48 protein-coding genes (1 of these 48 cut by a window edge) are annotated in these 57,135 nt (G+C 72.7%); 19 read left to right on the top strand and 29 right to left on the bottom strand.

All coding sequences use genetic code 11. From position 1 onward, the window contains the following. Positions 1-42: 42 nt before the first annotated feature. The 3 genes from CHF16_RS03280 to CHF16_RS03290 form a co-directional block, all read right to left on the bottom strand. The gene (locus CHF16_RS03280) at positions 43-3,477 is read right to left on the bottom strand and encodes a bifunctional glycosyltransferase/CDP-glycerol:glycerophosphate glycerophosphotransferase (RefSeq protein ID WP_089324388.1); all 3,435 of its coding nucleotides are present in this window, start codon (positions 3,475-3,477) and stop codon (positions 43-45) included. A 122-nt stretch (positions 3,478-3,599) separates the two neighbouring features. Continuing rightward, a complete protein-coding gene (locus CHF16_RS03285) occupies positions 3,600-4,550 on the bottom strand; it encodes a LysR substrate-binding domain-containing protein (protein WP_089324389.1) in 951 nt (316 codons plus the stop codon). 87 nt (positions 4,551-4,637) lie between these two features. Then, positions 4,638-6,092: a carotenoid oxygenase family protein gene (locus tag CHF16_RS03290; RefSeq protein WP_089324390.1), complete on the bottom strand. Its 1,455-nt coding sequence runs from the start codon at positions 6,090-6,092 to the stop codon at positions 4,638-4,640. A 76-nt stretch (positions 6,093-6,168) separates the two neighbouring features. On the opposite strand from CHF16_RS03290, the gene CHF16_RS03295 reads away from it, so the two are divergent. Next, positions 6,169-6,816, top strand: a complete 648-nt coding sequence (locus CHF16_RS03295) for a TetR/AcrR family transcriptional regulator (protein ID WP_179271368.1) — start codon at positions 6,169-6,171, stop codon at positions 6,814-6,816. Positions 6,817-6,829: 13 nt separating this feature from the next. On the opposite strand, the gene CHF16_RS03300 is transcribed toward CHF16_RS03295, so the two are convergent. Next, positions 6,830-7,537 carry a TetR/AcrR family transcriptional regulator gene (locus CHF16_RS03300; protein ID WP_089324392.1) on the bottom strand — a complete coding sequence of 236 codons (708 nt, stop codon included), beginning with the start codon at positions 7,535-7,537 and terminating at the stop codon, positions 6,830-6,832. A 135-nt stretch (positions 7,538-7,672) separates the two neighbouring features. Here CHF16_RS03300 and CHF16_RS03305 point away from each other — a divergent pair, with 135 nt between their 5' ends. The 3 genes from CHF16_RS03305 to ahpD all read left to right on the top strand — a co-directional run bounded on the left by CHF16_RS03305 (position 7,673) and on the right by ahpD (position 10,062). After that, on the top strand, positions 7,673-8,548 hold the full coding sequence (locus CHF16_RS03305) for an NAD(P)H-binding protein (protein WP_089324393.1): 876 nt from the start codon (positions 7,673-7,675) through the stop codon (positions 8,546-8,548). A gap of 341 nt (positions 8,549-8,889) precedes the next feature. After that, complete coding sequence (locus tag CHF16_RS03310; RefSeq protein WP_089324394.1) at positions 8,890-9,444, top strand: peroxiredoxin; 555 nt, start codon at positions 8,890-8,892, stop codon at positions 9,442-9,444. Positions 9,445-9,513: 69 nt separating this feature from the next. After that, positions 9,514-10,062 carry an alkylhydroperoxidase, AhpD family gene (gene ahpD / locus CHF16_RS03315; protein ID WP_089324618.1) on the top strand — a complete coding sequence of 183 codons (549 nt, stop codon included), beginning with the start codon at positions 9,514-9,516 and terminating at the stop codon, positions 10,060-10,062. A 100-nt stretch (positions 10,063-10,162) separates the two neighbouring features. Here the strand turns inward: ahpD and guaA are convergent, their stop codons facing one another. Continuing rightward, positions 10,163-11,731, bottom strand: a complete 1,569-nt coding sequence (gene guaA, locus CHF16_RS03320; protein ID WP_245868188.1) for a glutamine-hydrolyzing GMP synthase — start codon at positions 11,729-11,731, stop codon at positions 10,163-10,165. A 240-nt stretch (positions 11,732-11,971) separates the two neighbouring features. Here guaA and CHF16_RS03325 point away from each other — a divergent pair, with 240 nt between their 5' ends. Then, positions 11,972-12,979 (top strand): zinc metalloprotease, encoded by a 1,008-nt coding sequence (locus tag CHF16_RS03325; RefSeq protein WP_245868189.1) that lies wholly within the window; start codon positions 11,972-11,974, stop codon positions 12,977-12,979. A 26-nt stretch (positions 12,980-13,005) separates the two neighbouring features. On the opposite strand, the gene CHF16_RS03330 is transcribed toward CHF16_RS03325, so the two are convergent. After that, on the bottom strand, positions 13,006-13,734 hold the full coding sequence (locus CHF16_RS03330) for a DNA alkylation repair protein (RefSeq protein WP_089324397.1): 729 nt from the start codon (positions 13,732-13,734) through the stop codon (positions 13,006-13,008). Between the two features lie 168 nt (positions 13,735-13,902). Between CHF16_RS03330 and CHF16_RS03335 the strand changes: the two genes are divergently transcribed. After that, complete coding sequence (locus CHF16_RS03335; protein ID WP_089324398.1) at positions 13,903-14,805, top strand: zinc metalloprotease; 903 nt, start codon at positions 13,903-13,905, stop codon at positions 14,803-14,805. Between the two features lie 76 nt (positions 14,806-14,881). On the opposite strand, the gene CHF16_RS03340 is transcribed toward CHF16_RS03335, so the two are convergent. Together CHF16_RS03340 and CHF16_RS03345 are read right to left on the bottom strand one after the other, a co-directional pair. Then, positions 14,882-16,633: a GMC oxidoreductase gene (locus CHF16_RS03340; protein ID WP_089324399.1), complete on the bottom strand. Its 1,752-nt coding sequence runs from the start codon at positions 16,631-16,633 to the stop codon at positions 14,882-14,884. Positions 16,634-16,642: 9 nt separating this feature from the next. Further along, entirely contained in the window at positions 16,643-18,223 is a 1,581-nt protein-coding gene (locus tag CHF16_RS03345; RefSeq protein ID WP_089324400.1) for a succinic semialdehyde dehydrogenase, read from the bottom strand. 269 nt (positions 18,224-18,492) lie between these two features. Between CHF16_RS03345 and CHF16_RS03350 the strand changes: the two genes are divergently transcribed. Next, entirely contained in the window at positions 18,493-19,242 is a 750-nt protein-coding gene (locus CHF16_RS03350; protein WP_089324401.1) for a TetR/AcrR family transcriptional regulator, read from the top strand. A 28-nt stretch (positions 19,243-19,270) separates the two neighbouring features. Here CHF16_RS03350 and glpD read toward each other — a convergent pair whose 3' ends face one another. The 3 genes from glpD to guaB form a co-directional block, all read right to left on the bottom strand. Continuing rightward, a complete protein-coding gene (glpD, locus tag CHF16_RS03355) occupies positions 19,271-21,010 on the bottom strand; it encodes a glycerol-3-phosphate dehydrogenase (protein WP_089324402.1) in 1,740 nt (579 codons plus the stop codon). A 99-nt stretch (positions 21,011-21,109) separates the two neighbouring features. Further along, positions 21,110-22,225 carry a GuaB3 family IMP dehydrogenase-related protein gene (locus tag CHF16_RS03360; protein ID WP_089324403.1) on the bottom strand — a complete coding sequence of 372 codons (1,116 nt, stop codon included), beginning with the start codon at positions 22,223-22,225 and terminating at the stop codon, positions 21,110-21,112. Between the two features lie 205 nt (positions 22,226-22,430). Continuing rightward, a complete protein-coding gene (gene guaB, locus CHF16_RS03365) occupies positions 22,431-23,927 on the bottom strand; it encodes an IMP dehydrogenase (protein WP_089324404.1) in 1,497 nt (498 codons plus the stop codon). A 244-nt stretch (positions 23,928-24,171) separates the two neighbouring features. Between guaB and CHF16_RS03370 the strand changes: the two genes are divergently transcribed. Beyond that, the gene (locus CHF16_RS03370; RefSeq protein ID WP_089324405.1) at positions 24,172-24,561 is read left to right on the top strand and encodes a DUF5319 domain-containing protein; all 390 of its coding nucleotides are present in this window, start codon (positions 24,172-24,174) and stop codon (positions 24,559-24,561) included. Positions 24,562-24,599: 38 nt separating this feature from the next. Here the strand turns inward: CHF16_RS03370 and CHF16_RS39230 are convergent, their stop codons facing one another. From CHF16_RS39230 to groES, 4 genes are all read right to left on the bottom strand, one after another. Continuing rightward, complete coding sequence (locus tag CHF16_RS39230) at positions 24,600-25,490, bottom strand: hypothetical protein (RefSeq protein ID WP_143227860.1); 891 nt, start codon at positions 25,488-25,490, stop codon at positions 24,600-24,602. Beyond that, a complete protein-coding gene (locus CHF16_RS03385; protein ID WP_425427467.1) occupies positions 25,487-26,179 on the bottom strand; it encodes a sigma-70 family RNA polymerase sigma factor in 693 nt (230 codons plus the stop codon). Before CHF16_RS03385 ends, CHF16_RS39230 begins: the two co-directional genes overlap by 4 nt. A gap of 269 nt (positions 26,180-26,448) precedes the next feature. Beyond that, entirely contained in the window at positions 26,449-28,077 is a 1,629-nt protein-coding gene (gene groL / locus CHF16_RS03390) for a chaperonin GroEL (protein ID WP_089324408.1), read from the bottom strand. 85 nt (positions 28,078-28,162) lie between these two features. Further along, entirely contained in the window at positions 28,163-28,471 is a 309-nt protein-coding gene (gene groES / locus CHF16_RS03395; protein WP_089324409.1) for a co-chaperone GroES, read from the bottom strand. 236 nt (positions 28,472-28,707) lie between these two features. Here groES and CHF16_RS03400 point away from each other — a divergent pair, with 236 nt between their 5' ends. The 3 genes from CHF16_RS03400 (at position 28,708) to CHF16_RS03410 (ending at position 33,339) form a co-directional block, all read left to right on the top strand. Beyond that, the gene (locus tag CHF16_RS03400) at positions 28,708-29,931 is read left to right on the top strand and encodes a class I SAM-dependent methyltransferase (protein WP_089324410.1); all 1,224 of its coding nucleotides are present in this window, start codon (positions 28,708-28,710) and stop codon (positions 29,929-29,931) included. A 617-nt stretch (positions 29,932-30,548) separates the two neighbouring features. Beyond that, positions 30,549-32,198, top strand: coding sequence for an apolipoprotein A-IV repeat region-like domain-containing protein (locus tag CHF16_RS03405; RefSeq protein ID WP_089324411.1), 1,650 nt, complete (start codon positions 30,549-30,551; stop codon positions 32,196-32,198). Between the two features lie 196 nt (positions 32,199-32,394). Beyond that, positions 32,395-33,339, top strand: coding sequence for a phosphotransferase family protein (locus tag CHF16_RS03410; protein ID WP_089324412.1), 945 nt, complete (start codon positions 32,395-32,397; stop codon positions 33,337-33,339). 5 nt (positions 33,340-33,344) lie between these two features. Here the strand turns inward: CHF16_RS03410 and tsaD are convergent, their stop codons facing one another. The 8 genes from tsaD to CHF16_RS03450 form a co-directional block, all read right to left on the bottom strand. Then, the gene (gene tsaD, locus CHF16_RS03415) at positions 33,345-34,379 is read right to left on the bottom strand and encodes a tRNA (adenosine(37)-N6)-threonylcarbamoyltransferase complex transferase subunit TsaD (RefSeq protein WP_218826512.1); all 1,035 of its coding nucleotides are present in this window, start codon (positions 34,377-34,379) and stop codon (positions 33,345-33,347) included. After that, positions 34,379-34,870: a ribosomal protein S18-alanine N-acetyltransferase gene (gene rimI, locus CHF16_RS03420; protein WP_089324413.1), complete on the bottom strand. Its 492-nt coding sequence runs from the start codon at positions 34,868-34,870 to the stop codon at positions 34,379-34,381. The genes tsaD and rimI overlap by 1 nt, the downstream gene beginning before the upstream one ends. After that, the gene (tsaB, locus tag CHF16_RS03425; RefSeq protein ID WP_089324414.1) at positions 34,867-35,535 is read right to left on the bottom strand and encodes a tRNA (adenosine(37)-N6)-threonylcarbamoyltransferase complex dimerization subunit type 1 TsaB; all 669 of its coding nucleotides are present in this window, start codon (positions 35,533-35,535) and stop codon (positions 34,867-34,869) included. Before tsaB ends, rimI begins: the two co-directional genes overlap by 4 nt. Positions 35,536-35,582: 47 nt before the next feature. Next, the gene (locus CHF16_RS03430) at positions 35,583-36,737 is read right to left on the bottom strand and encodes a hypothetical protein (RefSeq protein ID WP_089324415.1); all 1,155 of its coding nucleotides are present in this window, start codon (positions 36,735-36,737) and stop codon (positions 35,583-35,585) included. A 125-nt stretch (positions 36,738-36,862) separates the two neighbouring features. Next, positions 36,863-37,294, bottom strand: coding sequence for a tRNA (adenosine(37)-N6)-threonylcarbamoyltransferase complex ATPase subunit type 1 TsaE (gene tsaE, locus CHF16_RS03435; RefSeq protein ID WP_089324621.1), 432 nt, complete (start codon positions 37,292-37,294; stop codon positions 36,863-36,865). 35 nt (positions 37,295-37,329) lie between these two features. Next, entirely contained in the window at positions 37,330-38,415 is a 1,086-nt protein-coding gene (locus CHF16_RS03440) for an alpha/beta fold hydrolase (protein WP_089324416.1), read from the bottom strand. A gap of 11 nt (positions 38,416-38,426) precedes the next feature. Then, the gene (gene alr, locus CHF16_RS03445; protein ID WP_089324417.1) at positions 38,427-39,551 is read right to left on the bottom strand and encodes an alanine racemase; all 1,125 of its coding nucleotides are present in this window, start codon (positions 39,549-39,551) and stop codon (positions 38,427-38,429) included. A 101-nt stretch (positions 39,552-39,652) separates the two neighbouring features. After that, positions 39,653-41,137, bottom strand: coding sequence for an NAD(P)H-hydrate dehydratase (locus tag CHF16_RS03450; RefSeq protein ID WP_089324418.1), 1,485 nt, complete (start codon positions 41,135-41,137; stop codon positions 39,653-39,655). A 213-nt stretch (positions 41,138-41,350) separates the two neighbouring features. Between CHF16_RS03450 and CHF16_RS03455 the strand changes: the two genes are divergently transcribed. From CHF16_RS03455 to CHF16_RS03465, 3 genes are all read left to right on the top strand, one after another. Further along, the gene (locus CHF16_RS03455; RefSeq protein ID WP_089324419.1) at positions 41,351-42,211 is read left to right on the top strand and encodes a helix-turn-helix domain-containing protein; all 861 of its coding nucleotides are present in this window, start codon (positions 41,351-41,353) and stop codon (positions 42,209-42,211) included. Beyond that, positions 42,102-42,473: a DUF397 domain-containing protein gene (locus CHF16_RS40775; RefSeq protein ID WP_089324420.1), complete on the top strand. Its 372-nt coding sequence runs from the start codon at positions 42,102-42,104 to the stop codon at positions 42,471-42,473. Before CHF16_RS03455 ends, CHF16_RS40775 begins: the two co-directional genes overlap by 110 nt. 259 nt (positions 42,474-42,732) lie before the next feature. Next, a complete protein-coding gene (locus CHF16_RS03465; protein ID WP_089324421.1) occupies positions 42,733-42,939 on the top strand; it encodes a DUF397 domain-containing protein in 207 nt (68 codons plus the stop codon). Between the two features lie 93 nt (positions 42,940-43,032). Here the strand turns inward: CHF16_RS03465 and CHF16_RS03470 are convergent, their stop codons facing one another. The 3 genes from CHF16_RS03470 to glmS all read right to left on the bottom strand — a co-directional run bounded on the left by CHF16_RS03470 (position 43,033) and on the right by glmS (position 46,861). Next, the gene (locus CHF16_RS03470; RefSeq protein WP_089324422.1) at positions 43,033-44,004 is read right to left on the bottom strand and encodes an ABC transporter permease; all 972 of its coding nucleotides are present in this window, start codon (positions 44,002-44,004) and stop codon (positions 43,033-43,035) included. Further along, a complete protein-coding gene (locus CHF16_RS03475; RefSeq protein ID WP_089324423.1) occupies positions 44,001-44,954 on the bottom strand; it encodes an ABC transporter ATP-binding protein in 954 nt (317 codons plus the stop codon). The genes CHF16_RS03470 and CHF16_RS03475 overlap by 4 nt, the downstream gene beginning before the upstream one ends. A gap of 62 nt (positions 44,955-45,016) precedes the next feature. Beyond that, complete coding sequence (gene glmS, locus CHF16_RS03480; RefSeq protein WP_089324424.1) at positions 45,017-46,861, bottom strand: glutamine--fructose-6-phosphate transaminase (isomerizing); 1,845 nt, start codon at positions 46,859-46,861, stop codon at positions 45,017-45,019. A gap of 122 nt (positions 46,862-46,983) precedes the next feature. Between glmS and coaA the strand changes: the two genes are divergently transcribed. Continuing rightward, positions 46,984-47,925, top strand: coding sequence for a type I pantothenate kinase (gene coaA, locus CHF16_RS03485; protein ID WP_089324425.1), 942 nt, complete (start codon positions 46,984-46,986; stop codon positions 47,923-47,925). 11 nt (positions 47,926-47,936) lie between these two features. Here coaA and CHF16_RS03490 read toward each other — a convergent pair whose 3' ends face one another. Further along, positions 47,937-49,301, bottom strand: a complete 1,365-nt coding sequence (locus tag CHF16_RS03490) for an alkaline phosphatase PhoX (protein ID WP_089324426.1) — start codon at positions 49,299-49,301, stop codon at positions 47,937-47,939. 238 nt (positions 49,302-49,539) lie between these two features. On the opposite strand from CHF16_RS03490, the gene CHF16_RS03495 reads away from it, so the two are divergent. From CHF16_RS03495 to CHF16_RS03510, 4 genes are all read left to right on the top strand, one after another. After that, entirely contained in the window at positions 49,540-51,759 is a 2,220-nt protein-coding gene (locus CHF16_RS03495; RefSeq protein ID WP_089324427.1) for a DUF4132 domain-containing protein, read from the top strand. Between the two features lie 185 nt (positions 51,760-51,944). Continuing rightward, positions 51,945-54,101 (top strand): MMPL family transporter, encoded by a 2,157-nt coding sequence (locus tag CHF16_RS03500; protein WP_089324428.1) that lies wholly within the window; start codon positions 51,945-51,947, stop codon positions 54,099-54,101. 5 nt (positions 54,102-54,106) lie between these two features. Continuing rightward, positions 54,107-55,282, top strand: coding sequence for a sensor histidine kinase (locus CHF16_RS03505; protein WP_089324429.1), 1,176 nt, complete (start codon positions 54,107-54,109; stop codon positions 55,280-55,282). A gap of 1 nt (position 55,283) precedes the next feature. After that, positions 55,284-55,916 carry a response regulator gene (locus CHF16_RS03510; protein ID WP_089324430.1) on the top strand — a complete coding sequence of 211 codons (633 nt, stop codon included), beginning with the start codon at positions 55,284-55,286 and terminating at the stop codon, positions 55,914-55,916. Positions 55,917-55,939: 23 nt separating this feature from the next. Here the strand turns inward: CHF16_RS03510 and CHF16_RS03515 are convergent, their stop codons facing one another. Then, positions 55,940-56,656, bottom strand: a complete 717-nt coding sequence (locus tag CHF16_RS03515) for an ABC transporter permease (RefSeq protein ID WP_089324431.1) — start codon at positions 56,654-56,656, stop codon at positions 55,940-55,942. Continuing rightward, positions 56,653-57,135, bottom strand: partial view of an ABC transporter ATP-binding protein gene (locus CHF16_RS03520; RefSeq protein ID WP_089324432.1) — the 3' portion only. It continues 429 nt past the right edge of the window; 483 of the gene's 912 nt are visible here — the last part of the coding sequence; the start codon falls outside the window, past its right edge — the gene reads right to left on this strand; it ends in the stop codon at positions 56,653-56,655. Before CHF16_RS03520 ends, CHF16_RS03515 begins: the two co-directional genes overlap by 4 nt.

A 57,135-nucleotide genomic window follows, 5' to 3' on the forward strand; every position in this document is an offset into this window, starting at 1 on the left:
GGCGGTGAACGAGGTGGTGGGCGGGGCGGTGGTCCGGGTGGATCAGCGCAGGACGCGGTCGAGGACGCGGGCGGCGGCCTGGCCGTCGTCGTGCGGGCAGTACCGGGCGGCGAACGCGGCGCGCGCCTCCCGGAACCCGGCGTCGAGCGCGGCCGGGTCGCGCAGCGCCTCGACGACCTCCCGCGACGTCCGCAGCAGCGGCCCGGGGGCCTCCGCGTCGAAGTCGAAGTAGAAGCCGCGCACGTGGTCGCGGTAGCGCTCCAGGTCGTAGGCGAAGAAGACCATCGGCCGGCCGGTGACGGCGAAGTCGAACATGGACGACGAGTAGTCCGTGACGAGCACATCGCAGATCAAGAAAAGTTCGGAGATGTCGGGATAGACGGACACGTCCATCACGCAGTCGCCCGGCCGCAGCTTCGGCCGGTCGGTGACGAGGTAGTGCGTGCGCAGCAGCAGGACGTGGTCGCGGCCCAGCGCGGCGCGGAACTCGTCGAGGTCGAGTTCGAGGCTGAACGCGCGCTTGCCGATGGCGTGGTGGAAGTCGTCCCGCCACGTCGGCGCGTACAGGACGACCCGCTTGTGGGCGGGGATGCCGAGCCGCCGCCTGACCGCCGCCGCGATCTCGCCGCGGTGCGGGCTGTTCAGGATGTCGTTGCGGGGATAGCCGCTCTGGAAGACGTCGCCGTTGTAGCGGAACGCCCGCCGGAACAGCGGCACGGAGAACGCGTTCTGCGCGAGGAGCAGATCCCACTGGGGGACGTCGTACTCCATCCAGTCGACGCCCTCGGTGCGCTTGAAGGGCATCTCCTTGACGTCGTAGCCCAGTTTCTTCAGCGGCGTCCCGTGCCAGCACTGCACGTACATCTGGTCGTCGCGCTTGACGAACCAGTCCTTCTGCGACCAGTTGCCGAAGACGTAGCGCGCGCGGGCGAGCGCCTCGTAGTGCTCCCGCGTGCCGACGAGGACGGTGCGGGCCCCGGCGGGACGGCCGAACTGGCCGTTCTCGGTGACCCACACGCATTCCAGGTCTGCTCCGCGCCGCCGCAGCTCGTCGTAGATGCCCCGCGGGTTGCACGAGTACTGGCGTCCCCGGTACGCGTCGAACACCGCGAGGTCGCGCACGGGCAGGTTGAGGTGGCGCCTGTAGTGCCCGGACCGTATCCGGCTCTGCGCATAGGCTCCGCGCTCGTCGTCGTCCAGCGCGGTCTCCACCCGCAGCAGCATCTGGTCGGTGTTCTGGACGCGGACGGTGATGCGGTGCAGGCCCGCCTCGAAGGGCTCCGGCAGGGTGCGCAGGCTGTGGCGCCTGATGACGACCGGCTGCTCCTGCCCGCCGACGGTCGTGAGGACGTCCCAGCGGCCGGTCACCAGCGGGCGGGACAGCCCGAACACCGGCATGCGCGCGGGTGAGAACCGCGCGGTGAAGCGGTCGCCGTCCCAGACGAGCCCGATGACGTGCTCCTCCGCGGAGCGCCGCCGCCGCAGCGTCAGGGAGTCGGGCCGCCCGACGCGGTCGGTGCACGTCCCCGCGAGGTGCAGGGCGCCCTCGGGCGACCAGGACACCTCCTCGACGATGAGGGCGCGGCCGCGCACGACGATCCGCAGCGTGCCGCGCCGCGTCCTGGCGATCTCCAGCTCGCCGCCGGGGACGGGCAGGCCGGTCCCGGCGACGTCGGCGTCCAGGTACGGCCGGACGCCGCCCGGCAGGCCGATCTCCCAGTTCCCCTCCCGGCGGGCGAGCCCGGCGACGGGCAGCCGGGCCCGGAACCCCTCGCCGCCCACGCGCTCGACCGGGCCGGTCACGGTGGCCCGGCCCGCCTTCGGCGTCGCGATGACCCGCGGCTCGTCGCCGAGCGGGGCGCGGCTCCAGCCGTCCAGGCACAGCTCGCCGCCCTCCAGATGGCAGCCGACGACCGCGGCGCGCGTCCGCCGCACCTGCACGGTGAACTTGTGCCGCCCGGCGACCCCCTGGACGCGGACGCCCGGCGCGCACTCGCGGTCGTCCGGCCACTGCCGGGCGGGCAGGCGCGGGTTGCCGAGCGTGGCACGGCGCCGCAGCCCCCGGTTGACGATCTCCACGCACGGCACCCAGTCGACGTCCCGCCAGCGCCCGAACATGCGCAGCGCCGCCGGGTCGATCTCGGCGGCGAAGCCGGACCAGTCGTAGGACACCGCCGACTGCCGCGAGCGGGCGGTCACGTCCGGCCTGCGGACCCGGGTGACCGGTACGCGCATCAGGCCGCGCTTGTTCGCCGCCAGCAGCCACAGCCGGATCCGGGAGCCGTCCTCGGTGGAGGAGTCCAGGTGCCGGATGTAGGCGTGGCCCTCGATGCGGAGCCGGCCGTCCACCCAGTCCGCGCGGTCGACCGCGGCGACCGGGGTCAGCTCGTCGGTGACGTCGTAGACGTGCGCGGGGACGCCGCGCTCCTCGTCCTCGAAGAACGGGAACTCGGCGTACCAGCGGTGCCGCAGGCCGCGCCGGACGCGCGGCGCGTCCGGCACCCGGCGGAGCCGGACGAACCGCAGCACCTCCAGCAGTTCCGGCAGCATCCGGCGGCAGAGCAGGTGCAGTTGCAGGCGCATGATCGCGGGCTGCCGCTTCAGCACGCGGGGCCCGATCCGCCGGGCCAGCGCGGCGCCCGTGGCAACGAGTTCCTCGCGGTCCTCGTCCCGCGCCCTGGGGAGGGCCTCCAGGAGGATACGAAGGTCGATCTCGATGAGGGAGTGCTCGTCGTAGGCGTTCAGGAGCTGGGGCGCGTACTCGGCCATCGCCTCCCGCAGCGCGGACGCGGACACGAAACGCTGCCGGATGTTCTCCAGGTCATGGCGGTCGCCGGTGATGGACCCCGGCCGCTTGCGCCAGTAGTAGACCGTCTCGCTGAGGACGTCCACGGAACGGGCCAGCGCGTGCGCGCGCGCCATGACGGGAGGGTCCTCGTAGAAGCCGGTGGGGAACTCCAGGCCGGCCTTCTCCCAGAAGTCGCGCCGGTACACCTTGTTCCACGGCGTGCGGTCGCGCATGAGGACCGGCTTGGACGACACATGCGTCCGCGAGCAGGACTCCGTGAACACACCGTCGTGCAGAGGCGACTGCCACGTGCGCTCCTCGTCCATGCGCTGGACGTTGCCGCCCGCCATGTCGGAACCCGTCCGCTCCAGGGACGCGACCAGCCGCGAATAGGCGTCCCGGACGACCACGTCGTCGGCGTCGGCGAAGGACAGGTACTCGCCCCGCGCCTGCCGCACCCCGGCGTTGCGGGCGGGCCCGGGGCCCTCCTGCTCCCGCATGAACAGGCGGAACCGGGGGTCGCGGGCGCACATCTCCTTGGCGATGACGGCGCTGCCGTCGGTGGACCCGTCGTCCACCAGGATCACCTCGATGTCGCGCAGCGTCTGGCCGGCCAGCGACTCCAGGCACTCCTGGAAGTACTCCTCGATGTTGTGGAACGGCACGACGACGCTGAGCTTCGGGGACATGGGGCCTCCTCCTCGCCCCACAGAGCATGGTGACGTCACGCCATCGCATGAACGCGCATCGCCATTGCCGTCCCGTCCCCTGACGCAGACTTGACCTCGCCTGGGCGCGGTTTACCGCAGCCTTACGCTTCGGCGCTTGCCCCGCAGGGACGCACTCCGTCCGCCACACCGGAGTCGGCGACGGCGGCGCGGATGCTCTCCGCGAGCGCCTCGAACTCTTCCGCGCGCGGCGACGTCGACCGGTAGCCGAGCCCGATCCGGCGGAACGGCGCCGGCGCCGCGAACCGGTGCAGGCCGAGGTTCGGCGCCCGGCGGGTCTCCACCGGCAGCGCCGTCTCCGGGACGAGCGTCACGCCGAACCCGCCCGACACGAGCTGGACCAGCGTCGCCAGGCTCGTCGCGTACGTCGCGGCGGCGGCGCGCGCGCCGACGTCCCGGCAGATGTCGAGGGCCTGGTCGCGCATGCAGTGGCCCTTGTTGAGCAGCAGGACGTCGAGGTCGTTCAGCGCCTCGCGCGGGACCTCCTCGTCGCCCAGCTCGAACCCGGGCGGCGCGACGAGCACGAAGTCCTCGTCGTACAGGACGATCTCCGCGACGCCCTCCGTCGCGACGGGCAGCGCCAGCAGCACCACGTCGAGGCGTCCGGCGAGCAGCTCGGCGACGATGTGCTCGGTCTGCTCCTCGTGGACCGACAGCTCCAGGTCGGGGAACTCTTTGGCGAGCCTTGGCAGGACCAGGGGCAGCAGGTACGGCGCGACGGTCGGGATGACCCCGACTCTGAGCGGCCCCACCAGCGTCCCCTGGACGGCCTTGACCTCGTCCATCAGGCGGTCCAGTTCCGCTAGGACGACCTCCGCCCGCCGTGCCACCCGCTCCCCGGCGGGGGTCAGCAGGACCTTCCGGGTCGTCCGTTCGACCAGCCTGGTTCCGAGGGTGCTCTCCAGCGCGGCCACGGCCCCGGAGAGCGCGGGCTGGCTCATGCGCAGCGCGGCGGCGGCGTCCCGGAAGTGCAGATGCTCGGCGAGCGCAAGGAACGCCCGCAACTGCGCCACCGTCGGTCTGCTCGTCGCCATCTCGATCGAACGGTATCGAACCGTTGTCACGGAACGTGATGCACCCCTGGTCAAGCCGCCGTGGTGTTGACCACAGCGGCCGGGTCGTCACCTCACCGGGAGCCGGTCGGGGTGCGGAATGGGGGCGCCGGGGTCGGCGACACGGCTCGTGAAGGTGCCGTGGAAACCGAACGGAAGATGGTGCTTCAACTGGAGCGTGGCGACGCTCTCCAGGCCGCGGGCGTCCAGGATGGTGAGCTGGGAGCGGTGTTCTGCGGCGAGGTACACCACGGCCAGCACCCACCCGTCGTCCTCGGCCGCGTCGGGCGAACGGGGCACGAAGATGGGCTCCCCCACGTACGCGTGGGACCCGACCTCGTGAGTCTCTGTACGGCCGGTGTCGTTGTCCACCTTCAGGATGCAGTCGTACTGACCGGCGGACCCGGTGCGTCCGGCCATGTAGGTGTACTTGTGGCGGCGGGTGGAGAGGCGCCAGTCGAACTGCGGGAACTCGCCGATCACGTCGGCGAGGCGGCTCTCGATGACCCGTCCCGACGGGGTGATCCGGTACCGCATCAGCCGGCTGGACGGCAGCCCGGGGAAGCTCGTGCGGAACCCGGCCAGGTCGCGCCTGATCGCCTCGTAGTCGTCGAACCGCACCAGGTCGATGACGGTGTCGGTGCCGTCGTCGAAGGCGTTGGCGACGTGGAGGTGCACGAGCGTCTCGTGCTCCACGACCCGCGCCGGGCCGCCGTCGCGCGGCACGAGCACGAACCGCGTCCCCTTCTCCGGGCGGTGCCGGATCGCGTCGAAGATCGGACCGCCGCGCAGCATCGTCCGCAGGTCGAACATGTACGGGTCCAGGACGAAGACCAGGTGGCGCTGGGTCAGCGCCATGTCGTGGTTCCACGGCATGTCGAGCATGCGCAGGGACGCGAGCCGCCGCAGCCGGCCCCGCCGATCCGCCTTGTAGCAGTTCAGCGAGGGGAACGGCGCGAAGTCCTGGCCGAAGTTGAACATCTCCCCGGTCGCCGGGTCCCACTTCGGGTGGGCCGAGAACGCCTTGAGCATGCCCCGGAGCCGGCCGCCGAAGTTCTCGAGGCCGAGCGTCTCCAGGGTGTCGGGGTCGAGCCGGTGGGGCGGCCCGCCCTCCCAGAGGGCCAGCAGCCGCTCGGCGTGCACGGCGACCCCGGTGTTGGCGGCGTTCGCCGGGCCCTTCGCCTTCGCGAAGTTCGTCCAGAACCCGCCCGGGAGCGCGGTCCCGACGCCGGGCTTCCTGGCCCGCCCGGCGACCATGCCGTCCCGGAACTGCGGCGTCCGGACGTAGCGGTTGCGGAACCGCACCGACCGCCCGTCGAAGACGAACTGCGACACCATCCCGTCACCGTCGAACAGGTGGTGCATCAGGGTGCGGCCGACCTCCCACTTGCCGGGGCCGATCCGGTACAGCGTCCCGGTGAGCCCGGACGGCAGCGCCCCGTCGATCTCGTCGACGGCGTAGTCGTGCTCGTGCATCAGCGGGGTGAAGATCTTCCCCATGTCCGGTGCGGTGGTCAGGGACATGGCAGGGGCCTCCCCATCTGGCTACAGCCGTTTCCAGAAACCTAGGATCTGGCAACGGCTGTGTCAAGATTGCGGGGTGAGTTCCCGCACCTACGGCGGCGTCACAGCCGAGCGCCGCCGCGCCGACCGCCGCGCGGCGCTCCTGGAGGCCGCGCTCGACCTGCTCGGCACCGAGGGCCTGGCCGCGACCTCGGTGCGCGCCGTCTGCGCGCGCGCCGGGCTCAACCCGCGCTACTTCTACGAGAACTTCACCGACCTGGACGCGCTGCTGAGCGAGGTCTACGACGGCATCATCACCGAGATCACCGACGCCGCCGCGCGAGGCGTCGCCGCCGCCGGACCCGGCGCCGGGCTCCGCGCGACCGTCCGCTCCGCCGCCGTGGAGACCCTCGCGGTGGGCGCCGCCGACCCCCGCAAGATCCGGGTGGCGCTGATCGAGGCGCCCGCCAGCCCCGTCCTGCGCGCCCACCAGCGCGCCGCCCTGCGCCGCAACGCGCGCCAGGTCATCGACTACGCGCGGGCGTTCTACGACATCCCCTCCTCGGCGGACGCGCAAGTGCGCTTCACCGCCACGATGCTCGTGGCGGGCTGGAGCGAGAACCTCATCGCCTGGCTGGACGGCGAACTCGACGCCACCCCGGCCGGCCTCGCCGACATGTTCGCCGACGCCGCCGAAGCCCTGGCCCACCACGCGGCGACCCGCGCCGCCGGACGCGCCCGCTGAGTGGAGCGCGCCGTCAGCCGGGCGCGTCGGCGATGCGGTCGAGCCACTCCCGCATGAGGCCGCGCTCACCCTCGCTCAGCGCGCCGGCCCGCGGAAGCGCGGCGCGCAGGGCGACCGCGGCGGCCACCGGGCCGGCCTCCGCCGGCGCCGGAGCGTCCGTCGTGATCGCCGCGATGACGGCCTCCCGGGCCAGCACCGACAGCTCCATGTCGCGCTCGCCCTCGGGCATCGCGATCAGCGCGATGGTCGTGCCGGAGCCGGCCGCGTGGACGAGCCGGACGGCCCGGTCCTCGGCGACGCGCAGCCGGCCGGCCGCAGCGATCCGCCGGACGCGGGCGGCGAGGATCTCGATCCCGGCGAGCGCGGCCGGCGGGGCCGCGCCGGGGCGGGGCTCGCACATCAGCAGGTAGAGGGCCGGGTTGGCCAGGCCGAACGCGAGGTGCTCGTCCCAGCCGGCGCGCAGGTCGTCCACCGGGTCGGCGGCGGGCTCGGGGGCGCTCTTGCCGCTCAGGTAGGCCGCGAAGCCCGCCGCGGCGACGGCGTCGAGCAGGCCCTGCTTGTCGCCGAAGAGCCGGTAGATGGTGGGCGCCTGGACGCCGGCGGCCGCCGCGATCGCGCGCGTCGAGACGGCCTCGCGCCCGCCCTCGGCGAGGAGATCGGCGGTGGCCGCGAGGATGCGCTCCCGCGGCCCGTCCCCGGCCGCCATGTCGTCGACCTGCATGCTAATGACGATAACAGAACACTGTTAGCGCTGATCTCCTATCGATGCTAACGTGACGGCGTTAGCACTGATTCAGACGTCGGTGGCGCGGCGCATCCGCATGCCGCCGGCACGCCGCGGACCAGGGAGAACGCTGTGATCATCGTTACCGGAGCGACCGGGAAGCTCGGCCGCGCGACCGTCGAGCGGCTGCTCGACCGCGTCCCCGCGGACCGGGTCGGCGCGAGCGTCCGGAACCCGGAGAAGGCCGCCGATCTCGCCGAGCGGGGCGTCCGCGTCCGGCGGGGCGACTTCGCCGACCCCGCGAGTCTCGCCCGCGCGTTCGAGGGCGCGTCGCAGGTCATGATCATCTCAGCCGACGGCATCGGCGAGGAGACGCTGCGCCTGCACCGCACCGCGATCGGCGCGGCCAAGGCCGCCGGTGCCCGCCGGATCCTCTACACCGGCCACATGGGGGCGAGCGCGGCGTCCGCCTTCCCGCCCATGCGCGACCACGCGGCCACGGAGGAGGCGCTGCGGGCGTCGGGCGTCCCCTTCACCGTGCTGCGCAACGGCTTCTACGCGTCCACGACGGCGGCCGTCCTCGGCGCCGCGCTGCGGACCGGCGAACTGGCCGTGCCGGAGGACGGCCCGGTGTCCTGGACGGCCCACGCCGATCTCGCCGAGGCGGCCGCGGCCGTCCTGGCCGGGGAGACCTTCGACGGCCCGACACCGGCGCTGACGGCGGGCGAGGCCCTCGGCATGTCCGAGGTCGCGGCCCTGGCCGCGGAGATCACCGGGCGTCCGATCCGGCACGTGGTCGTCCCGGACGCCGAGTACCGGGCGGGCCTGACCGCGCACGGCGTCCCCGAGTTCGCCGCGGACATGCTGACCGCCATGTTCACCGCGAGCCGCCGGGGCGAGTTCGCCGGGGTCGACCCCGCCCTCGGCCGCCTGCTGGGCCGCCCGCCGACGCCGCTCCGGGACGTCCTCCGGGCGGCCCTGCCGCAGGCGGAACATCACGGACGGTAGCGCCCCCGCCGGGGTGACCCATTGGTCACCTGTTGTGCACGGAAAGCCGAACGCCCTAAACTTGCGCACTACGCAGGGTTAGGCCCGATTTGTCGTGAGTCTATGTGATTTACGTCTACCGATCACTCGGGCGGGCCGCCAGGGGCGCATCATCTTCGCTGGTCACCGCGCTGCTCGCGGGATTGATAGGCGGCGCCTATCGCATTCGTGGGATTCATCGATTTCTCTTTTCGATCGAGCGGCGGCACGCTGAGTGACATCGGCCGCCGAGGCGGAGACCCCGCGGCCCTCCTGCGCCTCCTCATGCGGAGGCGACCCACTCTCATGACGAAGGAGCATGCGTGCTTACTGTCGGTGACCAGTTCCCCGAGTACGAGCTCACCGCCTGCGTCTCGCTGGACGCCGAGAACGCGTTCGAGACGATCAACCACAAGTCCTACGAGGGCAAGTGGCGCGTCGTGTTCTTCTGGCCGAAGGACTTCACCTTCGTGTGCCCGACCGAGATCGCCGAGTTCGGCCGCCTCAACGAGGACTTCGCCGACCGCGACGCCCAGGTGCTCGGCGCGTCCGTCGACAACGAGTTCGTCCACTTCGCGTGGCGCAAGGACCACCCGGACCTGCGCGAGATCCCGTTCCCGATGATGTCGGACCTCAAGCGCGAGCTGAGCGAGGCCCTCGGCATCCTCACCGCGGACGGCGTGGCGCAGCGCGCGACCTTCATCGTCGACCCGAACAACGAGATCCAGTTCGCGATGGTGACCGCCGGGTCCGTCGGCCGCAACGTCAAGGAGGTCCTGCGGGTCCTCGACGCGCTGCAGAGCGACGAGCTGTGCCCCTGCAACTGGAACAAGGGCGAGGAGACCCTCGACGCCGCCAAGCTGCTGGCCGGCGCCTGATCCCGCCCCGCCCGTTCCCGGCCGGCCGCGTCGCGCGGCCGGCCGTTCGCTTGGAAAGGACACTTGATCATGAGCGTTGACGCGCTGAAGGGCGCCCTCCCCGGCTACGCCAAGGACACCAAGCTCAACCTCGGCTCGCTGACCTCCACCTCGCAGCTCACCGAGCAGCAGCTGTGGGGGACGGTCCTGGCCTGCGCCCTCGCCACCCGGAGCGCCGTCGTCATCCGCGAGCTGGCCGAGGAGGCGGGCGACTACCTGTCCGCCGAGGCGTTCGAGGCGGCCAAGGGCGCCGCGTCGATCATGGCGATGAACAACGTGTACTACCGCGCCACCCACCTCATCGGGGACGAGACCTACGCGACGCTGCCCGCCAAGCTGCGGATGTCCATCATCGGCAAGCCGGGCGTCGACAAGGTCGACTTCGAGCTGTGGTGCCTCGCCGTGTCGGCGATCAACGGCTGCGGGCGCTGCCTGGAGTCGCACGAGAAGGTCGTCCGCGAGGCCGGCCTGTCCCGCGAGCTCGTCCAGGAGGCGCTGCGGATCGCCGCCGTCGTCAACGCGGCGGCCGCGACCCTGGACGCCGAGGCCGCGCTGGCCCCGGCGACCGCCGCCGTCTGACACGGCGGACCCGCTCTTCGAACGGCGGAAGGCCCGGACGGTTTCCCCGTCCGGGCCTTCCGCCGTTCACGCGGCCCTACCGCTCATGGGGCCCGGCCGCTCACTCCCACTCGATGGTGCCCGGGGGCTTGGAGGTGATGTCGACCGTGACGCGGTTGATCTCGCGGACCTCGTTGGTGATGCGGGTGGAGATCCGCTGCAGGAGGTCGTAGGGCAGCTTCGCCCAGTCGGCCGTCATGGCGTCCTCGCTGGTGACGGGACGCAGCACGATCGGGTGGCCGTAGGTGCGGCTGTCGCCCTGCACGCCGACGGAGCGGACGTCGGCCAGCAGCACCACCGGGAACTGCCAGATGTCGCGGTCGAGGCCGGCGCGGGTCAGCTCCTCGCGGGCGATGGCGTCGGCGTCGCGGAGGATGTCGAGGCGCTCGCGCGTGACGGCGCCGATGATCCGGATGCCGAGGCCGGGGCCGGGGAACGGCTGCCGCCAGACGATCTCGGTCGGCAGGCCGAGCTGCTCGCCCAGCGCGCGGACCTCGTCCTTGAACAGCGTGCGCAGCGGCTCGATCAGCTCGAACTGCAGGTCGTCGGGGAGCCCGCCGACGTTGTGGTGCGACTTGATGTTCGCGGCGCCGGTGCCGCCGCCCGACTCGACCACGTCCGGGTAGAGGGTCCCCTGGACGAGGAACTCGACCGGCTCGTCGGCGTCCTCGCCGACGATCTCCCGGGCGGCCGCCTCGAACACCCGGATGAACTCGCGGCCGATGATCTTGCGCTTCTGCTCGGGGTCGGCGACGCCGTCCAGCGCGGCGAGGAACCGGTCCTGGGCGTCGACGACGTGCAGGTTCACGCCGGTGGCGGCGACGAAGTCCTTCTCGACTTGCTCGGGCTCGCCCTTGCGCAGCAGCCCGTGGTCGACGAACACGCAGGTCAGCTGGTCGCCGATGGCCCGCTGGACGAGCGCGGCGGCGACCGCGGAGTCCACCCCGCCCGACAGCGCGCAGATCGCCCGGCGCCCGCCGACCTGCCGCCGGACGGCCTCGATCGACTCCTCGGCGATGTTGACCATCGTCCAGTTCGGACGGCATCCGGCGCCTTCGTACAGGAAGCGACGCAGGATCTCCATTCCGTGCTCGGTGTGCAGAACCTCCGGATGGAACTGGACGCCGAAGAAGCCGCGCTCGCGGTCCTCCATGCCGGCGACCGGCGTGACGTCGGTGCTCGCCGTCACCGTGAAGCCGGACGGGGCGCTGCTGACGAAGTCGCGGTGCGACATCCACACCGCCTGCTCGTGCGGCAGCCCCGCGAACAGCATGCCCGGGGACGTGACGGCCACGGTCGCGCCGCCGTACTCGGCGACGTCGGAGTTCTCCACCGTCCCGCCGAGGGCCTGCGCCATCACCTGGTGGCCGTAGCAGATGCCGAGCGTGGGGACGCCGATCTCGAACAGCCCCTCGGGCGCCACCGGCGCGCCCTCCGCGTACACCGACGCCGGTCCGCCGGACAGGATGATCGCCTTCGGCCGCCTGGCCAGCATCTCCTCCGCCGGCATGGTCGACGGGACGATCTCGCTGAACACATGGCACTCGCGGACGCGCCGCGCGATCAGCTGCGCGTACTGCGCGCCGAAGTCGACGACGAGAACGGTGTCAAAGGACTGGTCTGCGGCCACCAACTGAGCCTTTCGCACGGCCGGAAGGGGCTCCCAGTCTACGGGCCCGCTGCCTGCGCCTATGCCCCCGCACCCCCATCACGGCCCTCACATGGCGCGACTGTCCGGTAACGGTCGGCATCCGTTTACCTTGATCACACTCAACGGACCGCCGCGTTCTGATACGAGTTAATGACGCCCTGTAGTCGAACGCGCATGCCTGCATGGCTCCCGTCCGCAAGCGACCTCCCTAGGAGTGCCGTGAAGCTGCTCGCCGCCACCGCCCTGCTCGCCGCGCTCGTCCCGGCAGCGCCGTCCATGCCGTCCGGGCCGCGCCCCGCCGCGCCCGCGCATCCCGCCGCCTCCGCGCGCACGGCCGGCGGCGACTGCGCGCACCCGCAGGCGCACCCGCAGGCGCGCCTGCGGACGGGCGCCCACGGCCGGGAGCGCAACGACCTGACGCCGGCGCAGGCCGCCACCGTGGAGGAGCGGCTCAACCGCCTCCTGGACCGGCTCGGCGCGGGGCCGGCCGACCGGTCCGGCGGCCAGTCGCACGCCCGCGACCTCCGCTCGGCGCCGCGGCTCACGATCCCGGTGTTCTTCCACGTGATCCACGACGGGCAGCAGGGCAACGTCTCCAAGGCCGCGATCGACCGGCAGATCGCCACCTTGAACGCCTCCTACGGGGGGCGCAACGGCGGCGCGGACACGCGCGTCTCCTTCGCGCTCCACGGGGTCAGCCGATCCGACAGCGCGGCCTGGTTCCGCGACCCGGAGCGCTACGAGGGCATGTACAAGCCGATGCTGCACCAGGGCGGCAAGGGCACGCTGAACCTCTACAGCACCAACATCGGCGGGAACCTGCTCGGCTGGTCGACGTTCCCGTGGAAGTACCAGGCCGACCCCAAGATGGACGGGGTGACCATCCACTACGGCAGCATGCCGGGCGGGTCCATCCAGCACTTCAACAAGGGCTTCAGCGCCACCCACGAGGTGGGGCACTGGCTGGGGCTGTACCACACGTTCCAGGACGGCTGCGGCGGCCAGGGCGACCGGGTCGCCGACACCCCGGCCGAGCGCGACCCGTCGAACGGCTGCCCGACCGGCAAGGACACCTGCCCCGCCCCGGGCGCCGACCCGATCCACAACTACATGGACTACAGCTACGACACCTGCATGACGTCGTTCACCGCGGGCCAGGGCGCCCGTATGCACCAGGTGTGGACGGCCTACCGCGCCGAGACCCCCAAGAAGTCCAAGAACGCCTGACCCCGTCCGGAGCGCCGCGGCGCGGCTCAGGAGGGCCGCTCGCGGAGCCGGGCGGCCTCCTCCGCGGGCAGCCGCCGGACGGCCTCGCGCAGCGTCACGCCCGAGATGGCGCCGAGGCGGGGCTCGACCCACTCCACCACCCAGGACGGGTCCTTCTTGGAGAGTTCCCGGAGGACCCATCCCAGGGCCTTCCGGATGAAGAACTCGCGCTCGTCCAGCAGCGCGTCCCCGTACCGGCTGATCCGCTCAAGGTCCGGGTCTCCCGTCCGGACGCCCGGCAGTAACGCCAGGACGGCCGTACGCCGTATCCACATGTAGGGGTCGGCGACCCAGGCGTCCAGTACCGGTGCCAGGTCCGGGTGCCGCATGACCAGGCCGCCGACGACCTTCTCCGCGAGGTGGTCGACGTACACCCAGCTGGCCGAGTCGCGGATGAACTCCTCGGCCGTCTCCATGTCGCGGGGCTCCAGCAGAGCCGCACGCTTGACGAGCACTTCGATCGCCGCCATGCGGGCCTCGTGGACGGGCTGCCCGTCGTCGGTGACGTCCCACAGGAGCCGGGCCAGCGACAGCACCTCGTCCCGCGTGGGCTTGCCCTTGACCGTCGAAAGGGCCACTTTGCGAAGCGCGGGCACGGTCACGCCGATGTGAACGAACTCGCTCTTCAGATACCTCTTTTCGCTCTGCGCGCGCGCCGGATCCCCCAAGGCGCGCAACTCTGCCAAAACCCGCGCGGCCTCCGCCTTAACGTCCATGCGGGCAACGCTACGCCGCCGCGCTATGGCGCCGTATTCAGCGTTGTCCTTTCTGATTCGTCCAGGTTTGCCAAAGACGTGATGTTTGTTCGCATTCACCCTTGTTCCAGCGATGACTCCGCTCCCCCCGCGCGCGCTCCCCCGCTCGCGCCGCCCCCAAGGAGTTCCATGAAACGCGCCGGAATCGCCACCGTCCTCGGCCTGGCCGCCGCCTTCACGGCGTACGCGCCCGCCGCCCCCGCCACCCTCGCCGCCCCCACGACCACCACGTCCACCACCAACGCCTGCGTGGAGCAACCCGCGCAGGCCCGCGTCCGCGCGGGCGCCCACGCCACCGAGCGGAACCAGCCGAGCGCGGCCAAGGTCGCCGCGATGGAGCGGGACTTCCAGAACCGGGTCGGCAAGCTCAAGGGGATGCGCACGGCCGCGGCCATCACGGTCAGGGTGCACTTCCAGGTCGTCTACGGCAGCGCGGGCAACGTCTCCGACACGACCCTGCGGCAGCAGCTCGACGTCCTCAACGACGCCTACTCGGACAGCGGCGTCTCGTTCACCCTGGCGGAGATCAGGCGCACGAACAACGCGTCCTGGTTCTCCAACCCGGAGGGCTACGAGCGGCAGATGAAGAACGCCCTGCACACGGGCAACGCGCAGGACCTCAACATCTACACCGCCGACCTCGGCTCCAGCCTCCTCGGCTGGGCGACGTTCCCGAGCAGCTACCGGTCCCAGCCCTCGATGGACGGCGTCGTCATCCACTACCAGAGCCTGCCGGGCGGCGCCATCGGCAACTACAACGAGGGTGACACCGCCACCCACGAGGTGGGCCACTGGATGGGGCTCTACCACACGTTCCAGGGCGGATGCAGCGGCCAGGGAGACCAGGTCTCCGACACCCCCGCCGAGCGGAGCCCCGCCTCGGGCTGCCCGACCGGCCGCGACACCTGCTCCTCCACGGGCGTGGACCCCATCCACAACTTCATGGACTACAGCTACGACTCGTGCATGTACGAGTTCACGCCGGGCCAGAACGCGCGCATGCAGTCCCAGTGGGCTGCCTACCGCGCATGACCTGAACACCCTGCCAGCCCCAACGCGAGCCCACCGCGAGCACTCTCGCGGTGGGCTCCGCCATGCGGCGGGACGATCAGGTGATGTCGACGATGGGCAGCTGCAAGGCCGCCGGAGCCGTGGCGGGAACGACCGGGTTCTTCGGCAGGACGGGGCTTATGCGGCGGTAGCCCTCGCCCAGTGCGGGGCGCGGGTCGTCCTCGGCGCGGTTGGGCCAGAACGACATGGCGCGCTCAGCCTGGGCCGTGATGGTCAGCGACGGGTTCACGCCCAGGTTGGCCGATACGGCGGAGCCGTCCACGATGTGCAGCCCCGGGTGCCCGTAGACGCGGTGGTAGGGGTCGATGACGCCGGACTCCGGCGAGTCGCCGATCGCGCAGCCGCCGAGGAAGTGCGCGGTCATCGGGACGTCGAACAGGTCGCCCCACGTGCCGCCCGCGATGCCGCCGATCTCGTCGGCGATCAGCCGCGTCGCCTCGTGCCCCTCCGGGATCCAGGTCGGGTTCGGCTCGCCGTGCCCGGCGGTCGCGCGGACGTCCCAGCCGAAGGGCCCCCTCTTCGGCCGCAGCGTGATCGAGTTGTCCCGGGTCTGCATGACCAGCGCGATCACCGTCCGCTCCGACCAGCGCCGCACGTCGAAGAGCTGGACGAGGTCGCGCGGCCGCCGCACCGCCTCGCGGGCGAACTTGCGGATCCGGGGCGTGTGCCGCTCACCGGGCCGGTCCCCGTCGACGAGCAGGGTCTGCAACCCGGCGAGGAGGTTGGAGCCCCGCCCGTACCGGACGGGCTCGACGTGCGTGTCCGGCGCCGGGTGGAACGAGGACGTGATGGCCACGCCCTCGGAGAAGTCCGGGCCCGGCTTGCCGTTGCGGCGCCCGCCGCCGAGGATCGCCTCGGAGTTCGTGCGGGTCAGCGCGCCGAGCCGGTCCGACAGGCGCGGCAGCGCGCCGGTCGCCTTGAGCTTGTGCAGCAGCTTCTGCGTCCCGTAGGTGCCCGCGGCGAACACCACCTGCTCGGTCGTGAACGTCTTGCGGTCGCGTCCGAACGAGCCCGTCCGGACGATCTCGACCCGGTACCCCCCGCCGGGCAGCGGCCGGACCGAGGTGACGCGGCTGAGCGGCATCACCCGCGCGCCGGCCTTCTCCGCGAGGTAGAGGTAGTTCTCCGTGAGCATGTTCTTCGCGCCGTGGCGGCAGCCCACCATGCACTCGCCGCACTCCATGCAGCCGCGGCGGCGCGGGCCCGCCCCGCCGAAGTACGGGTCGGCGCTCTCGATCCCGGCCCCGCGCCCGAAGTAGACGCCGACCGGGGTCTTCACGAACGTGTCGCCCTTGCCCATCCGGTCGGCGACCCGCTTCATGACCTTGTCGGCCGCGGTCGTCGTGGGGTTCTGGACGACGCCCAGCATGCGCTTGGCCTGCTCGTAGTAGGGCGCCAGCTCGTCCCGCCAGTCGGTGATGTGCGCCCACTGCCGGTCCTTGAAGAACGGCTCCGGCGGGACGTACAGCGTGTTGGCGTAGTTCAGCGACCCGCCGCCCACGCCCGCGCCCGCGAGCACCATCACGCGGCTCGACTTCGCGCCGCGGATGAGGTGCATCCGCTGGATGCCGGTGAGGCCGAGCGCGGGCGCCCACAGGTAGCGCGCGATCCGCCAGTTGGTCTTGGGCAGTTCGGGGTACCGGGCCCCCGGAGCACCGGACGGGTTCGTGTCGAAGCGGCGGCCCGCCTCGATCACGCCGACCTTGTACCCCTTCTCGGTCAGCCGCAGCGCGGAGACGCTGCCGCCGAACCCCGACCCGACCACCAGCACGTCGAAGTCATGCTTCACGGGCGTTCCCTACTTGATCCGCAGCTTCTTCATGAGCCTGATGCCGTTCGCCATGTATCCGGCGAACGTGTCGTAGCCGATGCCGGACGGGGGTTCGAGGTCCATGATGTGCTGGCTCGCGACGGTCTGCACCTCGGTGAACTTCAGCAGGCCCTCGGACCCGTGGCGGCGCCCGACGCCCGACTGCTTCATCCCGCCCATCGGCGAGTCGTAGGACGCGTAGGCGGCGCCGTAGCCGTCGTTGATGTTGACCGTCCCCGCCTGGATGCGGGCGGCCAGCCGGCGGGCCCGCGCCGGGGACTTGGTCCACACCGACGCGTTCAGGCCGTAGTCGGTGTCGTTGGCGCGGGCGACGACCTCGTCCTCGTCCCGGTACTTGTAGACGGAGACGACGGGCCCGAACGTCTCGTTGGCGCACAGGTCCATGTCGCCGTTCACGTCCGCGAGGACGGTCGGCTCGTAGAACAGCGGGCCGATGTCGGGACGCGCCTTGCCGCCCGCGAGGACGGTCGCGCCCTCCTTGACGGCCTGGTCGACGTGCCGGGTCACCGCGTCGAGCTGGCGGGCGTGGGTCAGCGAGCCCATCTCGGCCTCGAAGTCGAGGCCGGTGCCGAGCTTCATGCCCTGCACCAGCTCGACGAACCGGGGCACGAACCGGTCGTAGACGTCCTCGTGGACGTACATCCGCTCGATCGAGATGCACAGCTGCCCGGCGTTGGTGAAGCACGCCCGGACGGCGCCGCGCGCGGCCCGCTCCACGTCGGCGTCCGCCATGACGATCATCGGGTTCTTGCCGCCGAGCTCCAGCGAGTAGCCGATCAGCCGGGGCGCGACCTTGGCCGCGATCGCCTTGCCGCCGCGCGTCGAGCCGGTGAAGGAGACGTAGTCGGCCTCCTCCAGCAGCGGGTCGCCGATCTCCGCGGGGTCGCCGACGACGATCTGCCAGACGTCGCGGGGCAGCCCGAGCGAGACCAGCAGGTCCAGCACCCACAGGCTGGACAGGCACGTCTGGGTGTCCGGCTTGTGGATCACCGCGTTGCCCGCCATCAGCGCGGGCGCGATGTCGCTGGCGCCCAGCGCGAACGGGTAGTTCCAGGGGGCGATCAGCGCCACGACGCCCTTCGGGTGCCGCAGCTCCCGCACCCGCGTGAGCCCCGGCATCATGCCCTGGCGGCGCTTGGGCTTCAGCAGCCCCGGAGCCCGCCGGGCGTAGTACAGCGAGCACAGCGCCACGTCGAGGAACTCCTCCAGCGCGTGGCGGCGGGCCTTGCCCGTCTCCAGCTGGATGACGTCGAGGATCTCCTCGCGCCGGGCGACCAGCGCGTCCGCCAGCCGCAGGAACGGCTTGACCCGCTCGCTCGCCGGCAGCGCCGCCCAGGCCCGCTGCGCCTCCCTGGCGCGCGCGTAGGCCGCGCGGACGTCGTCGGCACCGGAGATCGGGACGGTCGCGAGGGGCTCACCGGTGAACGGGCTGGGAATCGTCGTGCTCTCGGCGCCGCCCGAGGCGACGTGGGAGGCCAGCCGGTCGATCAGGGTCTGGGGGAGCGTGTGCTCTGCCGCGCCTTTGGCAGGGACCGTCGGGGATGCCATGCAGGCAGCGTATGACCACCCGCCCATTTTGGCTACCCGCAAGTAACGCGCTACTTGCAGTGATATGCCCCACCTCATCGGGTTACGTCCGCCTCTGCCTGACAAGCGGCACCGAACGGAGCGTTCCAAGCTCCCGGACTTGCGCATCCGGGAGATTGACCATGCCCGGCCGGTGTATCCCCGAGGGAGAGAATCTCGCGCGCGCACCGCGGACGGAGGACCGTGGCCGCGCGCACGGGGAGCGGGTCTCGACACGGAGGGAACAGCGAATGACGGACGCCCACGGCGACCATCGGCCAGCGGCGGGGGCGGCCGGGCGGCCGCCGTCCGGCGGCGGTCCCCGCTCGCGCCGGGACCGGCGCGAGCAGACCCGCGCCGCCCTGCTCGCCGCCGCCGAGCGCCTCTGGGCCGAGCGCGGCATCCACGGCGCCTCGCTGGACGACATCGCGGCGGCCGCGGGCCTCACCAAGGGCGCCGTCTACTCCAACTTCGCGGGCAAGACCGACCTGCTGCTGGCCCTGATGGAGCGCATCACCAGCGACTGCGCCGGGCCGGAGGTCTGCGACGAGCTCCGCGCCGCCGAGCGGGACGCCGCGCGCGACGCCGCCCGGGAGGCCGCCCTCACCGGCCGCCCGTCCCGCCACGGCGCCTCCGCCGCCACCGACCGCCCCCGCAGGATCGCCCTGCTGCTGGTCGAGTTCTGGCTGTACGGCATGCGCGACTACGCCGCCGGCTGGCGCATCGCCGACTGGTACGCCGAGCGCCGCGACCGGCTGGCCCGCGAGCTCGAACCCGCCGACGGCGACGGCGGCACCGACGGGGGCACCGACGGGGGCACCGACGGGGGCACCGACCACCCGGCGGCCCGCATCGCGCCCGCCGACCGGGCCGCCCTGACCATGGCCCTCGACTTCGGGCTGGCGTTCCAGCACCTCCTGGACCCGGCCCGCGTCCCCGCCGACCTCTACGCGACCGGCAAGTCGCTGGTCCAGGCGCCCCGCCCCCGCCGCCCCGCCTGAGCGCGGGGCCGGCCGGGGGCGGCCGGGGTCACGGGGTCGCCACGGGGACGATGTCCGGAGCGCCGCGGCGGTGGGCGTTGGCCTCCTGGTCGTCCTCCTGCGTCTGCGACGCGCGCTCGGCCTCCACCCGCTTGCGGTAGTACTCGATCTCGCGGTCGCGCTGCTTCTTCGACCAGCCGAGCACCGGGGCCAGCAGGTCGGCGGCCTCCTGGGCGACGCCGACGCCGCGATCCCAGGTCTCTATCGAGATGCGGGTGCGGCGGGCGAGGACGTCGTTGAGGTGCCGGGCGCCCTCGTGCGTGGCGGCGTAGACGACCTCGGCGCGCAGGTAGTCGTCGGCGCCGGTGAGCGGCTTGGCCAGGTCCGGCTTGTCGGCGATCAGGCCGAGCAGGTCGTCCAGCAGGGTGCCGTAGCGGCGCAGGAGGTGCTCGATGCGGGCGACGTGCAGCCCGGAGCGGGACGCCAGCCGGTGGCGCGCGTTCCACATCGCCTGGAAGCCGTCGCCGCCGACGAGCGGGATGCGGTCCGTGCACGACTCGGCGACCTTGCCGTCCAGGCCGTGGGCGACCGCGTCGATGGCGTCCTTGGCCATGACCCGGTACGTGGTGTACTTGCCGCCCGCCACCAGGACGAGGCCGGGCACGGGGTGCGCGACCACGTGCTCGCGGGACAGCTTGGACGTCTCGTCGGTCTCGCCCGTGAGAAGGGGGCGCAGGCCCGCGTAGACGCCCTCCACGTCGTCGTGCGTGAGCGGCGTGGAGAGCACCGCGTTGACGTGGTCGAGGACGTAGTCGATGTCGGCCTTCGACGCGGCCGGATGCGCCCGGTCGAGGTCCCACGCGGTGTCGGTGGTGCCGATGATCCAGTGCCGCCCCCACGGGATCACGAACAGCACGGACTTCTCCGTGCGCAGGATGATCCCCGTCGAGGAGTGGATGCGGTCCTTGGGGACGACCAGGTGGATGCCCTTGGACGCCTTCACGTGGATCTGGCCGCGCCCGCCGACGAGCTCCTGGATGTCGTCCGTCCAGACGCCGGTGGCGTTCACGACCTGCTTCGCGCGGACCTCGCTGGTCGTGTTGCCCTCCAGGTCGCGGATGCGCAGCCCGGTGACGCGCTCGCCCTCGCGCAGGAAGCCGAGGCACTGGGTGCGGGACGCGACCTGCGCGCCGTACTGCGCCGCCGTCCGCAGCAGCATCATCACGAAGCGGGCGTCGTCGACCTGCGCGTCCCAGTACTGGATCGCGCCGACGAAGGCGTCCTTGCGCAGGGACGGCGCCAGCCGCAGCGCCCCGCGCCGGGTCAGGTGCCGGTGGTGCGGGACGCCGCGCGTGCTGCCCATCTGGAACGCGAGCGCGTCGTACAGCGCCACGCCCGCACCGAGGTACGCCCGCTCCCACACGCGGTGCGTCGTCGGCAGCAGGAACGGGACGGGCTTGACCAGGTGCGGCGCGATCGTCTGGAGCAGCAGGCTCCGCTCGGTCAGCGCCTCCCGGACGAGGTCGAAGTTGTACTGCTCCAGGTAGCGCAGGCCCCCGTGGATCAGCTTGGAGGAGCGCGACGAGGTGCCGGACGCGAAGTCGCGGGCCTCGACCACCGCGACCGACAGGCCGCGGGTGGCCGCGTCGAGTGCCGCGCCCGCGCCGACGATGCCGCCGCCCACGACGACCACATCGAACTCTTCGCGGGCCATCCGGTCGAGCGCCGCGGCGCGTTCGGCCGGACCCAGCCGGGAGCTTCCGAGGCCCGTCACCGGTGATGCCGTCATCGCTTATCCCCCCACAGCGTTCGGTTTCCGAGCAGTACCTACCCACTAGTAAGGACGGGTCCACCACGGAAATTTCCCCAATGGGGGGTGGGGTCGGTCTCAGTCGGTGGACATGCGGGGGGCCACGACGACCTGTACCCGCTGGAACTCCTTCAACTCCGTGTACCCGGCGGTGGCCATCGCGCGGCGCAGCGCCCCGATGAGGTTCATCGAGCCGTCCGCGACATGGGACGGGCCGTGCAGGATCTGCTCCATCGTCCCGATCGTGCCGAGGTCGAGGCGGGTGCCGCGCGGGACGTCGCCGTGGTGCGCCTCGCTGCCCCAGTGGTAGCCGCGGCCCGGGGCCTCGGTCGAGCGGGCGAACGGGGAGCCGACCATCACCGCGTCGGAGCCGCACGCGAACGCCTTGGCGATGTCGCCGCTGTTGACCATGCCGCCGTCGGCGATGACGTGCACGTACCGGCCGCCGGACTCGTCCATGTAGTCGCGGCGGGCGGCGGCCACGTCCGCGACCGCGGTCGCCATCGGGACGGCGACGCCGAGGACGGTCCGCGTGGTGTGCCCGGAGCCGCCGCCGAACCCGACCAGCACCCCGGCCGCGCCGGTGCGCATCAGGTGCAGCGCGGCCGTGTAGGTGGAGCAGCCGCCGACGATCACCGGGACGTCGAGGTCGTAGATGAACTGCTTGAGGTTCAGCGGCTCGGCGCGGCCGGACACGTGCTCGGCGGACACGGTCGTCCCGCGGATCACGAACAGGTCGACGCCCGCGTCGATCACGGCCTTGTGGAACTGCGCGGTGCGCTGCGGGGACAGCCGCGCCGCGACGGTGACGCCCGCCTCCCGGACCTCCTCGATCCGGCGGCCGATCAGCTCCTCCTTGATCGGCTCGGTGTAGATCTCCTGGAGCCGCTGGGTGGCGCGCACGTCGTCCAGCGAGGCGATCTCGGCGAGCAGCGGCTCGGGATTCTCGTAGCGCGTCCACAGCCCTTCGAGGTCGAGCACGGCGAGGCCGCCGAGCCGGCCGACGGCGATCGCGGTGGCCGGGCTGACGACGCTGTCCATCGGCGCGACGACCAGCGGCATCTCGAACCGGTAGGCGTCGATCTGCCAGGCGACGCTGACCTCCTCGGGGTCGCGCGTCCGGCGGGACGGCACGATGCCGATGTCGTCGAAGGCGTACGCCCGGCGGCCGCTCTTGCCCCGGCCGATCTCCACCTCAGCAGCCACTCTGTTCCTTTCATCGCCCTCGGCGTCAGGTGCTGGAGCACCTTCCTTCGGCGGGCGACGCGGCGATCGCTGCATCGCTCCGACTCGCCCAGGGGGCTCGCTGCGCGATCAGGCTCTCGCAAGCTCGAACCTGGCTTCGCACGCGATCGCGACGTTTCGGTTGTTTCAGGTTTGGGTTCCTACCCTGGGAATTCTAACGGCCTTGGTAATTCGGGGCCTCGACGGTCATCTGGATGTCGTGGGGGTGGCTCTCCCGGAGCCCGGCGACGCTGATCCGCATGAGCTGGCCGCGCTCCTGCAGCTCGGGGATCGTCCGGGTGCCCGCGTACCACATGGACTGGTGCAGGCCGCCGACGAGCTGGTGCGCGACGTTGGCGAGCGGGCCGCGGTAGGGCACCTGGCCCTCGACGCCCTCGGGGATCAGCTTCTCCTCGGCGCTGACGTCGGCCTGGGCGTAGCGGTCCTTGGAGTAGGACGCGCCGCGCTCGCGGTTGCGCATCGCGCCGAGCGACCCCATGCCGCGGTAGGACTTGTACTGCTTGCCGTGCACGAAGATCAGCTCGCCCGGGGACTCCTCGACCCCGGCGAGCAGGCTGCCGAGCATGACGGTATCGGCGCCCGCGACCAGCGCCTTGGCGATGTCGCCGGAGTACTGCAGGCCGCCGTCCCCGATCACCGGGACCCCGGCCGGCCGCGCCGCGCGGGCCGCTTCGGAGATCGCGGTGATCTGCGGGACGCCGACGCCGGCGACGATCCGGGTGGTGCAGATGGAGCCCGGCCCGACCCCGACCTTGATCGCGTCGGCGCCCGCGTCCACCAGCAGCTGCGCGCCGGCCTCGGTGGCGACGTTGCCGCCGACGACCTGCACGCCCGAGTTGCCCTTGATCGAGGCGACCGTGTCGGCGACGCCCTTGGAGTGGCCGTGCGCGGTGTCCACGATGATCACGTCGGTGCCGGCCTCGATCAGCGCCTTCGCGCGGCGGATCGCGTCCTCGCCGACGCCGACGGCCGCGGCGACCAGCAGCCGCCCGTCGGCGTCCTTGGTCGCGGCCGGGTACTGCTCGCTCTTGGTGAAGTCCTTGGTGGTGATGAGGCCCTTGAGCCGGCCGTCGGCGTCCACGAGCGGGAGCTTCTCGACCTTGTTGCCCGCCAGCAGCCGGAACGCCTCGTCCCGCGACACCCCCACCGGCGCCGTCACCAGCGGCATCGGGGTCATCACCTCGCGGACCGGGCGGGACAGGTCCGACTCGAAGCGCATGTCGCGGTTGGTCACGATGCCGACCAGCACGCCGCGCACGTCCGTCACCGGCACGCCGGAGATCCGGTAGCGGGAGCACAGCTCCTCGACGTCGGCGAGCGTGGCGTCCGGCAGGCAGGTGACCGGGTTGGTGATCATCCCGGACTCGGACCGCTTGACCCGGTCGGCCTCCTCGGCCTGGTCCTCGATCGACATGTTGCGGTGCAGCACGCCGATGCCGCCCTGCCGCGCCATGGCGACCGCCGTGCGCGCCTCGGTGACCGTGTCCATCGCCGCCGAGACGAGCGGGATCCGCAGCGAGATCTCGCGGGTGAGCCGGGTCGTGGTGTCGGCCTCGCCGGGCTGGAGGTCGGAGTAGCCCGGGAGCAGGAGCACATCGTCGAAGGTCAGGCCCTGCGGAAGGAACTTGTCGGGCTCGGCGGCGGGGTTCATGACAACCTTCCCGTATCGGTTGCGGCATCGGGCCAGGTCACAAGGACCCTGTCCCCATGGTAGGGCGTCCGCCCGCACCGGCGCGGGCTGTTGCGGGCCGCGGCCGCGTGGCCTTGGTGACATCAGGGAACACGCCGGACACCCCTGAGCATTCCCCCACCGGACGGACACGCCACGTGATTGTTCGCGCACAGAGGAGACCGGGGGGTGCACCTTTCGGGGGCCGCGGCAGTAGCGTGGGAGTGTGCACGACGACGCACCGCTCGACCCGTTCGCCGGGGACCCGGAGGATCCGGCGGCGGCGCTCGGCGACCCAGGCGACGAGGCCGCTCCGCTCAGCGTGACGGAGCGGGAGGACGTGCTGGCCGACCTCGCCGACCTGGAGGTCTTCCGCGCGCTGCTGGAGCCGCTCGGCGTGCGCGGCCTCACGGTCGACTGCGGCGACTGCGGCAAGCTGCACTACATCGACTGGGAGCTGCTGCACGGCAACCTGCGCCACCTGCTGGACGCCGGGCTGCCGCGCGTCCACGAGCCCGCGCTGTCCCCCGACCCCGTCGACTACGTGAGCTGGGAGTACGCCCGCGGCTACGTCGACGGCGTGATCGACAGCGAAGAGGGCCGGGACGAGAACTAGCGCGCCCGGGCGCCGGGCTCGGGCTCAGTCGGCCGGGCTCAGTCGTCCCAGCGCGGTGACCGGTAGCGGTCGTCGGTGCGGCGCTGCGCCTCCCGGCGCAGGGCGTCCAGGTCCAGGACGGGCTCCTCGTCGCCGGGCCCGGCCTCCGGGCGCTCCGACGGCATCGAGCGCGTGATCCGGACGGGCTCCTCCGGGCGGCGGTCGCGGTGCCGGAGCGGGAACAGGTCGTCCAGGCGGCGCTTGAGGCGCCTGAGGTCCTCGCGCTCGCGGCCGCGGGACGGCCGGTGCGTCCGCGTCGGTTCGGGCGTGGGCACCGGCGCGGCGGACGGCTCCCGCGGGGCGGCCTTCGTCGCGGTGTCGGTGTCGCCCGCGGCGGGCACGGAGCCCGGGGCGGCGTGCCCGGACGCGCTCGGCGCCGGAGCGGCGGACGCGGCCCGGTCGGCGGTGCCGCCGCCGGCCGCGGCGACGCCGGTGCTGGCGAGGACCGCGCCCGCCACGCCGAGGGCCACGATCGTGCGGGGCCCGCGGCGGCGGGGGCCGGGGCCGGACGGCGCCGGCGGGGCCGGGTCGGTGGTCTGGTCGTCCACGTCGATGATCAGCGCGTGCAGCAGCCGCACCGCCGGGTCGGAATCGTCGCCCGCGCCTCCCGGGGAGGCCGGGGCGGCGGGGGGCGCGGGCAGGCGGCGCGCCGCCAGCGACTCGATCAGGGCGTCGGTGCGGCGGACGTCCGCCAGGTCCGCGGCCGGCGGGCCGGCCGCCTGGGCACCCGCGGCGCGAGCCGGTGCCGGTCCGGACGCCGGTCCCGGTGACGGTGCCCGTCCAGCGGTCGGTCCGGACGCCGGTCCGGGGGCCGGGGCATCACCGGAGTGCGAGGGCTCGGCCGGATTCGGGGCGCCCCCGATGCCGGTGAGGGGGCCTCGCTCCGTCAAGCGATCGACTCCTCTCTCGCCATCGCCCGGAGCCGGGCCAGGGCACGGTGCTGCGCGACCCGCACCGCGCCGGCCGACATGCCGAGCACGTTGCCGGTCTCCTCGGCCGACAGGCCCGCGACGACCCGCAGCAGCACCAGTTCGCGCTGGTGCTCGGGCAGCCGCGTGAGCAGGTCGCGGGCGCGCTGCGCCTCGATGTACCGGACGACCGTCTCCTCGGGGCCGGGCCGGTCGTCCGGGCCGTCCGGGAGGTCCTCGGTGGGCACGGCGGCGCGCACCGCGCTGCGCAGCGCGTCGGCGATCTTGTGCGCGGCGATGCCGAACACGAACGAGGCGAAGGGGCGGCCCATGTCCCGGTAGCGGGGCAGGGCCGACAGCACCGCGATGCAGACCTCCTGGGCCACGTCGTCGGCGATGTGGTACTGCCCGGACACCCGGCCGAGCCGGGCCCGGCAGTACCGCACGATCATGGGACGCACCTCGGCGATGAGCCCCTCGATGGCGCCCGGATCGCCCTGCACGGCGCGGTTCGTCAGTTCCTTGAGGTCGCCGTCGGCGGCGTCGGCCGCGCGCAGCGCCCGCGTCCCGCGGCCGCCGTCGCGAGGTTGCGGCGGGGCCGCACCTCCCGAGGGGTCGGCAGCGCGCGCGGTCACGGTCCCGGCGAAGCATCCCTCGGTCACGTCAAGCATGATGCCCAGCGCCGCCGGGCGTGTCTGCCCCGTCGTAGACAACGGAATGGTCACAGTGCGGGAACGAACCTGGGAAAACTACGTCATGCGATCAATTCACTGCCACGCGTCACGAAACTTTGAACCGCCCATCGGTCAAAGAACGTCCCATATAGGCATATAACGACGACCCCCGTCCATCGCGTGGACGGGGGTCGTCGTGCCGGCCGGACCGGCACGGGCCGTTCCCGGCGGCCGGGGCGGGCTGCCCCGGCCGGGTGCGGAAAGGGTCAGTGGCCGTGCCCGTGCCCGTGGCCGTGGCCGCCGCCGGCGGCCTCCTCGGGCTCCTCCGGCTTGTCGACGACGAGCGCCTCGGTGGTGAGCAGCATGCCCGCGATCGAGGCGGCGTTGGTGACCGCGGAGCGGGTGACCTTCACCGGGTCGATGACGCCCTGGGCGATCAGGTCGCCGTACTCGTCCGTCGCGGCGTTGTAGCCGTGGCCGGTCTGCAGCGCCTGCACCTTGGAGACGACGACGTAGCCCTCCTGGCCGGCGTTCTCGGAGATCCAGCGCAGCGGCTCGGTGAGCGCGCGGCGGACCGCCTCGGCGCCGGTGGCCTCGTCGCCGGACAGGCCGAGGGCCTCGAAGCCCTCCTTGGCCACGTGCACCAGCGCGCTGCCGCCGCCGGAGACGATGCCCTCCTCGATCGCCGCGCGGGTCGCCGAGATGGCGTCCTCCAGGCGGTGCTTCTTCTCCTTCAGCTCCACCTCGGTGGCGGCGCCGACGCGCAGCACGCAGACGCCGCCGGCCAGCTTGGCCAGCCGCTCCTGCAGCTTCTCGCGGTCCCAGTCGGAGTCGGAGTTCTCGATCTCGACCTTGATCTGGTTGACCCGCGCGTTGATCTCGTCCGCGGAGCCCTCGCCGTCGACGATGGTGGTGGCGTCCTTGGTGACGGTGATCCGGCGGGCGCGGCCGAGGTCCTCCAGCCCGATCGAGTCGAGCTTGAGGCCGATGGCCTCGCTGACGACCTGGCCGCCGGTGAGCGTGGCCATGTCGCCGAGCATCGCCTTGCGGCGGTCGCCGAAGCCCGGCGCCTTGACCGCGACGGAGGTGAAGGTGCCGCGGATCTTGTTGGCGACGAGCAGCGCCAGGGCCTCGCCCTCGACGTCCTCGGCCACCACGAGCAGCGGCTTCTTGGTCTGCGCGACCTTCTCGGCCAGCGGCAGGAACTCCTGCACGTTGGAGATCTTGCCGTCCACGATGAGCACGTAGGCGTCCTCCAGGACGGCCTCCATGCGCTCGTGGTCGGTGACCATGTGCGGCGACAGGTAGCCCTTGTCGAACTGGAGGCCCTCGGTGAACTCCAGCTCGAGGCCCATGGTGTGGGCCTCCTCGACGGTGATGACGCCGTCCTTGCCGACCTTCTCGAACGCCTCCGCGATCAGCTCGCCGATCTGCGCGTCCTGCGCGGAGATGGTCGCGACGTGCGCGATCTCGTGCTTCTCGACGATCTCGCGGGCCGACTTCAGCAGCTGGTCGGACACGTGCTGGGCGGCGGCGTCGATGCCGCGCTTGAGCGCGAGCGGGGACGCGCCGGCGGCCACGTTGCGGGTGCCCTCCCGGACCAGCGCCTGCGCGAGGACGGTCGCCGTGGTGGTGCCGTCGCCGGCGATGTCGTTGGTCTTGGTCGCCACTTCCTTGGCGAGCTGGGCCCCGAGGTTCTCGTAGGGGTCCTCAAGCTCGACCTCGCGGGCGATGGTGACGCCGTCGTTGGTGATGGTCGGCGCACCGAACTTCTTGTCGATGACGACGTTGCGGCCGCGCGGGCCGATCGTCACCTTGACGGCGTCCGCGAGAGCGTTGACGCCGCGCTCAAGAGCCCGGCGAGCGTCCTCCTCGAACTCCAGGATCTTCGCCATGCGGATACTCCTCTATTACGCGATCCGCCCCGGCAGCCCCGCCGAAGGCGGCGCCGACCGGGGCGGGTGCATCACGTCTCGGTGATTACTTCTCGATGACCGCGAGCACGTCGCGGGCCGAGAGGACGAGGTACTCCTCGCCGTTGTACTTGACCTCGGTGCCGCCGTACTTGCTGTAGAGCACGACCTCGCCGACCTTGACGTCGACCGGGACGCGCTCGCCCTTGTCGTCGACGCGCCCCGGGCCAACGGCAAGGACGGTGCCCTCCTGGGGCTTCTCCTTGGCGGTGTCCGGGATCACCAGGCCCGACGCGGTGGTGGTCTCGGCCTCAAGCGGCTGGACGACGATGCGGTCCTCAAGCGGCTTGAGAACAACCTTGGTGGCGGTCGTCACGATCTGACCTCCCCTTCGATTGGTCCTCGGCCGGCCACGGATGACCGGCCAGCACATGTGACAGAAGAGGCGACCCTGGACCGGCCTGCCGTCGCGGGTGCCAGACCGACCTTGTCGCTGTGGTTTGGCACTCTCAGTACGAGAGTGCCAGTCATGGAGACTATTCCGTGGCCGTGAGCCCGTCAACACGGACACGGAGGCACCGGGAGCCGTTGACCGGGCGCTAACTTCGCTGCATGGACATCGCGTCGTTCCGGGCCCTGCGCACGCCCTCCGGCCAGGCGCTCCTCGGCGAGGCGTCGGCGGCGGACGTCGGCGAGGACGGGCTGCTCGCCACGGCGACGCGGCTGCGCGAGCGGCACGATCCCGCGCTGGTCGCGGCGGCGCTCACGCAGGTGCGGCTCCGGGAGCGGGCGCGGCCCAAGTTCGGTCCGGACGCCGACCGCATGTACTTCACCCAGGCGGGCCTTGAGCAGAGCACCCGCGCGAGCGTGGCGGCGCATCGTGCGCGGCGGTTCGCCGACCGGCTGAACGGCGCGCGCGTACTGGACATGGGCTGCGGGATAGGTGCCGACCTCATCGCGCGGGGGCGTGCGGGGCTCACCGGGGAGGGCGTGGAGCTCGACCCGCTGACGGCTGAGGTGGCCCAGGCGAACGTGACCGAATTCGGTCTCGACGCGTCCGTGCGCACCGGCGACGCGACCGAGGCGGCACTGGACGGCTTCGACGCGGTGTTCGCCGACCCCGGACGCCGCACCGCACGCGGCAGGGTCTTCGACCCTCGTTCCTATGAGCCGCCGCTCGACATCGTCCTGGACAGGGCGCAGAAGGTCCCTGCGGCGTGCGTCAAGGTGGCACCCGGCATCCCGCATGAGGCCGTCCCGGGCGGCGCAGAAGCCGAGTGGGTGTCGGTCCACGGCGACGTCAAGGAGGCGGCCCTCTGGCTGGGGGCCCTCGCAGGGGACGTGGGGCGCCGGGCCACGCTGCTGTCGTCCGACACCGACCCGCATGTCTCGACACTGACCCCGCACGTGTCGGACGACCCGGACGTCCGCCCGTGGGGGCGTTACCTATACGAGCCTGACGGAGCGGTGATACGCGCCCACCTGGTGGGCGAGGTGGCGGAGCTGGTCGGCGGCGGGCTCGCCGACCCGCGGATCGCGTACATCACGTCCGACCGGCTCAGCCCGACGCCGTTCGCGTCCGCCTACGAGATCGAGGACGTCATGCCGTTCTCGGTGAAGCGCCTGCGCGCGGAGCTGCGCCGCCGCGACGTCGGCGTGCTGACCGTCAAGAAGCGCGGCTCGGCCGTCGACGTCGACCGGCTGCGCCGCGACCTCGGCTTCGCCGGGCGCCGACCGGGCCGCGGCGGCGCGGCGGCGACGCTCGTGGTCACCAGGGTGGGCCGCGATCCGGTCGCGCTGCTCACCCGCCCCGCCCCGGCCGGCGCGGCCGGCTGACCCGCCCGGGGCGGGGGGCCGGCCGGCAACCGTGCCCAAAGATCTTCCGCGCGGCCGGGCAACACCAAGCGGGTTCGGGCGACGCGCCACGGCGGTGCAAATCATCGGCGTTTTCCGGCATCGCGTCCACCAGGGATTGCGGGCGCCCGGCAACGCGGCGGCTCCGGCCGCGAATCGGCGCGGCGAGATCAACGCACCCGGAAACACCAAGGCAGGTTCATCGGCCGGGACTCCGGTGCCGCGGAATACCCTCCGAAATAGGGCCTGATTCCGTCCGGCACCGCCGTGACACGGCAGCCGCGCCCCGGCGCGACGCTCCCGCGTCCGGTTCGGGAACTGCCGATGTTGGACGAGATGTACGGACACGGCGGCGCCCCCGGCCACCGTGCATCACCACCGCACCACCACGATCACGGCGATTGCCGCGAAGGGGTGATCAAGCCCGCGCCCGGCCAATTCTCACTTTCCACCCCAGCCGGATAACAGGCGCATTCCACAGAACTCGCAATCTTCTCTGCTACCCGTTTTAGCGGTCCCCCGCACGCACTACAGTGGCCACCTCAGAGATTCATTTGCCGTGCGTCATTTCGTCGCGCCGGCACACGAAGGAGCATCGGGTGGAAACGAATCACAACTTCCTGCAGACGGGAGGTCAACCGGTCTCGGATCGGATGCGGGAGTTGCTCGCCCGTGCGGCGCAGGACCACGTCTATGAACAGCGCTCACAGGGTCAGGTCCTGGACGAGATTCGCCAGCGGCTGGAAGGCATGGAGTGGCTGCTCCGCGAGGTCCGGGAGCGCGAGCTCACCGGGCTGACCGGGCAGATCGAGAGCGTCCGCGGGCAGGTCGACGAACTGTCCGGCAAGCCCCCGGAATGGGCCGAAGGACTGGCCGAGCACATCGAGTCGTTCGGCGAGCGGGTCAAGCCCGTCGCCGAGTTGCCGGCGCTGTGGGCCGACGTCGGCGTCGTCGCCGAGAACGTCGACGAGGGCCTGACCCGCATCCAGGCCGTCCTCGACTCCGCGCAGCACATCACGGACGCCACGCAGCAGGCGTCCCAGCGCATGGACGAGATGACCAAGCGGCTCGACAAGCTCCAGGGCAGCATGGAGGCCGCGTCCGTCCGGTTCAACCGGCTGGACAAGTCGCTCGCCGAGCTGGGCCACCGGTCCGAGCGGCTGGAACACTCGATCAACGGGGTCACGGCACGGGTCGACCAGGCGCTCGGCGAGATGGCCGAGCGGATGGAGCAGGGGCTGGAGGCCGTCAACGGCCGGGTCGAGGGCGTCGGCGGCCGGCTCGACGGGCTGGACGGGCGGCTGGACGGCGTCGACGGCCGGCTGGAGGGCCTGTCGGGCAAGCTGGAGGGCCTGGACGGCCGGTTCGAGAGCCTCGACGGCCGGCTGGACGGGGTCGGCGAGCGGATCGGGCGGCTCCCCGCCACGCTGGAGATCGCCGAGCTGCACCGGCTGCTGGCCGAGATCGCGCAGCGTCCGGCGGCCGAGTACGGCGACCGCTTCGACGCGCTGGAGAAGCACCTCGCCGAGGCGGTCGACCCGCTGATCGAGGAGCTGCGCGCGCGCCCGGACCGCGACGAGGTCAAGGCGACCATGTCGCAGATCGCCGAGACCGCCTACAGCGACGTCGCCAAGCGGATGGACGAGTTCTCCCGCCGCTTCGAGGACGTGCACGAGGACGTCCGCAAGCGCATCGAGAACATCCACGAGGAGGTCGCCAAGCGGGTCGACGGCGCGCTGGAGGAGTTCACCGCCCAGGTCGACCTCGTCTCCCGCCGGGTGGAGTCGGTGCACGCCGACGTCGCCAAGCAGGTCGAGTCCGTGCACACCGAGGTGACGCGGCAGGTCAGCGGCGTCCACGACGACTTCGGCAAGCGGATCGGCGACATCCACGAGGACGTCACCCGCCAGGTCGGCAGCATCCACGAGGACGTCGCCAAGCAGGTCGGCAACATGCAGGAGGACGTGGCCCGGCAGGTCGGCGGCGTGCACGCCGAGTTCGCCCGGCGCGTGGAGAGCATGCAGGACGAGGCCGGGCGGCGGGCCGAGGCCGCGCAGGCCGAGTTCGCCAAGCGGTTCCTGCACGTCGAGGACGAGGTGGGCCGCAAGGTCGACGGCGTCCACGACGAGGTCTCCAAGCAGGTCAACGCGGTGCACGAGGACGTGCTGAAGCGGCTGTCCACGCTGGAGGAGACGATGCTCGCGCTCGCCGAGGCCCTGCTCCGGCCCCGCCGCGAGCCGAAGGACTGACCGGCGCGGCCATCGGGTGGGGCCCGGCCGCGGGCCCCACCCGTACCGCATTCGGATACCGGACGGGATACGCGGAGTTTGTCCGGCAACCGCCCGCGACGACCGCAGATGCTTCCTTGATCGACCCCGCTGACGTGCAATTTGTTACGTTCCGTCTTCGCAAAATCACTCCCCATACCCTTCGGAATCCGTTTTCATGGATCAGGTGACTCGCACACCGGCTGCCTTCCTGCCGACCGGCGCCCCACCCGGCCACCCCACCCTGCGCTGGGTCGAGGAGTGCCTCGGCCAGGGCGCCGAGGTCCGCATGGTGCGGCCGCTCACCGGCGGGACCTCGCACGCCAACCACGCCCTGCTCGTCGAGAGCGGCTCCGGCAGCGCCCACCGCCTCGTCCTGCGCCGCTGGACGGGCCGCCCCGCCGACGCCCGCGGCGCCCGCCGCTACGCCGACGCCGACTTCTCCCCCGAACGCGAGATCGCCGCGCTCGCCCTCCTCGCCGGCTGCGAGCTCCCCACCCCGGAACTCGTCGCCGCCGACCCCGCGGGCGCCTACTGCGACGTCCCCGCCCTGCTCATCACCCGGCTCAGCGGCCACCCGCCCCGGCCGTCCCCCGACGACCTGCCCGAATACCTCATCCAGCTCGCCGCCGCGCTGCTGTCGGTGCACGCCCTCAACGGCGCGTCCACGATGCCCCCGTACATCCCCTACAACCGGCTCGACGTCCGGCGCCCGCCGAAGCACGCCCTCCGCCCCGCCCTGTGGGAGCGCGCCTTCGAGATCGCCGAACGCCCCGCCCCCGACGCGCCCACCCGCTTCATCCACCGCGACTACCACGCCGACAACACGCTCTGGTCCTACGGCAAGCTCACCGGCGTCGTCGACTGGTCGGACGCCTCGTCCGGCCCCGTCTCGGTCGACATCGCCCGCATGCGCCGCGGCCTGGCGCTCCGCTACGGCACCTCCGTCGCCGACCACTTCCGCTCCACCTTCGACCAGGTCTCCGGCGGCCACGCCCACGACCCCTACTGGGACGTCCGCAGCCTCCTGGACCTCCTCCCCGAAGACGACGACCGCACCATGGACGAGGCCAAGGTCCCGCTATACGAGGACTACCTGTCGAAGCTGCTCAGGGAGTGCTGAGCGCCTTACAGCTTTATGGTCTCGATGGGGAGGCTGGAGTCGGCGGGTAGTTCCAGGTCGGAGGCGGGGCGGCCGAGGGACGCCAGTTCGGAGCCCAGGGCGGCGACCATCGCGCCGTTGTCGGTGCAGAGCTTCGGGCGCGGGACGCGGAGGCGGACGCCCGCGGCCTCGCAGCGTTCGGCGGCGAGGGCGCGGAGGCGGGAGTTCGCGGCGACGCCGCCGCCGATCAGCAGGTCGCCGACGCCGTTGTCCTTGCAGACCTTCAGCGCCTTCTGCGTCAGGACGTCCACCACGGCCTCCTGGAAGGACGCGGCCACGTCCGCGACCGGGACCGGCTCGCCGGCCCGCTCCTTCGCCTCGACCCAGCGGGCCACCGCCGTCTTCAGGCCGGAGAAGGAGAAGTCGTAGGTGCCGTCCTTGTACTTGCCGCGCGGGAACGCGATCGCGGCGGGGTCGCCCTCGCGGGCCATGCGGTCGATCACCGGGCCGCCCGGGAAGCCCAGGTCCAGGACCCGCGCGACCTTGTCGAACGCCTCGCCCGCCGCGTCGTCGACCGTGCTGCCCAGCGAATGCACCTCGTTCGTCACGTCCGGGACGAGGAGGATCGAGGAGTGGCCGCCCGACACCAGCAGCGCCACGCACGGCTTGGGCAGCGGGCCGTGTTCGAGCTGGTCGACGCAGACGTGCGCGGCCAGGTGGTTGACGCCGTACAGCGGCTTGCCCAGCGACAGCGCGTACGCCTTGGCGGCGGCGACGCCGACCATCAGCGCGCCCGGCAGGCCCGGCCCGGCGGTGACGGCGAACGCGTCCACGTCGGCGAACGTGACCCCGGCCTCGGCGAGGGCGCGCTCCACGGTCGGCCCCATCGCCTCCAGGTGCGCGCGCGAGGCGACCTCCGGCACGACGCCGCCGAACCGGGCGTGCTGGTCGACGCTGGAGGCGATGGCGTCCGCCAGCAGCGTGTGCCCGCGCACGATCCCGATCCCGGTCTCGTCGCAGGAGGTCTCGATGCCGAGCACCAGCGGCTCGTCCCGAATCATCAGTTCTCCCGGTTGAAGCCCATGGGGGGACGGCGGGTGAGCGGGCGGCTCATGACGATCGCGTCCACGTCGGAGGGCTGGTAGTAGCGCTTGCGGAGGCCGACCCTGACGAAGCCGAACCGCTCGTAGAGGCGGTGCGCGGCGTCGTTGTCGGCGCGGACCTCCAGGAAGATCGCCTCGCTGTTGCGGCGGACGGCCTCGTTCAGCAGCGCGGTGAGCAGCGCCGCGCCGATGCCGTGCTTGCGCCGGTCGGCGCGCACCCCGATGGTCTGCACGTCGGCCTGCCCGCCCGCCGCGGCGAGGCCCGCGTACCCGACGAGCTCGCCGCCGGGCTCCTCGGCGACGACGTAGTGGCGGGTGCGGGGCTGCTCGGCGAGCTCGCCGCGGAGCATCTCCTCGCTCCAGGCGTCCTCGGGGAACAGGGCCTGCTCCAGCCGGTGGACGGCCGGGAGGTCGGCTTCGGTCATCGGCCGCAGCGCGACATCGGTCATGCCGGGGTCACCTTCTTGCGGGGGCCCGGCTCCTTCGCGTCGGGGCGGCGCAGGTAGAGCGGCTCTGGCGGGAGGAGCTCGGGGACTTTCTGCCCGGCCAGGCGGGCGACGGTCAGTTCCGCGAGGGCTCTGGCGGACGGCAGCAGGGGCTCGTGATCGGATTCGCCGAGGGCCTCGGGGTAGAGGGCGGCACCCTCGCCGACCACGGGCAGCCCTTCGGGAACGTCCGACGGTGGGCCCACGGCCGGTTCGGTGGCGCGCGCGCGTGCCGAGTCGTAGCGCGCCCAGTAGACCTCTTTGCGGCGGGCGTCGGTGGCGACGATGAACGGTTCGTCCCGTCCGGTGGCCCAGGCGATGATGTCAAGCGTGCAGACGCCGTGCACGGGGATGCTCAGGGCCTCCCCCATGGCGCGGGCGGTGACCAGCCCGACGCGCAGCCCCGTGTAGGGGCCGGGCCCTACGCCGACGGCGATCGCGCTGAGGTCGTCGGGGACCGCTCCGGCCTCCGCCATCACCCGCGCGATGGACGGCGTGAGCAGTTCCGTGTGCGCGCGCCGGTCGACGGCCTCGGCGACGCCGCGCGGTACGGCGCCCTCACCCGGGATCCACTCGTACAGCGCCACGGTGACCGCGGCGGTCGCGGTATCGAAAGCCAAGACCAGCACGGGTTGTAAGCCTACCGGTCAGGCGGCGGGCCGTGGCCTCGGCCGGTTCAGCCCTGTTCGAGCGCCTGCACCACGGCCTTGGCGGTCTCGGTGGCCCCGTTGTTGGCCGTCCCGGACGAGATCGGGTCGCCTTCGTCGGAACCCACGTAGTGGATCGTGATGAGGACGTTCGCGAGCCGGAAGTTGCCGACGGCCTCGCCGGACCCCTGCCCCTTGTCCACGCTGTAGACGATGTAGCCGTCGTCGCCGACGTCCTTGGTCCGGCTCTTGGCGGTGAGCTTCTGCCCGGGCAGCAGCGCCTTGCCGGACTCGTCCGCGGTGCGCTCGGAGATCAGCGTCTTGTTCGCGGCGTCGGTGGGCGTCTGGCTCGCGTCCCCGGCGATCGCGCGGAGCTCGACGGTGAGCTGGCGCTTGGTCTCGCCCGCGTAGGCGCCCCACACGCACTGGTTCTGCCGCTCGCTGCTCTGGTAGGTGTCGGCCTGGGTGCGCTCGGAGCCCGGCGCGAGCCGGTCGATGAGGTCCTGGGCGACGATCGTGCAGGCGTCGGGGACGACGCTGCGCTCGCCCTTCGCCGTCGGCGAGCTCTCGGCGGCGCCGCTGCCGACGATCTGGCCGCCCTCCTTGTCGCCGCTCGCGCCGACGCCGGTCAGGATGACGACCACCGCGAGGACGCAGATGGCGACGCCGGCGCCGACGCCCCCGAGGATCGCGGCCCAGCGGCGCCCGCCGCGGCCGTCGCGCGCCACCCGGTGGCTGCCGGTGCGGTATCCGCCGCTGCCGGAGCGGTAGCCGCCCGTGTCGGAGCGGTAGCCTCCGCTGCCCGTGCGGTAGCCGCCGGTGTCGCGCCGGTCGGACGTGCGGTACCCGCCGGTGTCCGTGCGATAGCCGCCGGTGTCGGAGCGGTACCCGCCGCTGCCGGTCTCGTAGGGGCCGGTCTCGCGCTGGTAGGGACCGCTGTCCCGCTGATAGGGGTCGCTGTCCCGCTGGTAGGGGCCGCTACCTGATCGTCCTGATCCGTAGGCACCGGACTCGTGGCTGCCGGAGCCCGCCGCGCCGTACCCGCTCGTGCCGTACCCGCTCGTCCCGTAACCGCCCGTGCCGTATCCACCGCCGTCCGGCCGGTAACCGCCGCCTGCCCCCTGGCCACCGCCCGAACCGCGGTAGCTGTCGCGGTCACTACCGCTGCGATGGCTACCACTCACCGGTTCCCACTCCCGTTGAGAATCGATATGTCGTAAGTGAGGCTTGTTCCGGCAAAGAGTACGACATGTGGCCGTAAAGTGGACCACCCCGGTTGGCAAAAACCGGAGAAGTTGCCCTCAGGTGGTCATCCGGCGTCCAGTTCCAGGTCGGACCAGCGCTGACCGACCCCGACGATCCTTACTTCGCGTTCCTCCCCGGGGCCGTCCCCGCGGGAAATGATCACTTCCAGCCGGTCCTCGGCAAGGCCCTCCGCGAGCCCTTCTCCCCATTCCACGATCGTCACCGATTCCGCCATCGACGCGTCAAGATCGAGATCGTCGAGTTCCGCGAAACCGCCCAGCCGGTAGGCGTCCACGTGCACCAGCGACGGCCCACCCGCGAGCGACGGATGCACCCGCGCGATGACGAACGTCGGCGAGGTGACCGGGCCCCGCACCTTCAGGCCCTCGCCGATCCCCTGCGTGAGCGTCGTCTTGCCGGCGCCGAGATGCCCCGTCATCACCAGCAGGTCGCCCGCCCGGAGCCGCGCGGCGAGCCGCAGCCCCAGCCCGTGCATGTCCGCCGCGGTCGGGACGGTCACGGTGATCGCGTTCACGCGGTCTGCTCCTCCTGCTCGGGACGCTCCTCCGGGCGGACCCGGGCGATCAGCCGCCGCAGCCCGCCCGTCACCACGCCGGGGTACTCCAGCGGCAGCACGTGCCCCGCCTCCTCGACCTCCACCAGCTCCGCGTCCGGCAGCTCCGCGGCGATGCGGCGGGAGTGCTCGGCCGGGGTCAGCCGGTCCCGCCCGGCGGCCAGCACCAGCACCGGCACCCCGCCGAGGACGCCGAGGCAGCTCGTCTTGTCGTGGCCGATCAGCGCCGGATAGAACTCCGCGATCACGTCGATCGGCGTCGCCCTGATCATCTGCTCCAGGAAGTCGACGACGGACGGGCTGACGTACTTGTCGGCGAACGCCATCTTCCGGGTGACGACGAACGCCAGGTCCGCGCCGAGCCCGCGGGCCCGCTCCACCAGTTCGGCGCGCCGGCCGAGGCCGCGCAGCGCACCGGGCGCCAGCGGCCGGACGGCCTTGGCCAGCACCAGCGGCAGCCCGAGCGTCATCTCCGCCAGCTCGCCGCAGGAGGTGTTGACGAGCGCGACCCCCGCGACCCGCCGTTCGAACACCTCCGGATGCCGCTCCGCCAGCGCCATGATCGACATGCCGCCCATGGAGTGCCCGGCGAGGACGACCCGCTCGTCCCGGCCGGTCGTCGCCTCCAGCACCGCGAGCAGGTCGTCGCCGGTCTGCTCGATCGTCGCGCGCGACGGCGCGCTGCGCCCCGACCGGCCGTGGCTGCGCTGGTCCCAGAAGACCATCCGCACCAGGCCCCGCAGGTCGCGGCGCTGGTAGTGCCACGAGTCCTGGTTGAGGGTGTAGCCGTGGCAGAAGACGATGGTGAGGTCCGCGTCGTCGGGGCCGTCCACCTCGACGTGCAGCGGGACGCCGTCGTCCGCCTCGACGGTCAACTCCCGGCCGCGCAGCTCGCCGAACGGCTCGCCCGCGTCCGGGTCGGGCCGCAGCCGCACCCGGCCCACGGCGAAGTGCCGCAGCCCCACGGCCGCGCCCACCCCCGCCGCTCCGGCTCCCGCGATGACCCCCGCGAGGCCGATCCTGCGTCTGCTCCTGCCGTCCATGCACGCGCCCCCTACAGCGCCCGTCCCGGATACGCCCTCGGCACCCGGGACCCGATGCGGGTGACGATCTCGTAGGAGATCGTGCCCAGTGCGTCCGCCCACTCCTGCGCGGTCGGCTCGCCGCGGTCGCCAGGCCCGAACAGGACGATCTCGTCGCCCGCCGCGAGCCGGTCGTCGCCGAGGTCGATGACGAACTGGTCCATGCAGACCCGCCCGGCGATCCTCCTGCGGCGCCCACCCGCGAGGACCTCCAGGAGGTTGGAGCCGTGCCGCGGTATCCCATCGCCGTAGCCGACGGGCACCACGGCCAGGTTGGCGGCCGCTCGCGTGGTGTACGTGTGACCGTATGACACTCCGCGGCCTGCCGGGACCCGCTTGACCAGCGCCGCGTCCGCCACCAGCGTCATCGCGGGCCGCAGCCCGAACGTGCCGGCCTGGGGCACCGGCGTCAGCCCGTAGGTCGCGATCCCGGGGCGGACGAGGTCGAACCGCGCCTCCGGGACGGTCAGCGCGGCGGCCGAGTTCGCGATGTGCCGGACCTCGAACCGCGCCCCCGCCTTCTCCGCGAGCGCCGTCATCTCGGTGAACGCGGCGAGCTGCGCCGCGATGGACGGGTGGCCCGGCTCGTCCGCGCACGCGAAGTGCGACATCACGCCCGCGACCCGCACATGCCCGGCGGCCTCCGCCTTCAGCGCCGCGTCCACCAGCGCCTCCCAGTCGGCGCCGCTCGCGCCGCCCCGCGTCATCCCGGTGTCGGCCTTCAGATGGATCCGCGCCTGCCGCCCCGCCCGCTCCGCCGCCCGGACGACCTCGTCCAGCAGCCAGACCGCCCCCACGGTCAGGTCGATGTCGCGCGCCACCGCCTCCGCGTACGGCTCCCCGGGCACACCGATGCACACCAGCGTCCGGACGGTCACGCCCGCGTCCCGCAGCCGCAGCGCCTCGGCCAGCTTCGCGACCCCGAGCCACGACGCGCCGCCCGCCAGCGCCGCCCCCGCCGCCTCGACCAGCCCGTGCCCGTACGCCTCGGCCTTCACCATGGCCATCACCTCGGCGCCCCCGGCCCGCTCGCGCAGCAGCCCGATGTTGTCGCCGATGGCACCGAGATCGACGCGCGCCTCCGCAGGAACCTTCATGCCATCAAGTGTGGCCTACTCATCGCTTCGCCCTCGGCGGTCGGCGCTGGCGAGCCCTCCTTCAACGGGCGAAGCGCGATCACCTTTCGGTGAGTCTTCGGTTACCGAGTGTGCGTGGCGATGGTGCGGAAGGCCGCCGGGAGGGCCTTGATCACGTCGTGGGCGCTGATCGGGGACTCGGCGCCGGGGGTGGGGGCCGCGGCCAGGCGGGCGGCCAGGCCGTGCAGGTAGGCGCCCGCCGCGGCCGCGTCCAGCGCGGGGAGGCCGCCCGCCAGCAGGGCGCCGATCAGGCCGGAGAGGACGTCGCCCGTACCGGCGGTGGCCAGGCGGGGGGTGCCCGTGGGGTTCACCCGGACCGGGCGGTCGGCCTCCGCCACCAGGGTCGTCGAGCCCTTGAGCAGGACGGTCGCGGAGAGTTCGGCGGCGGCCCGGCGGACGTGGTCGAGCCGGGCCGCCTCGATCGCGGCGCGGTCGGCGGCGATCAGGCGGGACAGCTCGCCCGCGTGCGGGGTGAGGACGGTCGGCGCGGCGCGGGCCAGGAGGTCGCGGCGGCGGGCGAGGACGGTGAGGCCGTCGGCGTCGACGAGCACGGGCAGGTCGGTGGACAGGACCGCCTCGATCAGGGACTCGGCGGCGTCGCCGGTGCCGAGGCCGGGGCCGACCACCCAGGACTGGACGCGGCCGATGCGCTGCAGGACCTTGGCGTCGTGGCGCCCCGGCTCGATGACCGTGGTGACGGCCTCGGGCCAGCGGTGCCGGACGAGCTCCACCGGGTGGGCGACGGAGGCGAACCGGACCATGCCCGCGCCGCCGTGGACGGCGCCGCCGGCGCACAGCACGGCGGCTCCGGTGAATTCGTCGCCGCCCGCGAGGATCCCGACGACGCCGCGCCGGTACTTGTCGGACTCGGCGGCGGGCTCGGGCGGCTGGACGTCGGCCGGGCGCGGCGCGACGACGTCCGGGTCGGGCAGGTCGGGGCCGAGGCCGATGTCGACCAGCTCGACGACTCCGCAGCGGGACGCGCCGGGGTCGATGAGGAGGCCCGGCTTGTACGTCCCGAAGGTGACGGTGACGTCGGCGTGCACGGCGGCGCCGTCGACGCGGCCCGTGCTCGCGTCCACGCCGCTCGGGACGTCACAGGCGACGACGAGGGCGGTGGACTCGGCGGCGAGCGCGGCGTACCGGGCGTGCGGTTCGCGGAGCCCGCCGGTGCCGCCGATGCCGGTGAGGCCGTCGATGACCAGGTCGGCGCCGGCGATGGCGGCCTCCGCGCCGCCCGGCAGGAGGCGGCCGCCCGCGGCGAGCAGGTCGGCCAGCCCCGCCTCGTGGATCTTGGAGCCGGCCTGGACGGCGTGCACCCGGGCGCCGCGCCGGGCGAGCCGCGCGCCCGCGTAGAGGGCGTCGCCGCCGTTGTCGCCGCCGCCGACCAGCAGGACGACGCGCGACCCGTACACGGCGGGCAGGAGGCGGGCGCAGACCGAGGCGAGGCCCGCGGCGGCGCGCTGCATGAGGGCGCCGTCCGGCAGCCGGGCCATCAGGGCCCGCTCGGCCGCCCGGACCTTGCCGACCTCGTGCGCGTACCTCATCTCCGGCTCCCCGGCTCGGTCATACGGACAAGGGTGCCATGCGGGACCCGCCCCGGCCATTTGTACCTTGCGCTGCAAGTTTCGGTGTCATGTGCGTTAAAGAATCATCGGCCGTAGAATCTTCCCCATCCGCTCCGATGTATTCGCACTGCGGCACTCAGGTGCGGCAGAATGCGCCATGATCAGTCCGCCGGGACTGGAGAGGCCCGAGCAATGAGCACTTCCCGAGGTCCCTCCGTCCGGCAGCGCCGGCTGGCCGCCGAGCTCCGGCGGCTGCGCGAGCGCAGGGGGCTCACCGGGGACGAGGTCGCCGAGCGGCTCTCCTGGTCCACCGCGAAGGTGAGCCGGCTGGAGAACGCGCGGACCGGAGCGAAGATCGCCGACGTGCGGCGGCTGCTGGAGCTGTACGAGGTCGACGGCCCCCGGCACGCCGACCTCATCTCCCTCGCGCACGACGCGGCGCAGCGCGGCTGGTGGGAGGAGTACCGCGACCTGCCGAGCCCGCTCGCCGACTTCATCGCCCTGGAGTCCGAGGCCACGGCGGCCAAGGAATGGGGCAGCACCGTCTTTCCCGGCCTGCTGCAGACCGAGGACTACGCGCGGCACGTCATCGGCGGCTGGAGCGACCTCGCCACGCTGCCGCCGCAGGAACTCGAACGCCGGGTGGACGTGCGAATGCGGCGCCGCGCGCTGCTGGACGGCCCGAACCCGCTGCAACTCTCGGCGGTGCTGGACGAGTCGGTTCTGCAGCGCCGGATCGGTGACCCAAAGGTCATGCGCGAGCAGCTCGAACATCTGTGCCGGATGACCGAGTCGCCGAACGTGACCGTGCAGATCCTGCCCTTGGGTATCGCACACTCGGTGTTGGCTGAATCGTTTATCCTTCTGGAATTCTCACCGGTGCATGACATCGTTTTCCCTGATATCGTGCACGTGGAATCCCTGACAATCAGCCACTTTGCGGATGAGGCTGTTACCTATATGTACAGGCTCGCCTATTCAAGCCTGGCGGGCCAGGCGCTGGACGCCGACGAATCCCGGCGGCGCATCGCCGCGGCCAAAGACGCCTGGTGACGGGTCCGCTAAGGGGCTCAATCCTTGTGAAAGGCACCGAGTGTCCCCTTTCGCCACTCCTGCTCCGCAATGGAGGAGAAGCGCCCACTGCGGGGCGAGTAACACGTGCGTCGAGATCGCCGCACTGGTCGATTCGTCCCCTTTCATCGGGGCGCGCGACGCCAAGCACGGCACGCAGAGTCCGGTCCTGTCGTTCTCGCCCGGAGAGTGGCGAGACTTCGTTGAACGAGCCAAGAAGGGCGAATTCGACCTGGGCCGATGAGGCGGCGCTGAACCGCCGCTGAGCCGCCTTCCGCCGCCTCACGAGGGCCCGCGGAGGGACACGCCGCACGGGCCGGGTCCACGCTAGACCCGGCCTGTCGCCACCCCGCCCGACACTCTGGTCCTACCTCGCAACGCCGGCCGCACGGGTACCGCGCCACCCGTCCGTGGTCAGGCGTTTTTTGCGATCTTGTTACCGTGTGCTTGATGTACCGGCAGCGCGGCCGCGGTCAATGCAACTTTCGATGCAGGGAGCCGGAATGAGTTTCCGTGGGACAGCCCCCGCCCAGTGGAGGAGAAGCACCCGGTGCGGTGCCAGCAACGGCTGTGTCGAGGTGGCCCGACTCGACGAGGAGGCGATATCCGTGCGCGACACCGAGGACACCGCGACGACCCTGAGGTTCGGCCCCGGTGAATGGCGCAGGTTCACCGAGCACGTGCGGGCGGGCCGTTACGACCGCCCCTGAAAGAAACTCTGCAACTTGCATCCTGGCTGAGAATTTCACCGGCCCGGAGAATTCCATTCGGCGCTTTCCGCGGTGATCAGCCGCACGGCGTTATCACGCGATCCGGACGCCCCTCGGCACCCGGTGGAGGGGCGTCCGGAGCCGCGACGCGGTAAGGGCGACGGCGCCCGCCGCGAGCGCCAGGTCGAAGGCCAGCCCCCACGGCCACACCGCGGCTCCCCTGCCCTCGTCGTGCCGATGGGGGCCCTTGCCCTTGCGGGCGTCGCGGACACCGCGGCTCATCTCGCCCAGCGGGTCGGACGACGGCGGCCGGCGGAACACCTCGTCGCCCACGACGACCTCGCGTTCGGGCAGCCGCGGCGCCGCGTCGGCGAGCACGACGACCGGGTTCGGCGACAGCAGCCACCAGACGCGCTCGCTGTGCTCGACGGTGTAGCCGTCGTACGGGAGGGTCCGGCGCTCGGCGGTGAACTGGAGGGCGATCGAGTACAGCACCGGCGTGCCGGCCAGGAGGACGAACACCGTGATGTAGGACATCAGCACCGAGGTGATGCTCCGGGCGAGGAGCGCCGACCATGCCTGGCTGATCGCGCAGACCACGCCGATGAGCAGCGCCGTGACGCTGAGGACGACCTGCGCCCGCAGCGGGCTGATCGCGCCCTCGGCGACCGGGACCAGCAGGACCGGCAGCGTGAGCAGCAGGGCGGCCAGGCCCGTCCCCCACGCGGCGGCGAGCTTGCCGAGCACGATCTCACCGGGCGTGAGCCGGGTGAGCTGGAGGGTGGCGAGCGTCCCGCGCTCCCGGTCCCCGTTGATCGACTGGCCGCCGAGCGCGGGGGTGACGAGCAGCAGGAGCACCAGCACCGCGAGCAGCACCCCGCCGAACATCGGGATGCCGGGCTCGTCGTCCGCGGAGCCGCCGCCGGACCCCAGCGCCAGCCGGAACAGCAGGCCGAGCCCGTTGACGATGACGAACCAGGCGGCGAGCAGCGCCTTCCAGCGGCCGGTCCGCAGCCGGGTCCTGATCTCCTGCCGTGCCACCAGGCCGACTCCGCGCGCGGTCATCGCCGGTCACCTCCGGTCTCGGTCATCGCCAGGTAGGCCGATTCGAGCGCGCCGGCCGCGGGAGCCAGCCCGCAGACGGGCACCCCGGCCCGGACCAGCTCGGCCAGCAGCGCGGCGGCCTCGGCCTCGGTCAGCGGGCCGACCTCGGCGCCGCCCGGCGACTCGGCGGCCCGGAGTTCCGGCAGCCCGTCGAGCGGGCCCGCGAGGGCCGCGCTCAGCCGCCCTGGATCGAGGGAGCGGATCCGCCACCGGACTCGGGACGAGCTGCCGGCGAGCTCCGCCATCGCGTGCTCGCCCACCGTCCGGCCGCGGTCGACCAGGACGACCCGGTCGGCGATCTCCTCCAGCTCGCTGAGGATGTGGCTGGACACCAGCACCGCGACGCCGTCCGCCGCCAGGGACCGCAGGAGGTCACGCAGTTCGACGCGCGAGCGCGGGTCGAGGCCGGAGGCGGGCTCGTCCAGCAGCAGGACGCGCGGCCGGTGCACGAGGGCCCGCGCCATCCCGAGCCGCTGCTTCTGCCCGCGCGACAGCGCGTGCACGGGCCGCCCGACGTGGTCGTCCAGGCGGACGAGGGCGAGCAGGGCCGTGACGCGGCGCTGCCGCTCCGCCTTCGGCAGCCCGTGGGCGTCCGCGAAGAACGCCAGGTACTCGTCCACCGTGAGCTGGTCGTACACGCCGAAGGCGTCCGGCATCCAGCCGACGGACTCCCGGGCCCGCGCGGGGCTCGCCAGCGCGTCGCGGCCCGCGATCCGCACCGTGCCCGAGTCGGGCGCGAGGAGCGTCGCGAGGATCAGCAGCAGCGTCGTCTTGCCCGCGCCGTTGGCCCCGACGAGCGCCGTGACCTGCCCGTACGGGACGGTGATGTCGAGCCCGCGGACCGCCTCCACCGGCCCGAACCGCCGCGTGACCCCGTACGCCTCGACGCCGAGGCCGCCGTCCTCCGCCACCCGTCACCTCCGGTCTCGTCCCGGCATTGGACGCGACCCGGAAACGGCGGGTTCCGGCGGATCTACTCCACGGTGACGGACTTGGCGAGGTTGCGGGGCTGGTCGACGTCGTGGCCCTTGGCGGTGGCCAGCTCGCAGGCGAAGACCTGCAGCGGGACGGTCGTGACCAGCGGCTGGAGCAGCGTCGGGACGGCCGGGACGCGGATCAGCGTGTCCGCGTACGGCTCCACCGACTCGTCGCCCTCCTCGGCGATGACGATCGTCCGGGCGCCCCGGGCGCGGATCTCCTGGATGTTCGACACGATCTTGTCGTGCAGGACGTCCCGCGCGCGCGGCGGCACCACGACCACCACCGGCAGGTTCTCCTCGATCAGCGCGATCGGGCCGTGCTTCAGCTCGCCCGCGGCGAAGCCCTCGGCGTGCATGTAGGCGAGTTCCTTGAGCTTCAGCGCGCCCTCCAGGGCGACGGGGAAGCCGACGTGGCGGCCGAGGAACAGCACGCAGTGCTCGCCCGACAGGGACCGGGCCAGCTCGCGGACCGGCTCCATGGTCTCCAGGACCTTGTCGACCTTCTCCGGCATCCGCTCCAGGAGCTGCACCATGGCGAACACCTCGTCGCCCCACTTGGTGCCCCGCACCTGCGCGAGGTAGAGGGCGATGAGGTAGACGGCGACGAGCTGGGTGAGGAACGCCTTGGTGGACGCGACGGCGATCTCCGGCCCGGCGTGGGTGTAGAGGACGCCGTCGCACTCGCGCGGCAGCGTGGAGCCGTTGACGTTGCAGATGCCGAGCAGCTTGGCCTTCTGCTCGCGGGCGTGCCGGACGGCCATCAGCGCGTCCATCGTCTCGCCCGACTGGGAGATCGCGATGACCAGCGTCGTCGGCGACAGGATCGGGTCGCGGTAGCGGAACTCGCTGGCCAGCTCCACCTCGCAGGGCAGCCCGGCCCAGTGCTCGATGGCGTACTTGGCGATCAGGCCCGCGTGGTAGGACGTCCCGCACGCGACGATGATGATCTTGTCGACCTCGCGCAGCTCCCGGTCGGACATGCGCATCTCGTCCAGGTGCAGCCGCCCGTCGGAGCCGATCCGGCCGAGCAGCGTGTCGGCGACGGCGCGCGGCTGCTCGGCGATCTCCTTGAGCATGAAGTAGTCGTAACCGCCTTTTTCCGCGGCCGAGACGTCCCAGTCGACGTGGTACGCCTTGGTCTCGGCGGGACGGCCCTCGAAGTCGGTGACGGTGACCCCGTCGGCGCGCAGCTCGACGATCTGGTCCTGGCCCAGCTCGATCGCGTCGCGGGTGTGCGCGATGAAGGCGGCGACGTCGCTGGCGAGGAAGTTCTCCCCCTCGCCGACGCCGACGACCAGCGGCGAGTTGCGGCGCGCCCCGACGACCAGGTCCGGGTTGCCGGTGTGCACGGCGACCAGCGTGAAGGCGCCCTCCAGCCGGCTGCAGACGCGGCGCATGGCGTCGGCGAGGCCGCCGCCGGACTTCAGCTCCTCCTCCAGCAGGTGCGCGACGGCCTCGGTGTCGGTGTCGGACGCCAGCCCGTGCCCGCCCTCCTCCAGCTCGGCGCGCAGCGCGGCGAAGTTCTCGATGATCCCGTTGTGGATGACGGCGACGGAGCCGGTGCAGTCGACGTGCGGGTGGGCGTTCCGGTCGTTCGGCGGCCCGTGCGTCGCCCACCGGGTGTGCCCCATGCCCAGCGTCCCCGCGGGCGGCGGCTGCTCCTCCAGGGCGGCCCGGAGGTTCCCGAGCTTGCCCGCCCGCTTCGCCGTCGCCAGCTTCCCGTCGGCCAGCACGGCCACCCCGGCCGAGTCGTAGCCGCGGTACTCCAGCCGCGCCAGGCCCTCGACGACGACGTCGAGCGCGGGCCGGCCCCCTACGTACCCCACGATTCCGCACATGGCGGCAACTCTATTCGGTGTCCCGGCGGGGACCTACCCGCGGACGGCACGGACCGCTCCGCTAACGTGAACCGCCGGTGAAAACCCGGTGACCGGCTGACCAGCCCGGTTAATGTTCAGCCATGACGAGCGGATGGGACAGCGTGCCGAGCCCCTACGTGGAACTCTCCCGCGACGCCTGGCGGGCCCTGCGCGAGAGCACCCCGCTGCCGCTCACGCCCGGCGAGCTGGACGCCCTGCGCGGCCTGAAGGACCCGATCGACATCACCGAGGTCGAGGAGGTCTACCTGCCGCTGTCCCGGCTGCTGAACCTGTTCTTCCTCGGCGACTGGCGGCTGCGCGACACCGTCAGCGGGTTCCTCGGCGACGAGGTGCCGCCCACCCCGTTCATCATCGGCGTGGCGGGCAGCGTCGCGGTCGGCAAGTCCACGACGTCCCGGCTGCTGCGCACGCTGCTCGCCCGCTGGCCGGAGCACCCGACCGTGGAGCTGGTGACGACCGACAGCTTCCTCTACCCGAACGCCGTGCTGTCCGAGCGCGGGATCATGGACCGCAAGGGCTTCCCCGAGTCCTACGACCGGCGGGCGCTCGTCCGGTTCGTCTCGGAGATCAAGGCGGGCGCGGCCGAGGCGTCGATCCCGGTGTACTCGCACCTGGAGTACGACATCGTGCCGGACGCGGTGCAGACCGTCCGGCGGCCCGACATCCTGATCGTCGAGGGGCTGAACGTGCTGCAGGCGCCGCCGCCCGGTGCCCTCGGCGTGTCCGACTTCTTCGATTTCTCCATCTATGTGGATGCGCGGGTCGAGGACATCCGGCAGTGGTACATCGACCGGCTGTTCGCGCTGCGCCGCACCGCCTTCACCGACCCGCGCTCCTACTTCCACAAGTACGCGCACGAGCTGGACGAGGACGAGACGGCCGCGTTCGCGCAGCGCGTGTGGCGGGACGTCAACGAGATCAACCTCGTCTCCAACATCCTGCCGACACGCGCGCGCGCCACGCTCGTCCTGCACAAGGACCGCGACCACGCCGTCCAGCGCGTCCGGCTCCGCCGCATCTGACCGGGGGCCTCCTAGCGCCAGGGGCCGGTGACCGCGAACGTCGTGCCCGGCTCGTAGACGTTGACGAACATCGTCCGCCGGTCGGGGGAGAACGTGACCCCGGCGAACTCGCCCCATGCGGGCTCGTCCTTCGTGCCGGTGTTCTGCCTGTTCCGCGCCATCGCGTAGACCGTCCGGCTGCGGGACACGCCGAACACGTGCTGGGCGCCGTCGCCGTCCTCGCAGACCATGAGGCCGCCCTGCGGCGCCAGGCAGATGTTGTCGGGCGACTCGCCGGGCTTCTGGACGTCCGTGCCGGGGCCGAACACGATGACGAGGGTGAGCCGACGGTGCCGCGGCTCGTACGACCACACTTGCCCGAAGTGGTCGGCGCGGGAGCCGTCCGCCGTCTTGGCGAAGCTCGACACGAAGTAGACGCGGTCGCCGCCCCAGTAGCAGCCCTCCAGCTTCTGGGCGTGGGTGATGCCGCCGGAGCCGAAGTCCTGGAACCGGATCGGCGTCTCCTTGGCCAGCGGGTCGGGCACCTTCTTCCACTCGACATGCTCGAACACGGTGCCGGGCTCCTGCACGACCGACAGGTCCGGGACGCCGGGGACGCTCAGCGCCTCCAGCCGCCCGCCGGCCCGCAGGCTGCCGAACCCGCCGCCCGGCCGCTTCGGCAGGAACCGGTAGAACAGCCCGAACGGCTTCTCGAACGCGTCCTCGGTCTCGTAGACGGTGCCGTCGCGCGGGTCGACGGCGATCGCCTCGTGCTGGAAGCGCCCCATGGCCGCCAGCGGCTCCGGGACCGTCCGGTCCCGCCGGTACGGGTCGACCTCGAAGATGAACCCGTGGTCCTTGGTGTAGCCGTTGGTGCCGGCCTTGTCCTCGGTCTCCTCGCAGGTCAGCCAGGTGTGCCACGGGGTCGGACCGCCCGCGCAGTTGACGGCCGTCCCGGCGATGGCGACGCGCTCGGTGTGCACCCGCCCCGCGCCGTCGACCTCCAGCGCGGTGCATCCGCCGAGGCCCTCGGGGTCGTAGGTGACGCCCTCGACCGGCGGCACCCGGTGCGCGGCGTCCGGCCGGTTCTCGTGGTTGCGGACGAGCCACGTCCGGCCGCGTCCGGGGAAGGCGGCCATGCCGTCGCAGTGGCTCGGCACCGGGCCCTCCCCCGAGCGCAGCGGCTCGCCCTCCCGGGACAGGACGGTGTAGCGGAACCCGCGCGGCAGGTCGAGCAGGCCGCGCGGGTCGGGCACGAGCGGCCCGTAGCCGTCGTGGCGGCCCGGGGGCGCGGCGGCGGCGCTCCCGGCGAACAGCTGCTCCACGGCTCCGGTGAAGGCGATCCCCGCCCCCACCGCGCCCGTTCCCGCCAGGAGGCGGCGGCGCGTGACTGACATGGATGCACACTCCCTCTCGAACGGTCGGCTCGGCTCGAACGACCGGCTGATCTCGATCAATGGGCTGATCTCGGACGATCGGCCGGTCTGGCACGATCAAGAACCCTCCGCTCCGTTGTAACACGCGTCACACGGGACGGATATGGCACACCTCGACAGGGCGTGTCCGGCGCGGCGGGCGCGGCGCGCCGTCCCGCCGGTGATCGGAATTGTCCGTCGTGGCCGCGAATATTGAGCGATGACCGACACTCCCCGCGTCGAAGACGCCGCCGAGAGCGACCTGCCCCGCCTGCTCGTCGAACCGCCGTGGACCCGCCGGACGGCCCGGAGCACGGAGCCGATCGTCATCACGGGCCTGAAGCGGCCCAAGACCCCGGCCGCCGAGTCATGGCCTCCCGGGCTGCGCGAGGAGTGGCTCAACGCGGCGGACGGCTACCAGCAGTCGTACGCGCCGCTCCCGGCCGACACCGACTGGGCGGCGGTGGCCGAGCACTACCGCAGCGGAGCCGCCCTGGAGGAGCGGCGAGGCGGGGACCGGGCCCGCAGGTACTACCGGCTGGTGATGGACGGTCCCGGCGACCTCGCCGAGGAGCTGCTCGCCGACGAGCGCTACTACGGCGACTGGTCCGGCTGGGTGTACCTGCTCCGGCTCAAGCACTTCGCCGCCCGGCGCGGTCTCGCCGCCCGCCGGCTGATCCTGCGGGCGACCAAGAAGCACCTCTCGGCCGCGGAGGCCCTCATCCCGTTCGTGGACGACGCCACCGCGCAGGTGATGATCAACGCGCTCGGCCAGGTCGACGAGGCCGCGCGGTTCTGGTTCGGGTGGCACGGCCCGGCGGCGGCGCCATTCGTCGTCCCGGAGGCGCTGCGCAAGCCGGGGCCCAAGCGCACGAAGGCCGAGCAGGCCCTCGCACTGATCGCCCGGGAGCACGGCGGCGACCGCGTCATCGAGGCGGCGCGCGCCTACGGCGAGCAGACCGCCGAGGCGATCGCGGCGCTGGGCGTGGACCCGCTCGACCAGTACCCCGACGAGCTGCCGGAATGGGACGAGGACCGGGTCCGCGAGCAGCTCCCCCGGCTGCTGCTGCGCGGCCGGGAGCGGGCGCTGCCCGTGTCCGCCGCCCGGCACTTCGTCACGATGCTGCTGATCTCCACGCCGAAGGACCCGTATCCGGGCTGCGAGCAGGTCATCGAGATCTGCGATCCCGGCTCCCTCGCCGAGTTCGCCTGGGCGCTCTGGGCGGCCGAGCGCGGCGGCGGGCTGTGGGCCGCGCCCGGCGCCCAGTACGCGCTGCGGCGGCTCGGCGACGCCGGAACGGCCGCGCGCCTCGCGGGCCGGATGGCCCGCTGGGACAACTACTTCACCTGGACGTTCAAGGGCTTCCAGGCGCTCGACGTGCTCATGGAGATCGACGCGCCCGCCGACGACAAGCTCCGGCACCTCGACCGCATCGTCCGCCGCGGCGCCGACGCCAAGCACCTGGGGCCGCGGGCGCAGAGGCTGCTGAACCGCGCCGCCGAGGAGCGCGGGCTGTCGCCCGAGCAGCTCGCCGACCGGCTCGTCCCCGACCTCGGCCTGGACGCGGACGGCTCGCTCGTCCTCGACTACGGCCGGCGCCGGTTCCGCGTCGGGTTCGACGAGCAGCTCAAGCCCTACGTCACCGACGAGGACGGCAAGCCGCGCAGGACGCTGCCGAAGCCGGGCGCCAAGGACGACGAGGCGCTCGCCCCCGCCGCGTACGCGCGCTTCGCCGAGCTGAAGAAGGAGGCCCGCGCCACCGCCGCCGACCAGATCAGGCGGCTGGAGGCGGCGATGGTGGCCGGACGGTCCTGGTCGGCGGAGGAGTTCGGCTCCCTCCTCGCCGGGCACCCGCTGCTGCGGCACATCGTCCGCCGCCTGGTGTGGTCGGCGGGCGAGGACGCGTTCCGGGTCGCCGAGGACGGCACGCTCGCCGACGTCCACGACGACGCGTACGTCCTGCCGCCGGAGGCCCGCGTGACGCTGCCGCATCCCGTCCGGCTCGGTGAGAAGCCCGTCGCGGCATGGGCGGAGGTGTTCGCCGACTACGAGATCCTGCAGCCGTTCCCGCAGCTCGGCCGTACCGTCCACACCCTTGCGGACGACGAGCGCACCGCGAGCCGCCTCACCCGTTTCGAGGGGTGCACCGCACATTTCGGCAGGTTCATCGACATGACGTCGCGCGGCTGGAAGCTGGGCGAGAAGGAGACCGGCGGGTTCCGCCGGCAGGTGAACCTCATGACCCCGGAGGGCCGGCACCTCATGGTCGCGATCGAGCCCGGCATCCGCGTCGTCACCCCCGAGGAGTTCGCGGAGCAGACGATCGAGCGGGTCATGCTCTTGACCGGGCCCTACTCGGGCTCGCAGGTCCCGTTCGGCGAGCTCGACCCGGTCACCGTGTCGGAGGCGCTGGCCGAACTGACCCGCCTCACCGGCTGACCCTGCTCACCGGCCGGACCCCGCTCACCGGCCGGACCCTGCTCACCGGCCGGACCCTGCTCACCTGCTCGGGCCGGGCCACCTGCCGGTCGAGCGGCTCACCCTGCCGTCCACCGATCGGTGGACGGCAGGTTCAACCGGTCGAGGCTCATGCGGGAGGGGGTACCTCGACCAGGCTCTTTCCCATGACAGATCTCCCTGTACGCATGGCCCGGTGGAGCGCCGGGCACCCGTGGCGCGGCATCGCCGCCTGGTTCCTGTTCGTGGCGCTGTGCCTCGGCGCCGGAGCCTCGATCGGCGGGCACGCCGCGACGACCGAGGACTTCTGGATCGGCGAGGCCGGACGGGCGGAGGCCATGGCCACCGAGGGCGGGCTCCAGCAGCGGCCCGTCGAGCACGTCCTGATCACCGGCCGGGGGCCGGCGGCCGACGCGGCGGCGCGGGACGCCGCCGCGCGGATGAGGGCGCTGCCCGAGGTCGCGTCGGTGTCCGCGCCCGTGCGCTCGGCCGACGGCGCGGCGGTCCGGGTCGACGTGACCTTGAAGGGCCCCGAGCTCGAAGGCAAGGAGCACGTCGAACCGCTGCTCGCGCAGACGGCCGCGGTGCGGGCCGCCCACCCCGGGGTGAGGGTGGAGGAGGCGGGCGGGCCGTCCATCAGCAAGGGCGTCGGCGAGCTGCGGAGCGACGACCTCGCCCGCACGGAGGTGATCGCCATTCCGATCACGCTGCTCACGCTGCTGGTGGTGTTCGGCTCCTTCGCGGTCGCCGTGGTGCCCGTGGTGCTCGCGCTGTCCTCGATCGCGGCGGCGATCGGCCTGTCGATGCTCGCCTCGCACGCCTTCCCGGACGCCGGGATCGGCGCCAGCATCATCCTGCTGATCGGCATGGCCGTCGGCGTCGACTACACGCTGTTCTACCTGAAGCGCGAGCGTGAGGAGCGGGCGCGCTCGGGCGGCCGGCTCAGCGCGCGGGCGACGGTGGAGCTCGCGGCGGCGACGTCCGGGCGCGCCGTGGTGGTGTCGGGGCTGGCGGTCGCCGTGTCCAGCGCGACGCTGTACCTGGCGGACGACGTCATCTTCTCCTCCATCGCGACCGCCGCGATCGTGGTCACGCTGGTCGCGGTGGTCAGCTCGCTGACCGTCCTGCCCGCGGTGCTGGCGAAGCTCGGCGCCTGGGCGGAGCGCCGGGCGGTGCGGCGCGGACGCGCGCCGAAGGCACCGAAGATCGGCACCGGCCGGATCACCAGGGCGATGCTGCGCCCCACGGGCCGGCACCCCGCCGCCACGCTGGCCGTGTCGGTGCTCGCCATGCTCGCGCTGGCCGCACCGCTGCTGACCCTCGACCTGACCGACATGGGCCGCGACAGCCATCCCCGCGAGATCGCCGCCATGCGCGTCTACGACCGGCTCAACGCGGCCTTTCCCGAGCTGAAGGCCACCCACCAGATCGTCGTGAAGACCGGGGCGGGACGCACCGCCGAGGCGCGGGCGGCCCTGGCCGACCTGGCGCGGCGCGCCGAGCGCGACCCGCTGCTCGCCGGGACGTCCGAGCTGCGCACCTCGCCGGACGGGCGGATCAGCGTCCTCGAACTGGCGGTCCCGCACCACGCGAGCACCCGCGAGGCGCAGCGCTCCCTGGAGCGCGTGCGGGACGAGTACGTCCCGGCGGCGACCGGGCGGCTGGACGCCGAGACCGCCGTGACCGGCGACGTGGCCCGCTACGCCGACTACCCGGAGCACCAGAAGCACAAGCTGCCGCTCATCATCGGGGCCCTGCTGCTCGTCACCTTCGCGATGACGGTGTGGGCGTTCCGCTCGGTGGTCCTCGGCCTGGTCGGCGTGCTGCTGAACCTGCTGTCGGCGGGAGCGGCGCTCGGCCTGCTCACCGCGGTCTTCCAGGGGACGTGGGCCGAGGGGCTGCTCGGCTTCACCTCCACCGGCTCGATCGGCTCCCGCGTCCCGCTGCTGCTGCTCGTCATCCTGTTCGGCCTGTCGATGGACTACCAGGTGTTCGTGATCAGCCGGATCCGCGAGGCCGTGCTGCGCGGCGTCCCGACCCGGCAGGCCGTGCTGGACGGGATCGGAGGCTCCGCGAGCGTCGTGACCAGCGCCGCGTTCGTCATGGTGACGGTGTTCGCCAGCTTCGTCCCGCTGCACATCATGGAGATGAAGCAGATGGGTTTCGCGCTCGCGGTCGCCGTCCTGCTCGACGCCGCCGTCATCCGCATCATGGTGCTGCCCGCGCTGATGCTGCTGCTCGGGGACCGCTGCTGGTGGCCCGCGCGGGGCCCCCGGCGGGCCCGGGACGGCGGCGCCGAGCGGATCCCGCAGGCCATAGGCTGACCGGCATGCCGATGCCGCAACCCGGCGAAAGCCCCCAGGTGCGCGCGCTCCGCCGCTGGTACGTCGCCGCCTGGGTGCTCCTCGGACTGGTCCCGCCCGGCATCGCCGTGTGGGACCAGCCCGACGGGACGCGGTCCGCGACGCTGGCGCTGCTGTCGGTGCTGGCGCTGTGCTACCCCGTCACCGGGACGTTCCCCGGCGACCCCGTCCTGCGCCGGACCGCGTTCCTCGGCGCGCTCATCGCCGGGATCGGCGCCGTCTCCTACGCGATGGGCGGCGCCGCATCCCTGCTCATCGCGTCGCTCCCGCACTTCTGGATCTTCGCGGGGAGCCCGCGCCGCGCGGTCGTCCTCAGCGGCGCCGCCACGGCGGCCGCGGTGGCGGGCGGCGCCGCCCGGTCGGTCCCGGACGGCCCGCCGCTGACCGGCAACGCGGTCGCCGCCCTCATCGGGTACGCGGCGGGCGTCCTGCTCGGGCTGTGGATGCACCGGGTCGTGGGGCGGCACGACGAGCGCGCCCGCGCCCTCGCCGCCGACCTGGCCGACGCCGAGCGGCGGCTCGCCGAGGCGCAGCGCCGGCAGGGCGCCGCCGACGAGCGGGAGCGCCTCGCCCGCGAGATCCACGACACGCTCGCGCAGGGCCTGGCGTCCATCGTCGTGCTGGCGGAGGCGGCCCGGGACGGCCTCGCCACCGACCCGGCCGGGAGCGCCCGGCAGCTCACCTCCATCGAGCGGACCGCGCGGGAGAACCTCGCCGAGGCGCGCGTCCTCGTCGGGGCGGCGGCGCGGGGCGAGGTGGCCCCCGCGTCCATCGCCCGGACGCTGCGCCGCACCCTCGACCGGTTCGCCGAGGACACCGGGCTCGCCGTCACCGCCGAGCTCCCGGACGTCGACTGCGACCAGACCACCCGCATCGCGCTGCTGCGCTGCACCCAGGAGTCGCTCGCCAACGTCCGCAAGCACGCCGCCGCGTCCGCGGTCGGGGTCGTCCTGGAGCGGCGCCCGCACGGCGTCGAACTGGAGATCACCGACGACGGGCGCGGGTTCGCGGTCGGCGCGGCCCGCGGCTTCGGCCTGGACGGCATGCGCCGCCGGCTCGCCGAGCTCGGCGGCGAGCTCACCGTCACCAGCTCCCCCGGCGACGGCACCCGCGTCTTCGCCACGATCCCCCTGAAGGCATGACATGACCGGCAGGCTGCGCGTCATCGTGGTAGACGACCATACGGTCATGCGCGCGGGAGTGGTCGCGCTGCTGGCCGCCGAGCCCACCATCGAGATCGTCGGCGAGGCCGGCGACGGCCGCGAGGCGGTCGCGCTCGCCGAGCGGCTGCGGCCCGACGTCGCCCTGCTCGACCTGCGGATGCCGGTGCTGGACGGCGTCGCCGCCACCGCCGGGATCATCCGGTCCGGTACCCGGGTCCTCGTCCTCACCACCTACGACACCGACACCGAGATCGAGCGGGCGATCGAGGCCGGCGCCATCGGCTACCTGCTGAAGGACACCACCCGGGAGCAGCTCGTCGACGCGGTCCGCGCCGCCGCGCGGGGCGAGACGGTGCTCGCCCCGCGCGTCGCGGAGAAGCTCGTCGCCCGGATGCGCCGCCCCGAGCCGGCCGCGCTGACCGCCCGGGAGATCGACGTGCTGCGGGCGGTCGCCGACGGCCTGTCCAACGCCGAGATCGGCAGGCGGCTCGTCATCGCCGAGGCGACGGTCAAGACCCACCTCCTGCGCGTCTTCGCGAAGCTGGACGTCGGCGACCGCACCCGCGCCGTCGTGGTCGCGATGGAGCGCGGCCTCCTCGGGGACGCCCGCTAGCGGCGCACCCTGGCTGACGCTCGCTAGTCGGCGCTGGCCACCGCGAGGGTGCGCAGGCGGAACGTCGCGAGCAGCGTCCCCGCGGCGGTCACCGCGACCAGCAGCCCGATCGCCACCGGGAGGTCGACCGTCGAGGTCACCGGCGAGGCGTCCGTCAGCGCGTCGGTGATCGACAGGCACCACTGCTGGATGGACGCCGACTTCGCGCCCGGCGCGAAGCTGCCGAGCAGCGACTCCCACACCAGCGCGTACAGCAGGCCGATCGTGACCGCGTTGCGGCTGGCGACGGCGAGCGCGACGAACACCGCGCTGTAGGCCACCCCGCCGATCAGCACGCCGACCGCGAACGCCGGCGTCAGCTGCGCGGTCGTCCCGCTGAGGACCAGGCCCGCGAGCAGCGTCGGGACGGTCGCGAACGCCGTCACCAGGATGATCGCCACGACGAGCTTCGTCAGCACGATCACCTCGCGCGGGATCGGCTTGGTCAGCACGTACATGATCTGGCCGTCGTCGATCTCCGGCCCGATCACCCCGGTGCCGGCGATCAGCGCGAGCAGCGGCAGCAGCGTCGCGAGCCCGAACTGCTGGAGCACGCCCGCGGAGACGTCCAGGTCGTCCTGCCCGGCCCAGCGCAGCACGACCGCCAGGATCAGCATGATGAGCGGCAGCCCCAGCAGGAGCAGCGCGCGCTTGCGCCCGAGCATCGCCCGGAACGTGATCATCGCAATGGTCGGGTTCATCGGGCCACCAGGTAGGAGAAGACACTTTCGAGGGACTCGTCCGCCGGGGAGACCTCCCAGAGCCGCACATCGGCGTCGCGGGCGACCTGCGGCAGCAGCAGGGTGAAGCGCTGGAAGTCGACCGCCTCCACCCGCAGGCCCTTGTCGGTGAGCTGGACGCTGCGGGCCGAGCCGTCGGCGATGACCGCGGCGGCGAGGCCGCGGTCGTCGGACGAGCGGACGAGGAAGATGTGCGGCCGGTCGGTCATCAGCCGCCGGATCTTGCGGAAGTCGCCGGACGCGGCGTGCCGGCCCGCGACGATCACCTCGATGTGGCTGGCGAGCCGCTCGACCTCCTCCAGGATGTGCGAGGAGAACAGGATCGTGCGGCCCTCGTCGGCCATCCGCTGGATGAGGTCCATCAGCTGGAGGCGCTGCCGCGGGTCCATGCCGTTGAACGGCTCGTCCAGCAGCAGGACGGGCGGGTCGTGCACCAGCGC

The sequence above is a fragment of the Actinomadura meyerae genome, from assembly GCF_900188445.1.
GTDB classification, from domain to species: Bacteria; Actinomycetota; Actinomycetes; order Streptosporangiales; family Streptosporangiaceae; genus Spirillospora; species Spirillospora meyerae.

Excerpts from the sequence above, each read along its gene's own strand:
- CHF16_RS03280 (WP_089324388.1), bottom strand. The coding sequence starts at position 3,477 with ATGTCCCCGAAGCTCAGCGTCGTCGTGCCGTTCCACAACATCGAGGAG.
- CHF16_RS03285 (WP_089324389.1), bottom strand. The coding sequence starts at position 4,550 with ATGGCGACGAGCAGACCGACGGTGGCGCAGTTGCGGGCGTTCCTTGCG.
- CHF16_RS03290 (WP_089324390.1), bottom strand. The coding sequence starts at position 6,092 with ATGTCCCTGACCACCGCACCGGACATGGGGAAGATCTTCACCCCGCTG.
- CHF16_RS03300 (WP_089324392.1), bottom strand. The coding sequence starts at position 7,537 with ATGCAGGTCGACGACATGGCGGCCGGGGACGGGCCGCGGGAGCGCATC.
- ahpD (WP_089324618.1), top strand. The coding sequence starts at position 9,514 with ATGAGCGTTGACGCGCTGAAGGGCGCCCTCCCCGGCTACGCCAAGGAC.
- CHF16_RS03330 (WP_089324397.1), bottom strand. The coding sequence starts at position 13,734 with ATGGACGTTAAGGCGGAGGCCGCGCGGGTTTTGGCAGAGTTGCGCGCC.
- CHF16_RS03335 (WP_089324398.1), top strand. The coding sequence starts at position 13,903 with ATGAAACGCGCCGGAATCGCCACCGTCCTCGGCCTGGCCGCCGCCTTC.
- CHF16_RS03345 (WP_089324400.1), bottom strand. The coding sequence starts at position 18,223 with ATGGCATCCCCGACGGTCCCTGCCAAAGGCGCGGCAGAGCACACGCTC.
- CHF16_RS03350 (WP_089324401.1), top strand. The coding sequence starts at position 18,493 with ATGACGGACGCCCACGGCGACCATCGGCCAGCGGCGGGGGCGGCCGGG.
- glpD (WP_089324402.1), bottom strand. The coding sequence starts at position 21,010 with ATGACGGCATCACCGGTGACGGGCCTCGGAAGCTCCCGGCTGGGTCCG.
- guaB (WP_089324404.1), bottom strand. The coding sequence starts at position 23,927 with ATGAACCCCGCCGCCGAGCCCGACAAGTTCCTTCCGCAGGGCCTGACC.
- CHF16_RS03385 (WP_425427467.1), bottom strand. The coding sequence starts at position 26,179 with ATGCTTGACGTGACCGAGGGATGCTTCGCCGGGACCGTGACCGCGCGC.
- groL (WP_089324408.1), bottom strand. The coding sequence starts at position 28,077 with ATGGCGAAGATCCTGGAGTTCGAGGAGGACGCTCGCCGGGCTCTTGAG.
- CHF16_RS03400 (WP_089324410.1), top strand. The coding sequence starts at position 28,708 with ATGGACATCGCGTCGTTCCGGGCCCTGCGCACGCCCTCCGGCCAGGCG.
- CHF16_RS03410 (WP_089324412.1), top strand. The coding sequence starts at position 32,395 with ATGGATCAGGTGACTCGCACACCGGCTGCCTTCCTGCCGACCGGCGCC.
- tsaD (WP_218826512.1), bottom strand. The coding sequence starts at position 34,379 with ATGATTCGGGACGAGCCGCTGGTGCTCGGCATCGAGACCTCCTGCGAC.
- rimI (WP_089324413.1), bottom strand. The coding sequence starts at position 34,870 with ATGACCGATGTCGCGCTGCGGCCGATGACCGAAGCCGACCTCCCGGCC.
- tsaE (WP_089324621.1), bottom strand. The coding sequence starts at position 37,294 with ATGCACGGGCTGGGGCTGCGGCTCGCCGCGCGGCTCCGGGCGGGCGAC.
- CHF16_RS03440 (WP_089324416.1), bottom strand. The coding sequence starts at position 38,415 with ATGGACGGCAGGAGCAGACGCAGGATCGGCCTCGCGGGGGTCATCGCG.
- alr (WP_089324417.1), bottom strand. The coding sequence starts at position 39,551 with ATGAAGGTTCCTGCGGAGGCGCGCGTCGATCTCGGTGCCATCGGCGAC.
- CHF16_RS03450 (WP_089324418.1), bottom strand. The coding sequence starts at position 41,137 with ATGAGGTACGCGCACGAGGTCGGCAAGGTCCGGGCGGCCGAGCGGGCC.
- CHF16_RS03455 (WP_089324419.1), top strand. The coding sequence starts at position 41,351 with ATGAGCACTTCCCGAGGTCCCTCCGTCCGGCAGCGCCGGCTGGCCGCC.
- CHF16_RS40775 (WP_089324420.1), top strand. The coding sequence starts at position 42,102 with ATGAGGCTGTTACCTATATGTACAGGCTCGCCTATTCAAGCCTGGCGG.
- CHF16_RS03465 (WP_089324421.1), top strand. The coding sequence starts at position 42,733 with ATGAGTTTCCGTGGGACAGCCCCCGCCCAGTGGAGGAGAAGCACCCGG.
- CHF16_RS03470 (WP_089324422.1), bottom strand. The coding sequence starts at position 44,004 with ATGACCGCGCGCGGAGTCGGCCTGGTGGCACGGCAGGAGATCAGGACC.
- glmS (WP_089324424.1), bottom strand. The coding sequence starts at position 46,861 with ATGTGCGGAATCGTGGGGTACGTAGGGGGCCGGCCCGCGCTCGACGTC.
- coaA (WP_089324425.1), top strand. The coding sequence starts at position 46,984 with ATGACGAGCGGATGGGACAGCGTGCCGAGCCCCTACGTGGAACTCTCC.
- CHF16_RS03490 (WP_089324426.1), bottom strand. The coding sequence starts at position 49,301 with ATGTCAGTCACGCGCCGCCGCCTCCTGGCGGGAACGGGCGCGGTGGGG.
- CHF16_RS03495 (WP_089324427.1), top strand. The coding sequence starts at position 49,540 with ATGACCGACACTCCCCGCGTCGAAGACGCCGCCGAGAGCGACCTGCCC.
- CHF16_RS03500 (WP_089324428.1), top strand. The coding sequence starts at position 51,945 with ATGACAGATCTCCCTGTACGCATGGCCCGGTGGAGCGCCGGGCACCCG.
- CHF16_RS03505 (WP_089324429.1), top strand. The coding sequence starts at position 54,107 with ATGCCGATGCCGCAACCCGGCGAAAGCCCCCAGGTGCGCGCGCTCCGC.
- CHF16_RS03510 (WP_089324430.1), top strand. The coding sequence starts at position 55,284 with ATGACCGGCAGGCTGCGCGTCATCGTGGTAGACGACCATACGGTCATG.
- CHF16_RS03515 (WP_089324431.1), bottom strand. The coding sequence starts at position 56,656 with ATGAACCCGACCATTGCGATGATCACGTTCCGGGCGATGCTCGGGCGC.